We start from the raw sequence: 46,078 nt of genomic DNA on the forward strand, positions 1-46,078 counted from the left end.
AGCTTCCTGCGGCCCTGGGCCACCGTCCGTGTCTTGCGGATCTCGAACATCGCACCCCTTGAGCTGGGGTGTTGCGACGACCGCTAGAACTCAAGGATCGGTGTGCGGGGCCTCGGCGTCAGGCTCGGCAGGACTACTCGGCGAGTGCCGCCTCGGCGTCCAGGGTGACCGCGACCGCCTGGACGACGGAGGCGATCTTGAAGGACTCCTGGATGACCTCGCGGTCGACGCCGGCCTTGCGCAGGACCTGCTCGTGGGAGTCGAGGCACATGCCGCAGCCGTTGATGGCGGAGACGGCGAAGGACCACAGCTCGAAGTCGACCTTGTCCACACCGGGGTTGCCGATGACGTTCATCCGCAGACCCGCGCGCAGGGTGCCGTACTCGTGGTCGGACAGCAGGTGCCGGGTGCGGTAGAAGACGTTGTTCATCGACATGATCGCCGCGGCGGACTTGGCCGCCGTGTACGCCTCCGGCGACAGCGCCGCCTTGGCCTCCGGCTCCAGCTCGCGCAGCACGATCGGGGAGCGCGCGGCCATGGCGGTGGCCAGCACCGTGCCCCACAGCTGCTGGGCCGGGAGGTCGGAGTTGCCGATGACCGAACCCAGGTTGAGCTTCAGGTCCTTGGCGTAGTCCGGGATACGGGACTTCAGGGTGTCGAGGGACATGCGTGGATCACTCCCCGGCGAGCAGGGCGACCGGGTCCAGCGTGTCCTCGCCCTTGCTCCAGTTGCACGGGCACAGCTCGTCCGTCTGGAGCGCGTCGAGGACCCGCAGGACCTCCTTGGGGTTACGGCCGACGGAACCCGCGGTCACCATGGTGAACTGGATCTCGTTGTTCTGGTCGACGATGAAGACCGCGCGCTTGGCGAAGCCTTCCTCGTCCTCGATGCCCAGGTCGCGCATCAGCTCGTGCTTGGAGTCGGCCATCATCGGGAACGGCAGGTCCCGCAGGTCGTCGTGGTCCTTGCGCCAGGCGTGGTGGACGAACTCGGAGTCGCCGGAGAAGCCGAGGACCTGCGCGTCACGGTCGGCGAACTCGTCGTTCAGCTTGCCGAAGGCGGCGATCTCGGTCGGGCACACGAAGGTGAAGTCCTTGGGCCAAGCGAAGATCACCTTCCACTTGCCCTCGTAGGTCTTGTGGTTGATCTCCTCGAACTCGTTGCCCTTCTCCAGCGAGACACAGGCGGTCAGTTCGAACTCGGGGAACTTGTCACCGACAGTGAGCACTAGCTCTCCTTGCAGCGCAGGAAGACCCGCTTCTGACGAGTCTTTCCCATGGGTTGGACGTGGCCGATCGTGGCACAACGCGCATTGATTCGGGAAATAGCTACACTCGGTCGAGTTGATCGGAGGTAGCTATCAGTGACCGTTGGTAACACCAGTAGGCGGCGTCAGCCCAGCCTCGCCCAACTGCGCGCGTTCGCCGCCGTGGCCGAGCATCTGCACTTCCGCGACGCCGCCGCCGCGATCGGCATGAGTCAGCCCGCCCTGTCCGGAGCCGTCTCCACACTGGAGGAGGTCCTCGGTGTCACGCTCCTCGAGCGTACGACCCGCAAGGTGCTGCTCTCACCCGCCGGTGAGCGGCTCGCCGTGCGCGCCAAGGCGGTCCTGGCCGAGGTGGGCGCCCTGATGGAGGAGGCCGAGGCCGTGCGGGCGCCCTTCACCGGCGCGCTGCGGCTCGGTGTGATCCCGACCGTCGCCCCCTACCTGCTGCCCACCGTCCTGCGGCTGGTGCACGACCGCTACCCGCACCTCGACCTCCAGGTGCACGAGGAGCAGACCGCCAGCCTGCTGGACGGGCTCACCTCGGGGCGGCTCGACCTGCTGCTGCTCGCCGTGCCCCTCGGGGTCCTTGGAGTCAGCGAACTGCCGCTGTTCGACGAGGACTTCGTCCTCGTCACGCCGCTCGACCACTGGCTCGGCGGACGCGAGGGCATTCCGCGGGAGGCGCTCAAGGAGCTCAACCTGCTTCTTCTCGACGAGGGGCACTGCCTGCGCGACCAGGCCCTCGACATCTGCCGCGAGGCCGGCCGCGAGAACGCGCCGGTCACCACGACCGCCGCCGGGCTGTCCACCCTCGTCCAGCTCGTCGCCGGTGGCCTGGGCTGCACCTTGCTGCCGCGTACCGCCGTCAAGGTGGAGACGAGCCGCAGCAATCAGCTGCTCACCGGGTACTTCTCCGACCCCGCGCCGACCCGCCGGATCGCGCTGGCGATGCGGACGGGCGCGGCGCGCGGCGCGGAGTACGGGGAGCTGGCGGCCGCACTGCGCGAGGCACTGCGGCCGCTTCCCGTACGCGTGTTGAACGGCGCCGAGTAGCTCACTCGGTGCGCAGGCCCTCCGGCCGCATCATCCGCAGCAGGGGCGGCAGGCTGAGCAGCGTGACGACGAGGACGACGCCCGCGCCGATGCCGATCATGGCCAGCACGCTCGACCAGTCCACGCTCAGCGCCGTGGTCGTCATCTTCAGCAGGACGGTACCCAGGGTGAGCCCCACCACCGAGGCCAGGGTCAGTCCCAGCACGATCGGGATCGCCGTCTGCCACAGCACGGACAGGCTCAGCGTGCGACGCCGGGTGCCGAAGGCCACCAGGGCCGACAGCAGCTTCCTGCGTTCGCGCAACTGCTCCAGCTGGGAGACGAGCAGGCTCGCACCGATCAGGGCCAGGACGCAGGCCGCGCCGACGAACAGGCCGGTGCGGATGGAGTCGTAGCGGCCGGCGCGCTCGGTGGAGGCCCACACCATGGGGTCCGAGAGCGGGTCGACCGCCGCCGAGGTGTTGCGCACCAGGTCGCGCACCTCCGGCCTGGTGTCGTCGATCTTGAGGTACACCTCGCTGCTCGTCGTTCTCAGGGCCGCCTGCGGCAGGGCCTTGGGCGTGACCAGGAACCCGCCCCGGGGCTCACCCGTCAGGCCCGGCAGGGCGGTCGCGTCGCGCACGGCCGGCACCTTCCACGCGGCCTCCGCGCCCTTGGGGCTGCCTTCGTAGGTCGGGTCGAAGTAGAGCGTCCGGCCCGGCTTCGCCAGCCCGGCGGTGTCGGTGTCCCGCTCCCCGCCGGCCAGCGCGAAGACGTCCCCGTCCCGGCACGACGGCAGCTTCGCCAGGACCCGGAGTTCGGCGCAGTCGCCGACCGTCACCTGGGCGCCGTGCTCGGGGTCCTCGCGTCGTTCGCCGAGATAGCCCTCCGAGAAGGCGTAGACCTTGCGCACGCCGTCGGTCCGGCGGAACTCCTCGGCGGCCGCGGCCAGGGGAACGCCCTCCGAGAGCCGCACCTGCATCTGCGCCCTGCTGAGGTCGTAGTCGGTCTGCCGGGTGAAGTCGCTCTCCACCCCGGCGAACAGCATCTGCAACGCGATCGCCCCGGCGACCGCCACGGCGATGCCGTTGACGGTGCGGGCCGCCGCGCCGCTGCTCAACTGGAGGCGGCGGACGGCGAGCTGCCAGGAGACCGAACCCGCACCGAGCCGCGCGACGACCGTCTCGACGATCCACGGCAGCAGCGCGGTGACGCCGATGAGCAGCAGCATCACGCCGCCGACGACCAGGTACTGGTTGAAGTTCCCCTGGTCACTGCCCTGGCCGATCATCGGGGCGAGCATGCCCAGGCCGGCCAGCGGCAGCAGCAGCCGCCACCAGAGCCTGCGGCGGCTCGGCTTGGCCGTGCGCACCACGCCGAGCGGTTCGATGACCACGCCGCGCAGCGCGAGGAGGGTGACCAGCACGGCCGCCGCCGGGACCAGGACCGCGACCAGCGCGGCGAGGGCGGGGGAGGGGTTGAGGTAGCTCGGGAAGACGCTGACGTCGAACACCTCCGCCTGCCCCGCGAGCTGGCGTCCGACCAGGAAGAAGCAGGTGCCGAAGACCAGGCCCAGCAGCGAACCGGCCAGTGCCTCACCGGCCGCCACCCGGCGGGTCATCCCGCTGTCGGAGCCGACCAGCCGCAGCGCCGCGAGCCGCCGGTCGCGTCCCTCGCCGCCGAACCGCACGGCCGCGGCGACGAAGACGCCCACCGGCATCAGCAGGACCACGAAGACCACGAGGACCAGCAGCAGCAGTACCGGGTCCCAGGGGTCGGAGTTGCCGCGGATCGGCTCTCCGAACCGTTCGATCCGGTGGACCGCACCCTGGCCCAGGTGGGCGGAGAGCCCTTCGGCACCGCGGTAGAAGGCGAGTTCGGCGGATCCGACCAGGCCCGGCTCACCGATCGTGCCCACGATCCGCTCCGGCAGCCGCTCGCGCAGCAGCTTCCCGTCGGGCGACTCCAGCAGCTCCTTGAGCCGGGGCGAGACGACCATCTCGCCGGCCCCGGGCATCGCGTCGACGCCGGGCGGCAGCGGTGCCTTCGGGCCCTCGGGATCCAGCGCCCGGCCGCGGACGTTCACGTCGCGGAAGGTGGTGCCGACGATGGCGACCAGCAGGGTGGAGTCCGACTTCGGCCGCTCCGTCGGGTCGAACGTGTAGTCCGTGCGGGCCTGTTCGCGTTCGTGCCGGGCGTCCAGCGCGCTCGGGATCGCGGCCGTGAGCAGCAGCAGCGCCACGCCGAGTCCGACGCCGACCGCGGTGAGCACAGCGCGCACCCAGCCGCCCCGGCCGGTGAACGCGAACCCGAAGCCCATGGCCAGGTCACGAAGCGACTGACGGAGCCTCATACGACCCGCTCCATGTCCCGGGACTTGCCGTCCCGTACGACGATCTCGCGGTCGGAGTAGGCGGCGACCCGCGCCTCGTGCGTGACGAGGACGACGGCGGCGTTGGTGGAGCGGGCCGCGTCCGTCAGCAGTTCCATCACCCGCTCGCCGTTGAGGGAGTCCAGCGCGCCGGTGGGCTCGTCGGCGAAGAGCACGCGCGGGCCGGTGACCAGGGAGCGGGCCACGGCGACGCGCTGGCCCTGCCCGCCGGAGACCTCGCCGGGCCGCTTCTTCCCTATGCCGTCGACCTCCAGACGCTCCATCCAGGACAGGGCGGTGCGCTCGGCGGCCTTGCGGGACGCGCCGTTCAGGCGCAGCGGCAGGGCCACGTTCTCGACGCACGTGAGCTCGGGCACGAGCTGGCCGAACTGGAAGACGAACCCGAACTCCGAGCGCCGCAGCGCGCTGCGCCGGGCGTCGTTCATCGTGGCCATCTCCCGGCCGTCGTAGCGGATCGAGCCATTGTCGGGCGGGACGATGCCGGCGAGGCAGTGCAGCAGGGTGGACTTCCCGGAGCCGGAGGGGCCCATCACGGCGACGACCTCGCCGGGGTGGATGGAGAAGTCCGCGCCGTCCAGGGCGGTGGTGGGGCCGTACGTCTTGTACAGTCCCTCGGCCACGAGCAGGGCACCGGTGGGAGTCACTTCGTCACCACCTCCGCGAGCCTGTCGAGCCGTGCGGCGGTCAGTTCCAGCCACCGCAGGTCCGCCTCCAGATGGAAGAGCGCGTGGTCGCAGATCAGCTGGTCCGCGAGATCGCCCTTGCGCTTGCGGTCGGTGAGGATCCGCATCAGGCGCAGGTGCTCGGAGCGCTGGGTGTCGAGGATGTCGGCGGCGTCGCGCCGGGTGAGCAGGGCGAGGACGACCTTGGTGTAGAGGGTCGACTGGAGGTACGGCTCCGGCTTCTCCGGCGTCGCGAGCCACCGCTCGACGTCGGTGATGCCGGCGTCGGTGATGGCGTAGCGCTTACGCTCCGGCCCGCCGCCCGGCTCGATGCCGTCTACCTCGACGAGGCCGTGCTTCAGCAGCCGGGACATCGTCGAGTAGACCTGGCCGTAGTGCAGGGGCCGGTCCTGACCGAACTTCTCGTCGAAGGCCCGCTTCAGGTCGTAGCCGTGGCGGGGGCCGGACTCCAGGAGTCCGAGGAGAGTGTGACCGATGGACATGCCGAGCACTCTACATACCGGGTATACGTCGGGTGTATACGCACGGTGTGTAGATCGTGGGAAGGGGTGCGTCGCCGCAGGTGCGAGAGATTGTCACGGTTCTGCTACTGCGGCGGGGGGCCTCCGGGCGGCCGGCCCCGGCGGGGCAGGGGCCCGGCGTCGCCGGGCAGCCGGCCCGCGTCCTTGAGGGCCTTGCGGAGCAGGAACTCGATCTGCGCGTTGGCCGACCGCAGCTCGTCCGACGCCCAGCGGGCGAGCGACTCGTACACCGACGGATCCAGCCGCAGCAGCACCTGCTTGCGCTGCTGCTGCGGCCGCCGCTTCGAGGAAGTCCCCTCGGACGGATCCGTCACTGGTAGAGCGTCCCGGTGTTGACGACCGGCTGGGCGGCCCGGTCACCGCACAGCACCACCATGAGGTTGGACACCATCGCCGCCTTCCGCTCGGAGTCCAGCTCCACGATGTCCCGCTCGGTCAGCCGGGCCAGCGCCATCTCGACCATGCCGACCGCGCCGTCCACGATCTGCCGGCGGGCCGCGACGACCGCGCCGGCCTGCTGCCGCTGGAGCATCGCCGAGGCGATCTCGGGGGCGTAGGCGAGGTGCGTGAAGCGGGACTCGATGATCTGCACGCCGGCCGCCTCCACGCGCGCGTGCAGTTCGACGGCGAGCTTCTCGGTGATCTCCTCGGCGTTCTCGCGCAGCGAGAGGCCGCCCTCCTCGTGGGAGTCGTAGGGGTACTCGATGGCGATGTGCCGCACGGCCGCCTCGGTCTGCGTGGAGACGAACTCGATGTAGTCGTCGACCTCGAAGGAGGCCTGCGCGGTGTCCTCGACGCGCCACACGACGACCGCGGCGAGCTCGATCGGGTTGCCGTAGGCGTCGTTGACCTTCAGGACCGCGGTCTCGTGGTTGCGGACGCGGGTGGAGATCTTGGTGCGTGAGGTGAGCGGGTTCACCCAGCGCAGGCCGTCCTGCCGGATCGTGCCGCGGTAGCGCCCGAAGAGCTGGACGACGCGGGCCTCGCCCGGCGCCACCATGTTCAGCCCGCACATCGCGACGAACGCGGAGATCGCGACCAGGATGCCGAGGACGATCAGCGTGGCCTTGAGGCCGGCCCCCGTGACGGTCGTGGCGCTGACGATCATGGCGATGCCGCCGAGCAGCCCGATCAGGCCGAGGAGCAGGGCGAGCCCGCCGCCGATGCTGTGCGCCTGGAACTCCCGGACGCGTGGGGCGGGCATCTCCGGGACGTCGGCGACGGCCGGTGAGTCGTGCGTGGACATGAGGGGTCCCCCGTTTCTAGTTTAGCTCTTTCCTAGCTAAGTGATATCACTTTACCCCGACACGGCAACCTCAACCCCCCTTCGGGCGTCGGTTCCGTAGGAAGGCGTGCTGATTGTCACGTCCGTAAAAGACCGAAAGAGTCGGACTTTGTCATAGAGGGCGGTGTTAGCTTTCTGAGCTGACCTGAGCCACGGAACCGAAGTGACACCCGAGAGCGGAGCGGAGCGAACGGACCCATGGGACGAGCGGAAGACAGACGAGCGCGGCAGCGAGGTGGCCACCGCGCGGCGCCGAAGAACCGCCGTTCGTCGCGCGCTGCGAGCCCGGAAGGCCCGACCGGCCCCGGCCGCCGGCGGGGCAGGCCCGGCAAGTCCGGGAAGAGCGGCATACGCAGGCTGTTCACCTGGCGGAAGATGCTCGGCACCTTCCTCGGCCTGTGCCTGCTGGGCATCGGCGGCTTCATCCTGCTGTACCTGCTGGTGTCCGTCCCCGAGGGCAACGCGGCGGCGAAGCTGCAGAGCAACGTCTACAAGTACAGCGACGGCACGGTCCTGGTCCGCGACGGCGAGGTCAACCGCGAGGTCGTCGACCTGGCCAGGGTGCCCAAGGCCGTCCAGCGGACCTTCGTGGCCGCCGAGAACAAGTCCTTCTACCAGGACAACGGCGTCGACCTGAAAGGCACGACCCGAGGCCTGCTCAACACCCTCAGCGGCAAGGGCGCGCAGGGCGGTTCGACGATCACCCAGCAGTACGTCAAGAACTACTACCTCAGCCAGGAACAGACGGTCACCCGCAAGCTCAAGGAGCTGGTGATCTCGCTGAAGGTGGACCGCCAGATGTCCAAGGACGACATCCTCGCGGGCTACATCAACACCAGCTACTACGGCCGCAACGCCTACGGCATCCAGGCCGCGGCGCAGGCCTACTACCGCGTGGACGCCGACGAACTCACCGTCGAGCAGGGCGCGTACCTCGCCGCGCTGCTGCAGGCGCCGAGTCAGTACGACTGGGCGGTCGCCTCGGAGACCAGCAAGCGACTGGTGAAGAACCGCTGGAACTACGTCCTGGACAACATGGTCGAGAAGCGCTGGCTGGGCGCCTCCGAACGCCAGGGGATGAAGTTCCCGGTGCCGAAGGAGCCGCAGGGCAATCCCGGCATGGAGGGCCAGACCGGCTACTGGGTCGACGCGGCCAACGCGGAGCTGGCCCGGCGACTGGTCGCCCAGGGGACGGCGCAGGACCAGGACCAGGCCCTCGCCATGGTCAAGCGCGGCGGCTGGAACCTGACGCTGAACGTCGACAAGAAGAAGCAGGCCCAGCTGGAGAAGGCCGCCGAGGAACAGTTCGCGAGCAAGCTCGACCCGAAGAAGCGCAAGGTCGACGCGAACATCCAGCCCGGCGCCGTGTCCGTCGACCCGAAGACCGGCAAGGTCGTCGCGATGTACGGCGGCGTGGACTACGTCAAGCACTACACGAACAACGCGACCCGCCGCGACTACCAGCCGGCCTCCACCTTCAAACCGGTGATCCTGGCCGCCGCCGTGGAGGAGGCCGCCGAGACCCAGGACGGCGAGCCGATCACCGCGAACACGATCTACGACGGTGACAGCCGGCACCAGGTCACGGACAGCGGCGAGAAGGTCGGCTTCGCCCCGCCGAACGAGGACGACGTCGACTACGGCGACGTCACCGTGCAGACCGCGATGAACAAGTCCATCAACTCCGTCTTCGCCCAGATGGGCGTCGACGTCGGCATGGACCAGGTGATGGAGGTCGCCGGCGAGCTCGGCATGGACACCGAGGGCATGCAGGCGGTGCCGGCCCAGACGCTCGGCTCCATGGGCGCGAGCCCGCTGGAGATGGCGGGGATCTACGCCACCCTCGACAACCACGGCAAGAAGGTCACGCCGGCGGTGCTGGCCTCGGCCGAGCACAAGGACACCGTGGTGGACCTGCCGGACCCCGTCGGTGATCAGGTCATCAGCCGGGAGTCCGCCGACACGGTCACCTCGGTGCTCACCGGCGTGGTCGACGACGGCACGGCCCGCAGGTCGGTGCGCGACAACCCGGAGCGTCACGGGCAGCAGGTGGCCGGCAAGACGGGTACCTCCGACTACGGCAGGTCCGCCTGGTTCACCGGCTACACCCCGGACCTGGTGACCTCGGTCGGCCTGTTCGGCCAGGACGCCAAGACCGGCAAACAGGTGAACATGGCGGGCGCCACCGGCACCCTCCCGGGCAAGGGCCGAGTCAACGGCGGCGGGTTCCCGGCACAGATCTGGGCGGCCTACACCTTCGGCGTGATGGACGAGGTCAGCAAGTTCGACCTGGACACCACCCAGGGCGCCGCGGTCAAGCCGACCTACACCCCGCCCCCCAGTGACGAGCCGACCACCGAGGCTCCCACCTCCGAGCCGCCGACGTCGGCACCCCCGACGTCCGAGTCCCCGACCCGGACGCCGAGTCAGACGCCGAGCCAGACGCCCAGTCAGTCGCCGCCGTCGCAGACTCCCTCGACGGAACCCCCGCCGTCCATACCGACGACCCCGACGACCCCGGAGAACCCGTTCCTCCCGGACGACGAGCGATAGAAGAGGGCGCCCGGCGGATTCAGCCGGGCGCCCTCTCGGTTCACCCGCGATTCAGCTCGAACCAGACGACCTTCCCGGTGCTGAGCCGAGTCGCCCCCCACCGCCGGGCCAGCCGGTTCACCAGATACAGCCCACGCCCGCCCTCGTCCGTGGCACGGGCCTGCCGCAGGCGCGGCAGCTGCGGCACGTCGTCGCCCACCTCGCAGCGCAGCACGTCCGTCCGCAGCAACCGCAGCGTCACCGGCCGCGACGCATATCGCACGGCGTTGGTGACGACCTCACTGATGAGCAGCTCGACGGAGTCCGTCAGCTCCTCCATGTCCCATCGGGACAGCGCACCGCGGGCCAGCCGCCGGGCCTTGCCCGGTGCCATCTCCTCCGGCTCCAGGTACCAGTACGCCACATCGCTCGGCGCGATCCCGTCGAACCGGGCGGCGAGCAGCGCGATGTCGTCGTCCCGGTCGCCCGGTCCGAGCATGTCCAGCACCTCGTCGCACAGCGCTTCCAGCGGCGGCGGATGATCCGGCCCGGTGAGCTGCGCGGTCGCGGCCAGCTTCTCGCGCAGCTGCTCTATGCCGGTCCACACGTCGCGCAGCCGGGACTCGACCAGCCCGTCCGTGTACAGCAGCAGCGTCGCCCCGGCCGGCGCGTCCAGCTCCACCGCCTCGAAGTCGACTCCGCCGACACCGATCGGCGCGCCCGCCGGGACGCGCAGTACCTCGGCCCGCCCGCCCAGGTGCAGCAGCACCGGTGGCGGATGGCCGGCGTTGGCGATGGTGATCCGGTGCGACACCGGGTCGTAGACCGCGTACAGACAGGTCGCCATCCGGTCGGTGCCGAGTCGCTGGGCCTGCTCGTCGAGGTGGTGCAGCACCTCCTGCGGCGGCAGGTCGAGCCCGGCGAGCGTCTGCGCCGTCGTGCGCAGCTGGCCCATGATCGCGGCGGACGTCATGGAGTGACCCATCACGTCGCCGACGACGAGCGCGACCCTGCTCCCGGGCAGCGGGATGGCGTCGTACCAGTCGCCGCCGACCCGTGCGGTCTCGGCGGCCGGCAGGTAGCGGGAGGCCAGCCGGACACCCGTCGGCTGCGGCAAGGTCTCGGGCAGCATGGTGCGCTGCAACTCGTCGGCGATGTACGCCTCGCGGCCGTACAGCACCGCCTTGTCGATGCCGAGCGCGCTGTGCGTGGCGAGCTGGGCCGCGATCAGCAGGTCGTCCGCCTCGAACGCCAGCCGCTCCGGGCGGCGCAGGAAGACCGCGGCGCCGATGACGCGCCGGCGGCCGCGCAGCGGGGCAAGGATGGCCCGCTGACCGGCGGGGATCACCGCATCGCCGTTCTCGCCGAGCAGTTCGGGCAGCGCGGCACGGGCGGCGGGCGCGTCGGCGAACACGGGACGTACCCCGCGCAGCACCTCGGCGAGCGCGCCCCCGGGCCGTACCTCGCACAGCTCGGCGGTCAGCGTCGACAGCTCCGACGGCTCCGGCTGGAGCACCGGCGCGAAACCGCCCTCGGTGTCCCGCTCCTCCGGGATCCGGTCGGTGCGCCGCAGCCGCAGCACGACGGGGCCCGTGGGCCGCTCGTCGCCGACCGGCAGCGGATCGCGCAGATAGACGAGGATCGCGTCGGAAAACGTCGGCACGGTGGCCCGGCACAGCCCCATGACGATCTCGTCGAGGTCGATGCCGCGGGCGATCCGGCGGGTGGCGGCGCCCACGAAGCGCAACCGGTCGCCGTCCCGCCGCATCGGCGTGGGCCGGCCGAGCGGGGACGGCTGGCCGGTACGGCGATCCTGGCCGCCGGGGCCCGAACGCTCCGGGTCGATGCCGGGCTGCGCCGGGATGGCCTCCGGCGCCGGGCGCGGGCGGTGGTTGTCGGGCTCGGCCGCGGCCGGCTGGGAGTGCTCAGGACCGGTGGCGCCGCCGGGCGTCACGGAAGTGCCCGAGGGCGTCTCACCGGTGCTGCGGGCCTGTGCGGGTAAAGCGGCGGCACCGGAGGTCAGCGGCGCCGCCGGGGTACGCAGGAGCGCCCCGCGGGGATCCGCGGGGTCGACGCCCGCCTGGGGGCGCTCGAAAGATGTCGGCTGCTCCGTCACGCGTGTCGAATCCATCCGTCCGGGGCCGTGCGCGCCTTGTACCGCGCGTGCAGTTCGTCCCGCCGAAGTCCCGATACCCGGAATACATGCCCCAGGAACGGAATTCCCGTGTGGTCAGAGGCTGTTCCCGTGCCACCGGCGCACCGCCCGCTGCCCGCACGGGGGTTGCCCTCGTAGCCCTCGCTCACGTCCTGCCGCCCCTCGGTGACATCCGGTCAAGCTCACTGCGCGTCCCGCGAGTTGTCGCCGCGCGCCCCTTGCGGAGGACGATCCTACGTTTCCCGCCCGGGGGCGCGGCAAGGGTCTCATGAGGACACACGCGCAGGCATACGATCCCAGTCCTCCGGAAGTGAGGGTACGGCCCAGGCCGGATCCGGCCGCCAGTGCTGCCAGCCGTCGGCGAACGGCGGCCCCCAGGCGCGGATCACCTCCACCGCGGCCCGCCCCGCGTCCCGGACGTGTGCGGCCTGCGCGGCGTCCATCAGGCCGTCCCGCTGGGCCTGCGCGAACTCGTCCTCGTCCCGCCAGTGCCAACTGCGGTCCGGGTGCACGGAGATGTCGAGAAAGTGATCCTCGGAGTCCACGCCGCCGCTCCAACGCGCCAGCGGCTGCTCCAGGTTGACGTACCAGTTCTTGAACTGCCACCCCGGGTCCCAGAACAGCCACACCGACCAGGGTTCACGAGGCCGGGCCAGCTTCAGCACACCGGTGCCGAACCAGCGGTCGCGCTGCACGGTCCGCGGCTTGGTGTAGCGCGTCTCCAGGGGCTCCAGGTGCACCGGCGTCCCGTCGGCGAGCACCGGCTTGACGCACTCCGTGCCCGGCGCCATCCACACGGCGAGCAGGTCGGCGTCGTCGCGCACGACGGTGACGGGGCGCGCGATGTGGAAGCGGTCGCCTGCGTTCTCCCGGTACCGCCACAGGATGTGACTGCCCGGTGCCCAGAAGGCCGTGGCTCCGCCCGCTTCCACGCGTCTCACCGCTCCGTCGTCCGTCATGCACAGATATTAGGTGTCACCGGCATACGACGCTGCGGCGCGTGTCACGGTTCACGCGCCGGTCACACGGCCCCGTGTGCCGGTCACGGGTGTGTCATCCGCAGGACGTCCAGCGCCTCGTCGAGCTGCTGCACCGTGAGGTCGCCGCGCTCCACGTAGCCGCCCTCCAGGACGACCTGACGGATCGTCTTGCGCTCGGCCAGCGACTTTTTGGCGACCTTGGCGGCCTCCTCGTACCCGATGTACTTGTTCAGCGGCGTCACCACGGAGGGGGACGACTCGGCGTACTCGCGGGCGCGTTCCCGGTTGGCGGTGATGCCGTCGACGGTCCGGTCGGCGAGCAGCCGGGAGACGTTGGCGAGCAGCCGGACGGACTCCAGCACGTTCTTCGCGATGACCGGGAGCATCACGTTCAGCTCGAAGTTGCCGGAGGCGCCCGCCGTGGCGACCGTGGTGTCGTTGCCGACGACCTGGGCGCAGACCATGAGCACGGCCTCCGGGACGACCGGGTTGACCTTGCCCGGCATGATCGACGAACCGGGCTGGAGATCGGGCAGGTTGATCTCGGCGAGCCCGGTGCGCGGCCCGGACGCCATCCAGCGCAGATCGTTGGCGATCTTCGTCAGTCCGACGGCGATGGTGCGCAGCTGCCCGCTGGTCTCGACGATCCCGTCCCGGGCGCCCTGCGCCTCGAAGTGGTTGCGGGCCTCGGTGAGCGGCAGGCCCGTCGCGCGGGCCACCTCCGCGATCACGGCCGCCGGGAAACCGGGCGGGGTGTTGATGCCGGTGCCGACCGCCGTGCCGCCGAGTGGCAGTTCGGCGAGCCGGGGGAGCGAGGCCTCCAGCCGCTCGATGCCGTAGCGCACCTGGGCGGCGTACCCCCCGAACTCCTGGCCCAGCGTCACGGGTGTGGCGTCCATCAGATGGGTCCGTCCCGACTTCACCACGTCGGCGAACTCCTCCGCCTTGCGCTCCAGGGCGGCGGCGAGGTGCCGCAGCGCCGGGATCAGGTCGCGCAGCACGGCGGCGGTGGCGGCGATGTGCAGGGAGGACGGGAAGACGTCGTTGGACGACTGGGACGCGTTGACGTGGTCGTTGGGGTGCACGTCCCGGCCGAGCCGCTCGCTCGCGAGGGTCGCGATGACCTCGTTGGTGTTCATGTTGGACGAGGTGCCGGACCCCGTCTGGAACACGTCGACGGGGAAGTGCTCGTCCCAGCGCCCCTCCGCCACCTCCCGCGCGGCCTCCTGGACGGCCTCCGCGATGTCCTTGTCGATAACGCCGAGCTTGGCGTTGACGGTCGCGGCAGCGGCCTTGATCCGTGCGAGCGCCTCGATGTGCGCGCGCTCCAGCCGCTGCCCGGAGATCGGGAAATTCTCCACGGCCCGCTGGGTCTGGGCCCGCCACCTGGCGTCGGCCGGGACCCGCACCTCGCCCATCGAGTCGTGCTCGATGCGGTACTTCTGGTCGCCGTCGTCGGCGTTCGTCGTCTTCGTCATCGTTGTGGTACCTCCAGGTGGGAAGCGCGTCGCCTGCGGGGGCGTATTCCCGGTCCAGGATCGCGCGAGCCGGCTGTCAGCCTCCGCAAGGGGGCTCGTACGGCAGGTCCGGCGACACGTACTCCCTCCAGCGGGCGGCGGTCAGGGCGTGCCGGGTGGCGGCGCACAGCATCGACCGCGCACGGGCGGTGTCGGTCTGCCAGACGCGCAGCGTGCCGTCACCGCCGCCGGTGACGAGGTGGCCGCCACGCGGGGCGTGCGCCAGCGCCGACACGGAACCGCCGTGGCCGCTGACCGGATAGCCGTACGCGCCGGCGCGGGCCGGATCGGAGACGTCCCACAGCCGGACCTGGCCGATGGCGTTCCCGCTGGCGAGCAGGGTGCCGTCAGGGGAGAAGCCGACGCTGTTGGTGATGCCTCCGGTGAGGAGGGGCTCCCCGACGGCGGTCGGTGAGCGGGGCCGGGAGACGTCCCAGAGCCTGACCTTGCTGTCCCCGCCACCGGTCGCGACCAGGCTCGCGCGGGGGCTGGCCGCGAGGGCGAAGACGAACTGGGAGCTGCTCGACTCGCCCGTGAGGGAGGGCACAGCGCCGTCGGCGGTGCGCCAGACACGCAGGACGCCGGTGGTGTCGGCCGTGTACACGTACCCGCCCCGCGGTGCGGCGGCCATGCCCCTGACCGGCATCTGCTGTCCGCGCAGCTCACCGTCGCCGAGCGGGTCGGGACGGCCCGGGTCCGAGACGTCCCAGATCCGCAGACCGCCTCCGAAACCGCCGCTGATGATCTGGGAGGCGGCCATGAGGGAGCGCCCACCCGCGTCGAAGGCCAGCGCGCCGACGGGCTTCGTCTGCCCTGGCAGCGCGCCCGCGACCGGCGAGGGGCGGGCCGGAGCCGAGACGTCCCACAGCCGTACGTCGCCGCCGACCTCCCCGGTGGCCAGCAGCGGGCCGCGGGCCCGACCGGGCCGGAAGGCCAGCGCGTTGACGGCGGAAGGAAACGACGGGAGCGTGCCCAGCGAGGTCAGGCGGGTCGGCTCGGAGACGTCCCAGAGCGTGACCCGGTTGCCGGACGCCGCCGCCAGCAGCCGTCCGTCGGAGCTCACCGCCATCGATTCGACGCCGCTGCCTGCGCCGGTGACGGCCAGCGTGCCGGGCAGCCGCCACAGCAGCACCCTGCCGTCGATCCCACTGCTGGCGAGTGTGCGCCCGGTGACGTCGAAGGCCAGGTTGTTGACCGTGGTGGTGTGTCCGCGCAAGGGGGACGCGAGCACCCGGGTGGCGCCGGGCGACCCCGCGTTCCACAGGTGCACGGCTCCCGAGTTCTCCCCGGTGGCCAGGATCCGCCCGTCCGGGCTGAAGGCGAGCGACATGACCGGGCTGTTGAGGAACAGCGTGTTCGCCACCTTCGGGCGGCGCGGCTTCGACACGTCCCAGACGATGGCCCGGTTGTCGCTCCCGGCGCTGACCAGGGTCCGCCCGTCCGGGCTGTACACCACCCGGTTGACGATGTTGTTGTGACCGCCGAGTTCACCGCCGAGCGCCTTCGGGCGGGCCGGGTCCGAGACGTCCCACAGCCGCAGCAGCCGCGAACGGCTGGTACCGGGAGCGGTGCCGCCGCTCACGGCCAGCGTGTCGCCGTCCGGGCTGAAGGCGGTGGAGACGACGACCTGTCCCACGACGGAGTGGACGGTGCTGAGCCGGCGCGGCTGCCTCGGCTCCGCCACGTTCCACAACTCGACGGTGCCGGTCGTGACGTCACCGGTCTGGAAGTACGTCGAGACGGCCAGCGTCCGCCCGTCGGGACCGAACGCCACACTCCACACCGGTCCGCTCGACACGCGCACCGCGGGCGAGAGGGCCACCGGATGCCTGGCGTCGGAGACGTCGTACATCCGCAGGTCACCGCCGTCGCCGACGGCCAGCAGATCGCCCCGCTGGTTGTACGCCGTCCCGGCCGTCCGCCCTTCCCCCGGTGTGATCGCGCCGGTCAGCGGGGCCGGAGCGGCCGGATCGGAGGTGTCCCAGACGCGCAGCGCGCCCGAGGAGGTGGCCAGCCGGCCCGCCCGGCCGAACGAGATCGAGTACACCCTCTCGAACCGCTGCGGCAGCGGCGTGGCGTGAATCGTGCCCGCACCCTGCATCAGCCGGGTGCGCAGGGCCGGCGTCGCCCGCATTCCGTACGCGACGAGGTCGAGCTGCGCGGCGAGCGCGCTGTTGGTGTCGCGCTGGCGGTCCGCCTCGGCGGTGACCCGGTTGAAGATCGCGGCGTCGCGCTGCGCGAGCGCGTCGCTCCTGCGGTCGAAGGCGAACACCGCCAGTGCCGAGGCGATCAGCGCCAGTGTGGTGATCGTCGCGATCGCGCCGCGCCGGATCCGCCGGGCGCGCTCGTCGTGCCGCCGGGAGGCGGCGAGGAACGCGGCGGCCAGCGGCTGGACGTCGTGCCGGTGGTCCGCCGCCCAGGTCCGGGCCTGCTCCAGCCGGGGGCCCCGGTACAGCAGCGTGGCATCGCCGCGCCCGCCGTTCTCCCAGGCGGCCGCCGTTTCCTCCACGTCCTGGCGGACCAGGGCGTGCTGACCGGCCGCCTTGATCCAGTCGCGCAGCTCGGTCCAGGCCCACAGCAGCGCCTCGTGCGTGACCTCCACGGTGGCCTCGCTGTGCGCGACCCCCATGGTGAGCAGCCGGGCGTCGGCGAACCGCTCGACCAACTCCTCGACCGCACCACGATCGGCGGCCGTGCGCAGCAGGTCGCGGCGGGTACGGCGGCGACGGGACACCTCACCGTTCTCGCCGATCCGCACCAGGCCGAGGAAGAACGGCCGCGCCGCGGCCTGGGCCGCGGGCGTGAGGCCCCCGAACACGTCCTGTGCGGTGCGCTCGATCGCGCCGTCGATGCCCCCGGTGTCCCGGTAGCTGCCCACGGTGAGGGTGCGGCCCCTGCGCCCCACCCAGGTGCGCTCCAGCGCGTGGGCCAGCAGCGGCAGTTGACCCGCCCCGTAGGCGGCACCCCCGTCGCGCCAGGCCGTGCCGCGCAGATCGCGCAGGATGAGGTCCACCAGCCCCTGTTCGAGCTCCAGCCGGGCACGGTCCGCAGGGAGCGTCACGGCCCGGCGTACTTCCGCGTCGTCCATCGGGCCGACGATGACCTGATGGGTGTCCAGGACGTCACGCAGATGCGGGAAGGCGAGGCAGGAACCGTAGTGGTCCGCCCGCAGGCCGTAGACGACCAGGGCGAGGGGTTCCCGGGCGTCACCGCCATCGGCCAGCGCGGCCAGCGCCGCCACGAACCGGTGACGTGCCGCGGCGTCCTCGCACGCCGTGAACAGCTCCTCGAACTGGTCGACGACGAGTACCAGCCGCTCGCCCGGAGCCGGCCGGAGCCCCTCCCGCAGCACCGCCGCGAGCCGCTGCGGCCGGTGCTCGACGGCCTCCGCCACCACCTCTTCCTCGGCACCGGTCAACTGGACGAGCCCGGCGGTGAGCGCCCCGAGCGGGTCGGACGTGGGAGTCAGCAGCAACTGACGCCACCGCGCCGACCCCTCGACCTGACCCTTTGCCAGCTCCCAGAGCAGCCCGGCCCGCAGCAGCGAGGACTTGCCCGCACCGGACGGCGCGACGACGGCCAGCGGCCTGTGCTCGTGCAGGCACCGCCGGAGCCGGCCCAGCAACTGGCTGACCACCTCCTCCCGCCCGAAGAACCACTGGGCCTCGTCCAGGCGGAACGCACGCATCCCGGGGTACGGGCACGTGCCGCCGCTCGCGGGGCTTGTGGTCCGGTCGTGGCGCTCACCGGCGGGGTAGTAGTGCTCGTGCCTGTTCACGTCGCCCTGCACGACGATCATGCTCTGCGCCGACTGATACACGGTGCCGTGCTCGGTGGCTCTGGCGCGCAGGACGACGTCCACCCGGCGCTCCCCGGGGTTCTCCGGGGAGGTCATGGCCGATGGACGTTGATGGTGTGGCCCGCCTGGTAGACCGTGCCGCTGTCCCTCGCCTCGGCCTTCATGTCGATGCGTTGCGGTGCCGATTCGCCCTGTCCGGCGCTGAGTTCGTCGACCAGCGCGGTGAGCGCCCGGCGTGCCGCCGGCTCGGCGTCGAGCAGCAGGCGGAAACGCTCCTCCCAGGCCGCGACGAGCCGGGACTCCTCGTTCTCACCCGGCGAGCCGCGCAGTACGTCGACGGCGTCGTCCGTCGCGGACTCCACCTCGTCGGCCTCGGCCGGGCGGTGCCGCCGCCACACGCCCACGACCCGTTCCCGCACCCGTTCCCAGGCGTCGGTGGTGAGTGAGCTCACCACCGTGTTGGCTGCCGTCGTCGCCAGGACGGCCAACTGGTCCTCCATGAGCGTCCCCCGTGTTCCGTACGTGTCCGGTGTGCATGCCGGTGACAACTGCTCTGGGTAGTCTGCCAGTTGCTCTGCGCCCAGTGTGGGGAAGTCGAGACCGGCCGTGCGAGGGCGCGGAGGTGAGGGAACAGTGAACGAGGCCCCGGCACCTTTCCGGTGCGTGGGGCCTCGTGAAGGGGTTCGGTCCGGGAGATCCCGGGGCGTTCCGGCGGGTTACGCCAGCCCGGGTCCCCGAACCGGAATCGACGTGAACGTCGGCTGCTCAGGTTCCCGCGAACTGAAGAAGTCGTTGCCCTTGTCGTCGACCACGACGAACGCCGGGAAGTCCTCGACCTCGATCTTCCAGACGGCCTCCATGCCGAGCTCCTCGTACTCGACGACCTCGACCTTCTTGATGCAGTCCTGGGCGAGGCGGGCGGCGGGGCCGCCGATGGAGCCGAGGTAGAAGCCGCCGTGCGTGCCGCAGGCGTCGGTGACCTGCTGGCTGCGGTTGCCCTTGGCCAGCATCACCTTGGAGCCGCCCGCCGCCTGGAACTGCTCGACGTAGGAGTCCATGCGGCCGGCCGTCGTCGGGCCGAAGGAGCCGGAGGCGTAGCCCTCGGGGGTCTTCGCGGGGCCGGCGTAGTACACCGGGTGGTCCTTCAGGTACTGCGGCATCTCCTCGCCCGCGTCCAGCCGCTCCTTGATCTTGGCGTGCGCGATGTCGCGGGCCACGACCAGAGGGCCGGTGAGGGAGAGGCGGGTCTTGACCGGGTACTTGGTCAGCTCGGCGAGGATGTCGTCCATCGGCTGGTTGAGGTCGATCCTGACGACGTCGCCGGCCTCGTCCAGGTGCTCGTCCGTGGTGTCGGGGAGGAAGCGAGCCGGGTCGGTCTCCAACTGCTCCAGGAAGACGCCCTCGGCGGTGATCTTCGCGACCGCCTGCCGGTCGGCCGAGCAGGACACGGCGATGGCGACCGGGCAGGACGCGCCGTGCCGGGGAAGGCGCACGACACGGACGTCGTGGCAGAAGTACTTGCCGCCGAACTGAGCGCCGATACCGATCTTCTGCGTCAGTTCGAAGACCTTCTCCTCCAGCTCCTTGTCCCGGAACCCGTGCCCGAGGGGCGAGCCCTCGGCGGGGATCTCGTCCAGGTAGTGCGCGGAGGCGTACTTCGCGGTCTTCAGCGCGTACTCGGCGCTCGTGCCGCCGACCACGATGGCCAGGTGGTACGGCGGGCAGGCGGCCGTGCCCAGCGAACGGATCTTCTCCTCCAGGAACTTCATCATGGAGGCCTCGTTCAGGACGGCCTTCGTCTCCTGGTAGAGGAACGACTTGTTGGCGCTGCCGCCGCCCTTGGCCATGACGAGGAACTTGTAGGCGCCGCCGTCGGTCGCGTACAGCTCGATCTGCGCGGGGAGGTTGGAGCCGGTGTTCTTCTCCTCCCACATGGTCAGCGGGGCCATCTGGGAGTAGCGGAGGTTGAGGTTCTTGTAGGCGTCGTAGATGCCCCGGGACAGGGCCGCCTCGTCGCCGCCGTCGGTCAGCACGTTCTGCCCGCGTTTGCCCATGACGATCGCCGTACCGGTGTCCTGGCACATGGGCAGCACGCCCGCGGCGGCGATGTTGGCGTTCTTCAGCAGGTCCAGGGCGACGAACTTGTCGTTGCCGGACGCCTCCGGGTCGTCGATGATCCGGCGCAGCTGGGCCAGGTGGGCCGGGCGCAGGTAGTGCTGGATGTCGTGGATGGCCTCCTCGGCGAGCTTGCGCAGCGCCTCGGGCTCGACCTTGAGGAACGTCCGCCCGTCGGCCTCGAAGGTGGAGACACCCTCGGAGGTCACCAGCCGGTACGGGGTGGTGTCCTCCCCCATGGGGAGAAGATCGGTGTACTCGAACTCAGGCATCGCGCCCATTCCTCACTCACGGCAGACAGCGGCTGGCATCCATTGGCAGCGTCCACAAGCGTAGGACGTGGCACGGACGGCGAGCTTGTGAGGTAAGGCTCAGTTCGAACCGACGTGCCCGGCCCACCTCCTGGGGTGTCGCGATCTATCGTGTGTGGGTACGCTGCTGCTGTGGACCTTCAGAAGCAGACCGCGCCCGGCTCCGAACTCCGCGCCTCCGACGCCGACCGCGACCATTTCGCGGACATCCTGCGCGAGGCCCTGGCGGAGGGCCGCCTCAGCGCCGAGGAGCACGCCGAGCGGGTGGAGGGTGTCTACACCGCCAAGACGGTCGGTGAACTGGAGCCGTACGTCCGGGACCTGCCCGGGGTGCACCAGGCCCGCGCGACCCCCGGGTACGCCTCAGCGCCCCAGCGCCCCTCGGCCGGCGCGATACCGGCGGACCCCGACGAGAACGTGGTCGCGGTGTTCAGCGCCGCGGTGCGCAAGGGCCGCTGGCGGGCGGGCCGCCGCATCCACGTGTACTCGGTCTTCGGCAGCGTCGAGATCGATCTCAGCGAGGCGGTCTTCGAGTACCAGCAGGTCGTGGTCAAGGCCTGGTCCGTCTTCGGGAACGTCGAGGTCCGCGTGCCGGAGAACGTCTCGCTGCGCGGCTCCGGTGGTGGCGTCCTCGGCAACTTCGAGGTCGACAACCAGGACGCCCCGGACCCCGACGCCCCCGTCGTCTTCGTGGACGGCTGGGCCGTGCTCGGCAACATCGAGGCGCGGCCCAAGCGCGGGAAGCTGGTGGCGGACATCCTCGACCGTGTGCAGCGCAAGCTCGACAAGGGCCTGCGCAAGCACCTGGACTGCTGACGGTCGTGAAGTCGGCCTGAAACGCGAGGATGCGGTCACTTCCGGTGGTCCCGGGCGGCGCATCCGTATCCCCTGATTCCGGTCGTTGGGGACTCCCTGCATAGGCGCGCGTACAGCGGGTAGACCTTGCTGCATCGTCTCTCGCTCGCGAAGCCGTCGTCAGGAGTAGACCGTGCTGCAACCGCCGCATTCGTCCCTGCAGGTAGCTGCCGTTCCGGCCCAGCGGGTGCCAGTGCGAGACAGGGACCAAGACGCTCCATGGCACACGGAGGCCGTGTGCCGGCGCGACGAGGCCGGCCTGTTCTTCGCGCCCTCCAAGGAGCCCACCGCCGCCCGGCTCTCCCGCGAGGAGGCGGCCAAGCGCGTCTGCGCCCGCTGCCCCGTCATGGTCGAGTGCCGCGAACACGCGCTCCTCCAACCGGAGCCCTACGGCGTCTGGGGCGGCCTCACCGCCGCCGAGCGCCGCGTGGTCCTGGCCCGGCGCCGCCGGCGCGAACTGGAGCTGAAGAAGACGGCCCGCGCCGACAGCCGCATAGCGGCGGCCGGCTGACTCCTGCCCCACACGACCGAAGGCGCCCCCTCCGCACAGGGGGCGCCTTCGGTCGTGCCGGTCGTTGTTCGGGCCTCAGGGGCGCGGGGGACCGCGTGACAGGCCACGACGAACCCGCAGTCGCCGACGTCCCGCACCGCCCCGAAGGTCAGGCGCCTACTTCGCCCGCTCGAAATCGATGGCGCTGTACGCCCGCAACTTGCTCAGCCGATGCTCGGAGTCGATCCGCCGCACGGTCCCCGACTTGGACCGCATCACGATCGAGTCCGTCGTGGCCGTCTCCGACCGGTAGCGCACGCCCCGCAGCAGCTCCCCGTCGGTGATCCCGGTCGCCACGAAGAACACGTTCTCCCCGGTCACCAGGTCCTCGGTCGTCAGCACCCGGTCCAGATCGTGCCCGGCGTCGATGGCCCGCTGCCGCTCCTCGTCGTCCTTGGGCCACAGCTTGCCCTGAATGGTCCCGCCGAGGCACTTCACGGCACAGGCCGAGATGATCCCCTCCGGCGTACCGCCGACGCCCAGCAGCAGGTCCACGCCGGTGCCCTCGCGCAGCGCCAGGATCGACCCGGCCACGTCGCCGTCGGAGATCAGCTTGATGCGCGCACCCGTCTCGCGGACCTCCTCGATGAGCCGCTCGTGCCGCGGCCGGTCGAGGATGACGACGGTCACGTCCTCCGGCGCGGAGCGCTTGGCCTTGGCGACCCGCCGGATGTTCACCGACACCGGCGCGTCGATGTCGACGAAGTCCGCCGCCTCGGGCCCGGTGACCAGCTTGTCCATGTAGAACACGGCCGACGGGTCGAACATCGAGCCGCGCTCCGCCGCCGCGAGCACCGCGATGGCGTTGGTCATGCCCTTGGCGGTCAGGGTCGTACCGTCGATCGGGTCGACGGCGATGTCGCACTCCGGCCCGGTCCCGTCGCCGACCCGCTCCCCGTTGTAGAGCATCGGCGCCTCGTCCTTCTCGCCCTCCCCGATGACGACCACGCCGTTCATGGAGACGGTGGAGACGAGGGCGCGCATGGCGCGTACCGCGGCACCGTCGGCGCCGTTCTTGTCCCCGCGGCCGACCCAGCGGCCCGCGGCCATCGCCGCGGCTTCGGTCACCCGGACCAGTTCCAGGGCGAGGTTGCGGTCGGGGGCCTCGGAGGGCACATCGAGTTCGGACGGCAAGTGATGCTCGGTCATCGGAACGCACCTTTCTGATACGACGACGGCCGGATGAGGGTTCGGCGACGACTCTATCGTCAGATCGACAGAATGAGCAGGGCCCCCCACGGATGAGCGGCCGGGGTACCTGCGACGATAGGACGCGTGGCAGGCGCGAACGGCAAGCAGAAGACGGTCCGGGACATGGTTCTCTCCCTGGGCCTGATCGTGTTGGCGGGATTGGTCATGTACCTCTTCATCCCGCACGACGACGACCAGGAACCAGACGTCAAACGGGTGGACTACCGGGTCGAGCTGCTCACGGCCCGTCGCGCCGCGGCGTATCCGGTGGCCGCGCCGCAGGGCCTCCCGCAGACCTGGAAGCCGACGTCGGTCCGCTTCGACGGGCAGCAGCAGGACGCCTGGCACCTCGGTTTCCACGCCCCCGACGGGGAGTACGTCACGGTGAAGCAGTCCATGGACAAGCGGATCCCGTTCATCGAGGACGCCACCCAGGGCGCGCAGGAGACGAAGGTCACCGAGGAGATCGACGGCCGTACGTGGGTCCGCTACACCGGCGGCCGGTACGACGCGCTGGTCCTGGCGGAGGACGACGACGCCAAGGGCGCGACGACGGTGGTCGCCGGCACGGGCTCGTTCGAGCAGCTGACGACGATGGCGAAGGCGCTGAAGACGTCGTGACCCGGTAGCGGCGAAAGGGTGACGACGGAGAGGCCCCCGGCATCAGCTGCCGGGGGCCTCTCACGCGGGGAAGGGGAGTCACACGGTGGTGACGACCTCGTCGTACGCCAGTCGCGGGGAGCGCGCGAACCACGCGTCCGGCCCCGGGCGGCCGATGTTCACGACCATCAACGGCGTGTGGTCGTCGTCCAGGAACTCCTTGCGCACGCCCTCGAAGTCCATGCCGGTCATCGGGCCGGCGGCCAGCCCGGCGGCGCGCACGCCGATGATGAAGTAGGCGGCCTGGAGGGCGGCGTTCAGGCCGGCCGCGTTCTCGCGGGCCGGGCGCTCGGTGAAGAACGCGTCCTTGACCTGCGGGGCGTGCGGGAAGAGCTGCGGCAGCTCCTCGTGGAACTCGTTGTCCGCGGCGAGGATCGCGGCCAGCGGGGCGGCGGCCGTCTTGGCCCGGTTGCCCTCGGTCAGGTGCTGGACCAGGCGCTCGCGGGCTTCGGGGGAGCGGACCAGGGTGATGCGCAGCGGTGACTGGTTGAAGGCGGTCGGGCCGTACTTGACCAGGTCGTAGATCGCCTGCACCTGCTCCTCGGTCACCGGCTCGTCGGTGAAGGTGTTCGCGGTGCGGGCCTCGCGGAAGAGCAGGTCCTGGGCGGCGGGGTCAAGAACGAGAGACATACGTGATCTTTCCAGGTGCTGCGTCGGGTCCATGTACTGTGCACGGACCCACTGGCGAGACCGACCGTACGCCACAAGAAGTTCAAGCTTCAATTAAATCGGGTGGGCGGTGATCGGCTTCACACCCACCGCGGGTCAGGCCCGCGCCGCGCCGATCACTCCTGGTCGGCCCCCGCCTCGGCGGGCTCCGCCGCCCCCTCGGCCAGCGCCGCGTCCAGCCGGGCCCGCGCGCCCTCCAGCCACCGCCGGCACACCTTGGCCAGTTCCTCGCCGCGCTCCCACAGCGCGAGGGACTCCTCCAGCGTCGTACCGCCCGCCTCCAGCCGCCGTACGACCTCGATCAGCTCGTCCCGCGCCTGCTCGTAGCCCAGCGCCTCGTCCACATTGCCGCTCATCCGCCCACCCTAAGCATCGACACGTACGGAGAACTCACCCTCGGCCACCCGCGCCCGCAGGGGCTCGTCGGCCGTCACCTCGTCCGGTGCGCGGACCACGTGGCCGTCGGCCTTCTGCAGCACCGCGTACCCGCGCTGCAGGGTCGCCGCCGGCGAGAGGGCCACCACGCGCGCGTGCGTGTGCGTCAGCTCCGACTCGGCCCGGTCGAGGTGGTGCCCCAGGCACCGCCGCCCGCGCTCCACCAGCGCCGCCACCTGCCCGGCCCGCTCGTCGATCATCCGGTGCGGGTCCTGGATCGACGGCCGCGCCAGCGCGTGCGCCAGCCCGCGCTCCTCGCGCTCGACGAACACCGCCATGCACCGCCGCGCCCGGTCCCGCAGCTGCCGTACCCGCTCGAACTCCTCGCCCACGTCCGGTACGACCTTCTTCGCGGCGTCGGTGGGCGTGGAGGCCCGCAGGTCGGCCACGTGGTCCAGGAGCGGGTTGTCGGGCTCGTGGCCGATGGCCGACACCACGGGCGTACGGCAGGCCGCCACCGCCCGCACCAGCTGCTCGTCGGAGAACGGCAGCAGGTCCTCCACGCTGCCGCCGCCCCGCGCCACGATGATCACGTCGACGGCGTCGACCGCGTCGAGCTCCTTCACCGCCTGCACGACCTGCGGCACCGCGTGCACGCCCTGCACGGCGACGTTGCGCACCTCGAACCGCACGGCCGGCCAGCGGTGCCGGGCGTTCTCCAGCACGTCCCGCTCCGCGGCCGAGGCCCGCCCGCACACCAGCCCGATCAGCTGCGGCAGGAACGGCAGCGGCCGCTTGCGCTCCGGCGCGAACAGCCCCTCGCCCGCCAGCTTCTTCTTCAACTGCTCAAGACGCGCCAGCAGCTCCCCGACGCCCACGGGCTTTATCTCCGCGGCCCGCAACGACAGCTGCCCGCGCGGCGCGTACCACTCCGGCTTCGCCAGGACGACGACCCGCGCGCCCTCGCTCACCACGTCCGCGACCGCGTCGAACACCTGCCGGTAGCAGGTGACGCCGACCGAGATGTCGTACGACGGGTCCCGCAGCGTCAGGAACACCACGCCCGCGCCCGGCCGCCGCGACAGCTGCGTGATCTGCCCCTCGACCCAGACCGCCCCGAGCCGGTCGATCCAGCTCCCGATGAGCCGCGACACCTCGCCGACGGGCAGGGGGGTTTCCGGGGACGTGTTGACTGCCATGCCCGCGAGCGTAGTGGGCGGCACCGACAAACCCGGCCCGTGCTCAGCCCCCGGAGGGGCTCTCCCGGCAGGCCTGCGCCACCAGCACCACCACGCCGATCACCAGCCACACCGCCCCCACCACCTGCGCGCTCCGCGACGCCGCCACGACCACCGCGAGCGTGATCGCCGCCCCCAGCACCGGCACCAGGACATGCCGCCACCAGCTCACCGCCCCGCCCCGCCGCCGTACCGCGAACCACCCCACCACGCTCGCGTGCAGCAGCGTGAAGGCCGTCAGGGCACCGATGTCGACCACCGACACCAGGTGGTCCACGCCGTCGGCCTGCCGGGCCGCCCACACCGCCGCGACCATCGTGATCACCGCGGCGCTCAGCAGGGCCACGCGCGGCACCCCCGAGTCCGTCCGGGCCAGGGCCCGCGGCAGCCGCCGGTCCCGCGCCATCGCGAACAGCAGCCGCCCGGCCGCGGCCTGCCCGGCCAGCGCCGCGAAGGCCGCGCCGAGCGCCTTGCTCGCGGCCACCAGATCGTGCAGCCAGGTCCCCACGGACGCGTCCACGGCGTCGTAGAAGGCGGAGCCCTGCCTGGCGGGCTCGGCGGCGAGCTCCGCGGACGACACGGGCTCCAGCAGCGCCACCAGGTACGTCTGCGCGACGAACAGCACGCCCGCGAGACCGAGGCAGAACAGCACCGCGCGCGCCACCTGCCGCGAGCCGCCGGTCACCTCCTCCGCGAACGAGGCGATCGCGTCGAAGCCCAGATACGACAGCACGGCGATCGACACGGCCCCGATCACCGCCGACACCGCGAACGCCCCCTGCGTCCCGTCCCCCGACAGCGGCGACAGCCACGCCCGCTCGGCCCCCTCGCGCGCCAGGACGACGCTCGCCGACACCACGAAGACCAGCAGGACCACGATCTCCAGCGCGAGGACCAGGAAGCCCACCCGGGCGGCCGCACGCACGCCCCACAGGTTGAGCAGCGTCGTCACCACCACCGCCAGCGCGGTCCACACCCAGCGCGAGACCTCCGGGACCAGCGCCTCCATCGCGATGCCGGAGAAGAGATAGGCGACCGCCGGGATCAGCAGGTAGTCCAGCATCGCCATCCAGCCGGCGACGAATCCGGCCTCCTTGCCGAGCCCCACGCGCGCGTACGCGAAGACGGATCCGGCCTGGGGGACCACGCGCACCATCTGCGCGTAGCTGAATGCGGTGAACGCCATCGCCACCGTGGCGACGACGTAGACCAGGGCGACCGCCCCGTGCGACCTGGCGTCCAAGGTGCCGAAGACGCCGACGGGGGCCATCGGGGCGATGAACAGCAACCCGTAGACGACCAGGTCCCGAAAGCCCAGCGTGCGCCGCAGGCGGTGGTCCTCGTCCATCCAGGGCACCGCCGTGCCGGTTTCGGACATCAGCAGCCTCCGACCGTCCGTACGTGGTGCTCTTCCCCACCCCTCGCGGCTCAAGGCCAGTCTCCCCAGGAACGTCACAAGGGCGCGATCTTTGACCCCCCGAACGCGGCCTTACGATGGGTGCCATGACTGCTTCGCCTGGCCGCCGTGTCCTGCTCGCCGCCCCCCGTGGCTACTGCGCGGGTGTGGACCGCGCCGTGATCGCCGTCGAGAAAGCCCTGGAGCAGTACGGCGCTCCGATCTATGTCCGGCACGAGATCGTCCACAACAAGTACGTCGTCCAGACCCTGGAGAAGAAGGGCGCCATCTTCGTCGAGCGGACGGAGGAGGTCCCCCCGGGGAACATCGTGATGTTCTCGGCGCACGGCGTCGCCCCGGTCGTCCACCAGGAGGCCGAACGCGGCCGGCTGGCCACCATCGACGCGACCTGCCCGCTGGTGACCAAGGTCCACAAGGAAGCGGTCCGGTTCGCTGACGAGGACTACGACATCCTCCTGATCGGTCACGAGGGCCACGAGGAGGTCATCGGCACCTCCGGTGAGGCCCCCGAGCACATCCAGCTCGTCGACGGCCCCGGCGACGTGGCGAAGGTCGAGGTCCGCGACCCCTCCAAGGTCGTCTGGCTGTCCCAGACCACGCTCTCCGTCGACGAGACCATGGAGACCGTCGACGCCCTGAAGGACAAGTTCCCGCAGCTGATCTCGCCGCCCAGCGACGACATCTGCTACGCCACCCAGAACCGCCAGCTCGCGGTGAAGCAGATGGGTGCCGAGGCCGAACTCGTCATCGTCGTCGGCTCCCGCAACTCCTCCAACTCCAAGCGCCTGGTCGAGGTCGCCAAGCTCGCCGGCTCGCGCGCGGCCTACCTCGTGGACTTCGCCGACGAGATCGAGGAGGCCTGGCTGGAGGGCGTCACGACGGTCGGCGTCACCTCCGGCGCCTCCGTCCCCGAGGTGCTCGTCGAGCACGTGCTGGAGTGGCTGTCCGGGCGTGGCTTCGAGGACGTCGAGATCGTCAAGGCGGCGGAGGAGTCCATCACCTTCTCGCTGCCCAAGGAGCTCCGCCGTGACCTCCGCGAGGAGGCGGCCGAGCTGATCGCGCGGCGCACGGACGCGGAGGGCGTCTCCGGCGAGCGGTGAGACGGCGGGGGCGCGTCGGCGCCTCGCCAGGCGCGGCGTAGTGACCGTCAGTGGTCCGTCGTAACGTGGTGACATGCAGATCTTCGGTGTGGACATCGGCGGATCCGGGATCAAGGGCGCCCCTGTGGACCTCGACAGGGGCGCTCTCACGGACGAGCGTTTCAAGGTGCTGACCCCCCACCCGGCGACGCCGGACTCGGTGGCCGACGGCGTCAAGGAGGTCGTCGACCACTTCGGCTGGACCGGCCCGATCGGCGTCACGTTCCCGGGCGTCGTCACGGGCGGCGCCACGATCCGTACGGCGGCGAACGTCGACAAGACCTGGATCGACACGGACGCGCGCGTGCTGCTCGGCGACCGTCTCGGCGGCGTCCCCGTCACCGTGGTCAACGACGCGGACGCGGCGGGCATCGCAGAGATGGCCTTCGGCGCGGGCCGCGACCGCAAGGGCACGGTCATCACGCTGACCTTCGGCACGGGCATCGGCAGCGCCGTCTTCACCGGCGGTGTCCTCGTCCCCAACACCGAGCTGGGCCATCTGGAACTGCACGGGCACGACGCCGAGAAGCGGGCCTCCAGCAAGGTCAAGGAGGACCACGACATGTCGTGGGAGCACTGGGCGCGGCGGGTGCAGCAGTACCTGGCGCACGTCGAGATGCTCTTCTCGCCGGAGCTCTTCGTCATCGGCGGCGGCGTGAGCCGCAAGGCGCAGAAGTTCCTGCACTACATCGAGGGCATCAGGGCGGAGATCGTCCCCGCGGAGCTGCAGAACAACGCGGGCATCGTGGGGGCGGCGATGCGGGCGGCGGACGCGGGACAGGCACCGGGCAGCGGCGTGTAGGGCCGGGGGGACGACCCCGGTTCCCGCTGGGCCGACCCGGGTCTCCGCCCGGCCGGCCCGCACGGGCGGGCGTTCCCGGGACGGGCGGCTCGCGCCGCGCGGTTCACGCCGGTGGGCGGTTGCGTGCCGCGTGCCGACGCATCTGCCGCAGCTTGCGTACGGTCACGATCGACCCCGCGACGAGCGTCCCCCCGTACAACCACCCCGCTTGTGTGGCCAGCGCCGTGAACAGGCCCACGACGCGCCCGCTCAGCCCCTCCCCGCTCTCGGCGACCGGTACCAGCCCCAGGGCGAAGGCGATCGGCACCACGACGGGCACGGTCACCAGGTCCACCCCGCGCACCCACACCGCCGCCAGCACGCACACCGGCAGGAACAGCACGCCGTAGACGACGAGTGACGACCCGAACAGCAGCGCGTCGAGCGTGCCGAGCGCCAGCAGCACCGCCCCGCAGAACAGCCCGCAGCCGAGCCCGGTGAACCGCGGGTTGGGCAGCCGCCGTACCGCCTGGACGACGGGCGGGCCGGGACGCCGTAACGCCGCCGCGGGCCGCGCCGTACCGGCGGGACGGCCCTGTCGCCGCGCAGCGGCGGGCTTGGCCGGCCGCGGCGACGAACGCCCACCACCCCCGCCCGCGCCACCGTCCCCACCGCCGTTGCCGGCGCCGCGCCGAGCCTGCGACGGCAGGGGCGTCGGCGGCGCGGCGCCGCGTCGCGGTCCGTGCTGAGTAGAACGCGCCCTGTGTTGCTCCACTAGGCCAACTTAGGTCGATTAATGTGCCAAATAGGCCGTCCGACACGCCGTTGGGCAGAGCTTGGCCAAGCGTTCGACAGGGCGCCCGGCCGGACTCCGGCACCCCGTAAACTGGTGGATCGGCCAGCCAGTCCCCTGGCGCCTGCCCCGGCCCACCGGCCCCCACGCCCCTCTCACGTACGGGAAGTCGCAACGTGTCGCTCACGATCGGAATCGTCGGTCTGCCGAATGTCGGCAAGTCGACCCTGTTCAACGCCCTGACCAAGAACGACGTGCTGGCGGCCAACTACCCGTTCGCCACGATCGAGCCGAACGTCGGCGTGGTCGGCGTCCCCGACCCGCGGCTGACGAAGCTCGCCGAGATCTTCTCCTCGGACCGGGTGCTGCCGGCCACGGTCGACTTCGTCGACATCGCGGGCATCGTGCGGGGCGCGTCCGAGGGTGAGGGCCTGGGCAACAAGTTCCTGGCGAACATCCGCGAGTCCGACGCGATCTGCCAGGTCATCCGCGCCTTCAAGGACGAGAACGTCGTCCACGTCGACGGCAAGGTCTCGCCCAAGGACGACATCGAGACCATCAACACCGAGCTGATCCTGGCCGACCTCCAGACGATCGAGAAGGTGCTGCCGCGACTGCAGAAGGAGTCGCGGATCAAGAAGGACGTGGCGCCCAAGGTCAAGGCGGTCGAGGAGGCCAAGGAGATCCTCGAGAAGGGCGACACCCTCTTCGCGCACGGCATCGTGCAGGGCAGCGAGCGCGCCGAGCCCCTGCACGACCTGCACCTGCTCACCACCAAGCCCTTCCTCTACGTCTTCAACGTCGACGAGGACGAGCTGACGGACGAGACCTTCAAGAACGAGCAGCGAGCCCTGGTCGCCCCCGCCGAGGCGATCTTCCTCAACGCCAAGCTGGAGGCGGACCTCGCCGAGCTCGACGAGGACGAGGCCCTTGAGCTCCTCCAGTCCGTCGGCCAGGACGAGCCGGGCCTCGCGACCCTCGCCCACGTCGGCTTCAACACCCTCGGCCTGCAGACCTACCTCACGGCCGGCCCCAAGGAGTCCCGCGCCTGGACCATCAAGAAGGGCGCCACCGCCCCCGAGGCCGCCGGAGTCATCCACACCGACTTCCAGAAGGGCTTCATCAAGGCGGAGGTCATCTCCTTCGGCGACCTGGTGGAAACCGGCTCGGTCGCCGAGGCCCGTGCGAAGGGCAAGGCCCGCATGGAGGGCAAGGACTACGTGATGCAGGACGGCGACGTGGTGGAGTTCCGCTTCAACGTGTGATCGCATCATCACAGGCGGCCTGACCTGCGAGAACGCGGGTCAGGCCGTTGTCCTGTCCGCAACAGTCCGCAGAACCGGGAGCAGCTACGTGTCGTGGACCGTGGAGCGGTGTCCGACGTGTACGACCCACACCGTCAGTTCCCCGTTGTCGATCGTGTAGACGACACGGTGGTCGCCGACTCGTAGGCGGCGGCGCTCAGGCTGGGATACGAGTGCGGTGGTGTTGAAGCCGAAGGGGTCGCTCTCCAGCTCTGTCAGTTTGGCCAGGATTCGAAGCGCGATGTCACGCGGGATCTTGCGTAGCTCGGCCTGGGCCTCGGGCCGGAACACCGTGCGGTAGTCACTCACTGCGTGCCAGTGTCTCCCTCATCACGTCCTCGATCGGGACGCCGGCGCCCCGGCTCGCCATGCGCTCGTCGATGATGCGGTTGATCTCGCGCTCTTCCCACTCCTGGTACTTGCGTAGCACCTCGATCGAGACCACGGCGGCGACCTGCTTGCCGCGACGGGTGATGACAGTGGGCACGTCGTCGCGGTCGGCCCGTTCGACGACTTCGGCCAAGTGGGCGCGTACGTCGCGGATGGACTCTATGGGCAGTGGCTGCGTCATGCCCCAAGAGTACCGAGTGTGCCATGTGTACACAACATCGGCGGGGCCGGTCGGTGCAGGGGGCAGCGGTGGCAGTATGCGGGGACATGGCGAGAGGGGTCGGGGCGGGATGGGGCGCAGTGAGCGGGGGGCGGTTGCCGCGGGAGGGCGGCTGTACGAGGCGGCGCAGGCGGTGGCCGGTGACCACGAGCGGGCTGTCGAGGCGGTTCGGGCGGCGCTGAAGCCGATCTGCGATACGGCGGCGGAACAGGCGCTGGACGCCATCCCAGTGGCCCGTTGAAGGAGGTCACCGAAGGGCGGCTGAGGCTCGGGGAAGTCGAGCGGGGTGGGCTGCGGTCGGTCCGGCAGGTACGTGGATCGGCCGGAGCCGCGAACCACCTCACTCGTCATGGCCCTGCATGTGCTGGTGGCAGCGGGCCCCGATGCGTGGCGAGCCGTCGACACGGCCGCGGCTCTCTCGGAGCGGCGCGGCCCGCTGCTGGCCGAGGCCAAGCCGGCCGCCGGGCGGCTGCGGATGCTGCTGGGGGGCCAGCCGTACGAGCTCGGGCGCTGGAGGCCGTTGCAGAGGTTCGCAGACTTACCGAAGAAGGGCGACGAGATGGTCAACGCGCCGCCTCTTCGCGCCGGCGGCACCTACCCCTCCTCCGCCCCCAGCGACCTCTCCGCCACCCGCTCCAGATGCCGTGCGAACACCTGCCGTGCCTCCGGTGTCAGGGAGCGCAGGGCCACCAGTGCCGTGATCACCACGTCGCACAGTTCCGACTGGACGTCCTCCCAGGTGTGGCTCACGCCCTTGCGGGGGTTCTGGCCGGTCGCGCCGATCACCGCCTCGGCCGTCTCGCCGACCTCCTCCTGGAGCTTCAGCATGCGCAGCAACAGGCCTTCGCGGCCGGTGACCGGCTGATCCGATTCCAGCCAGCTCCACAACGCGTCCACGGTGGTCCACAACTCGGGCGACACAGCGTCTCGATCAGCCATACGAACAGCCTGCCAGGCCGCCGGACCCCGCCGTCGCGCCGCCCGCCACCCCGAGGGGATTCGGCTTCCGAATTGCCTTGACGAGCTGTCATGTCAGCTTTATGGCAGGCGAGTTACGTTCACGCACAGCCCTTGTGCAATTCCTGTGGAAGCCTCAATCTTTCGGCTGACGCACAGGTGAGCACGCAGTCGATTGTCATGCTCCTGCTCACCTGAACGTCGCCCCCACACCGACGCACCACCGATTGAGGAGGACCCCTCAGATGGCAGTGATGCGTACTCCCCACCGCACCGCCCGGCGAAGACTGGCCGCGATCGGCGCCCTGACCGGCGCCGTGCTCACCGCGGGATTCGTCTCCGCGCTGCCCGCAGGCGCGGCAGAAGGCCACATCCAGTACGAGGGCGCCGCGAACGCCGTCGCCGACAGCTACATCGTGACCCTTAAGGCGGACCGGGCCCGCTCGGGCTCCGCCGAGGGCCGCGCTCTGGCCGCGAAGTACGGCGCCACCATCGAGCGCACGTACAAGAAGGCCCTCAACGGCTACGCGATCGAGGCCTCCGAGACCGAGGCGAAACGTCTCGCCGCCGACCCGGCCGTCGCCTCCGTCGTCCAGAACCGCACCTTCACGATCGACGGCACCCAGCCCAGCCCGCCCTCCTGGGGCCTGGACCGCATCGACCAGCGCAACCTCCCGCTGAACAGCTCGTACACCTACCCGGACTCGGCCGGCGAGGGCGTCACCGCGTACGTCATCGACACCGGCGTCCGCATCACGCACAGCGACTTCGGCGGCCGTGCCTCCTACGGCTACGACGCCATCGACAACGACAACACAGCCCAGGACGGGCACGGTCACGGCACCCACGTCGCGGGCACGGTCGCCGGCAGCGCCCACGGCGTCGCGAAGAAGGCGAAGGTCGTCGGCGTCCGCGTGCTGAACAACTCCGGCTCCGGTACGACCGCCCAGGTCGTCGCCGGTATCGACTGGGTCGCCCAGAACGCGGTCAAGCCGGCCGTCGCCAACATGTCCCTCGGTGGCGGCGCCGACACCGCCCTCGACACCGCCGTACGCAACGCCATCGCCTCCGGTGTCACCTTCGCCGTCGCGGCCGGCAACGAGACCACCAACGCCTCGACCAGGTCACCCGCGCGCGTGACCGAGGCGATCACCGTCGGCGCCACCACCAGCACCGACGCCAAGGCGAGCTACTCCAACTACGGCACGGTCCTGGACCTGTTCGCCCCGGGCTCGTCGATCACGTCCGCCTGGAACACCAGCGACTCGGCCACCAACACCATCTCCGGTACGTCGATGGCGACCCCGCACGTCGCCGGAGCGGTGGCGCTCTACCTGGCCGGCAACCCCTCGGCCACGCCCGCCCAGGTCTCCAGCGCGCTGACGTCCGCGGCCACCCCCAACGTCGTCACCAGCCCCGGCACCGGCTCGCCCAACCGCCTGCTGTACGTGGGCGGCGGCAACCCGACGCCGCCCGGCCCGCGCTTCGAGAACACCGGGGACGTCGCCATCGCCGACAACGCGACGGCCGAGTCCCCGGTGACGGTCACCGGCGTCGCCGGCAACGCTCCCGCCGCGCTCTCCGTCGAGGTCCACATCGTCCACACCTACATCGGTGACCTCCAGGTGCAGCTGATCGCCCCCGACGGTACGGCGTACACCCTCAAGGGCTACGGCACCGGCGGCAGCGCGGACAACATCGACACCACGTACTCCGTCAACGCCTCCTCCGAGGCAGCCAACGGCACGTGGAAGCTGAGGGTCAGCGACAACGCGCGGTACGACACCGGGCGCATCGACGCCTGGGCGCTCCAGTTCTGACGCCTGACACCCGCTCATCCCTCGTCCTCGCGGTCCCGGGCGGAAGCCCGGCCGCCGCGAGGACGAGGCACGTTTCTCATAAGTCCCCGGAGAACTCCGGCTCCTCCGGGTACGGCTGCGGCTCGGTCACCCACCCCGCCGTCAGCACCAGCCGCGAGTGCCGGTGCAGCGCCAGGAAGCCGAAGGGGCGCTCGAAGCGGGCGGTGTTCGGTCCCGTCCGTCAGCCCGACCGGCATTCGGTCGACGAACCCGCCCGTGCGCTTGGGTCGCCCAGGCCTCCAGCGCCGCCCGACCGGCGGCCATGTCCCCGGTGAGCACCCCGTGCGCCGCGGCGGGCAGCCCGGCCTCCCAGGCTTCCTTCAGCTCCAGCGTGCGTTTCGTCCGCAGGCCCAGGGCCGCGTCCAGGCCGCGCGTCGTGGCCAAGCCGACGGGCAACTCCCGTGCGGCGCCCGCCGCCTGGTCTGCGAGCAGGCCCACCGCGTCCGCCGGCTCCGCCCGCGCCGCGCCCCCGGCCCCGTCCGCGAGCAGGGCGAGCAAGGTCCACACCCCGGCGGCCGAGAACGCCGTACCGTCCGTGACGTTCCTGGCCCAGCGGGCCGTCAGCCGGTTCACGGCATGTGCCGTGGTAGGCGTGATCCGCATTCCGCCCCCACTGGTCCCCCGCTTACGATGCGCCAGTCGCACCCGTCGCACCCGCGATCCGTACGGCAGTTCCGAACCCTCTCCGAAGCCCGAACCAGGAGCACCGTACCTGTGTCCATACCCCCGCCCCCTGGGCCCCAGCAGCCGCAGGAGCCTCAGGGCCCCTACGGCCAGTACCCGGCCCCGCAGGACCAGGGACTGTACGGCGCCCAGGGGCACTACGGCGCCCAGGGGCACTACGGCGCCCAGGGGCACTACGGCGCCCAGGGGCACTACAGCGTCCAGGGACCGTACGGCGTTCCGGGGCCGTACGGTCAGCAGTCGCCTCACGGGGCATGGGGCCCCTACCCGCCGCCCGGACTGCCGCCGGTCAACGGTGCCGCGATCGCCGCCCTCGTGCTCGGCATCCTCTGCTTCCTGCCGGCCGTCGGGCTGGTGCTCGGTCTGATCGCGCTGCGCCAGATCAAGCGGAAGGGCGAGCGCGGCAAGGGCATGGCGATCGCCGGGGCAGTGCTGTCGACGGTCGGCCTGGCCCTGCTGACCCTGACCTTCTCGACGGGCGGCGCGTCCGACTTCTGGGAGGGCTTCAAGGAGGGCGCGCGGGAGAGCGCGATCGTCTCGCCGGACAAGGGCGAGTGCTTCGACGCGCCCACCGGATCGCTGGAGGGGGAGACGTACGACGTCGAGGTGGTGCCCTGCTCCGGCAAGCACGACGGCGAGGTGTTCGCCACCGTCACCCTGCCCGGCGGCACCTTCCCGGGCGACGACCACGTCGCGAAGGTCGCCGACGACGAGTGCTACGCCCTGGAGCCCGACTACGCCATGGACAGCTGGGCGGTGCCCGACGACGTCGACGTGTACTACCTGACGCCGACCCGGGAGAGCTGGGCCCTCGGTGACCGTGAGATCACCTGCCTCTTCGGCAACACCGACGAGAAGGGCAGCCTGACGGGCTCCCTGCGCAACGACGAGACGACCCTGGACGCGGACCAGCTCGCGTACCTGGAGACGGTGGTCGCGATCGACGCCGTCATGGGCGAGGAGCCCGAGGCGTTCCCCGACGAGGACCTGCCGGTGAACCAGGCGTGGGCGCAGGACATGCACGACGTGCTCGGCGAGCAGGGCGCCGCACTGGAGGCGCACACCTGGCCCGCCGACGCGGAGCGGCCGATGGCCGCCCTGGTGAAGGAGCTGGCGTCGGCCCGGGAGGACTGGGCGAAGGCCGCGGACGCCGGGGACGCCGACACCTTCTACGCGCACTACGACCAGGGGTACGGGTTCTACGACGGCCAGGCCACCGTCACCGCGCGCGAAGCTCTGGGTCTGGACACCAGCCCGCCCGCCGGTGCCTCAGACGAGGCGGCCCCGGACCAGGAGGTGTGAGCGCGCCGAGGTGTGGCGAACCACCGGTCTGCGATCCATTTCCGTGGCCGGGGGGAGTGATCGGCTCCATAGCGGGGAGAAACTGCCTGCGTGAAGCCTGCGGGGGCCAGAAGTCATCACATCGAGTGATTCTTTGGCCTTCGCTTGCCTGGCACAACCCACGGTTGCCACGCTGTTGCTGTCTGTACAACCTGATGGGAGCGGCCAGTGACATTCGGTGAGCAGCCGGCGTACCTGCGCGTCGCGGGTGATCTCCGCCAGAAGATCGTCGACGGTCAGCTGCCACCGCATACGCGTCTGCCCTCGCAGGCGAGAATCCGCGAGGAGTACGGAGTCTCGGACACGGTCGCGCTGGAGGCCCGCAAGGTGCTGATGGCGGAGGGTCTGGTCGAGGGCCGGTCCGGCTCCGGGACCTATGTCCGGGAGCGGCCCGTGCCCCGCAGCATCGCCCGCTCCGGATACCGCCCTGCCGGCGGCGCCACGCCCTTCCGGCAGGAGCAGGCCGACGCCGCCGCGCGTGGCACCTGGGAGTCCAGCAGCGCGCAGACCGCGGCGAGCGGCGCCATCGCCGAGCGGCTCGGCATCCGGCCGGGCGACCGCGTGATGTGCACCAGGTACCTCTTCCGGGACAGCGGCGAACCGATGATGCTCTCCACCTCCTGGGAGCCGCTCGCCGTCACCGGGCGTACGCCGGTGATGCTGCCCGAGGAGGGCCCCCTCGGCGGCATGGGTGTCGTCGAGCGCATGGCCGCCATCGACGTGATCGTGGACAACGTCACCGAGGAGGTCGGCGCCCGCCCCGGACTGGCAGAGGAGCTGCTCACGCTCGGTGGCGTCCCCGGCCATGTCGTCATCGTCGTCCAGCGCACCTTCTACGCCTCCGGGCGACCGGTCGAGACGTCGGACGTCGTGATCCCGGCCGACCGCTACCGGGTGGCCTATCACCTTCCGGTGAAGTAGCGCACAACCGTGCGGCAGTTGCCCCCGGCACAGGCGTGTCGGGAGCCCTTTCACGCACCGGTGGAATCCGGACGTTTTCGCAGGTGACCCCGGGCGTGCCCGGTACGCCGCTGACCGGATGCGCCGAGGTGTGCGGACCGCGCGTTCGACCTTGTGCGCCCCCTCGGTGCTGGCTTGTTGCGTACCTCTTTGTGAAAAGCCGTATTCGCTGCGTGAAGGTTAGGCGTAGGCTCGGGCATATGCGGATTGCGGTTTCCTTAGCGGGCGGGGCGCGCGGGCCGAGGGCGGGAAGCGGAGGGGCGCGATGAACGACAGCACGGTGACTCTCCCGTGGCTGGTCATACGGCAGGACGACAGCGGCAATCGCTACCGCGTGGGCAGGTACGCGACGCGGTCCGAGGCCCAGAAGATCGCGGACAGCCTCGACAGCCGGGGGCACAAGCAGCTCTATTGGGTCGAGCGCATCGGGCACGACGGGGACCCCGAGGCGTGAGGGGTGCCGCCGGGGCGCTCCCGTAGGCTCCGGCGCATGACGGAACGGATCGTGGTGGTCGGCGCGGCCCTGCTCGACGGCGGCCGGCTGCTCGCCGCGCGCCGCAGCGCGCCCCCCGAGCTGGCCGGCCGCTGGGAGCTGCCCGGCGGCAAGGTGGAGCCCGGTGAGACGCCCGAGGCGGCGCTGGAGCGGGAGTTGCGCGAGGAACTCGGCGTCGAGACGGAGCCCGTGCGGCGCGTGCCGGGGGAGTGGCCGCTGAGATCGCCGTACGTCCTCCAGGTGTGGACCGCGCGGCTGCGGGCCGGCTCCCCCGAGCCGAAGGCCCTCCAGGACCACGACGCACTGCGCTGGCTGACTGCCGCGACGCTGTGGAGCGTGGAGTGGCTGGAGCAGGACGTGGCGGCGGTCCAGGAGGTGGCGGGGGAGCTGGACGCCGACATCACGGGGGCGTGACCGGCGTGATCGGTGGGCGTGTGGAAGCGCGAGCGGCGTGATTCGGCGCCGTGGTCCGGGCGTTGGTGGTCGACCTCGATCCGTACGCCGTTGGTGCCACAGTGCGCCCTTCCTGTGGGTACTGCCCCAGGGATATCGGGTATGTGCCCATTAACCCCACGAAACCGGACATGGGTGGGCCTACTGTCCTGGGAAGTGATCGGCGTGATCGACACCGATGGAGAGTGCGCCGAGTGGACCTTCCCCGCCGACCCCACGGCCGCGCGCACCGCACGTTCCGTCGTCCGCCGCCAGTTGCACGGCTGGGCGCTCGACAGTGTGAGCGACATCACTGCCTTGCTGGTCAGCGAGCTGGTGACGAACGCGTTGCGCCATGCGACGGGCCCCATCGGGGTACGCCTGGTGCGTCCCGGCGACCTGTCCGACGTCCTGCTCGTGGAGGTCTCCGACCCGCTCCCCGAGCCGCCCCGTGAACGCGCTCCCCGCCTGGAGGACGAGAGCGGGCGCGGTCTGCAACTGGTGGCATCGTCCTCGCGCCGCTGGGGAACCAGGCCCGGGGAGTCGGGCAAAACGGTGTGGTTCGAGCTCGCCGTCCCGGGCTGAGGGGTGGTCCCGGGACGCTTACACCGGTCGTACTCGTGTCCACGAACGGGATCCGGCCGGAAGCCGTTGCCCTCAGGCGTGATTCGAGGGTGTGTCCCCTGGTTAGAAGACTGGAAGTGTTGTCGCGGCACGGTCCGAAAACCGCCTGGATCGTGCTGTGATCGTGAACACCGTGTTGTGCGGCGCCGTAGTGCTGGATACTGTGGGCAGCCGCCCCCGGTGACCGGTACCGGACGCGGTGAGCTGGAGGGGACGGTTCGCGTGAGCGAGATACCAGCGAAGGCCACGGAGTCCGAGGACCCGTCGGACGGCGCGAGGACGGAGGCCATGGGTGCCTCCGTCGAGATGCCGCTCACGGACGCCCTGTGGCAGAGCAGTCCGCCCGGCTCCATCTACGACTACATCAAGGTCGCGTCCTTCTCCATCGGCCCCGACGGGCTGGTCGACCAGTGGAGTCTGCGCGCCGAGAACCTCTTCGGCATCCCGGCCGAGCGCGCCGTCGGCATGGACCCCATCGCGGCGTTCATCGACCCCGATCTGCGTGAGCGCGGACAGCGGAAGATGGCCGAGATCCTCGACGGGCGCGAGTGGACCGGCGTCATCCCCTTCCGGCTGCCGGACACGGCCGACGGCGGGCGCGGCGGCACGGGCCTCGCCGAGGTCTATGTGATGCCGACCCGCACGGAAGGCGGCGACAAGGCGGCCGTCTGCATAGTCGTCGACGTCCGCGTGCTGCGCCGCATCGAGACGGACCTCGCCGCCTCGCAGGCCATTTTCGGTCAATCCCCGTTCGGCTTCCTGCTGATCGACGCCGATCTGAAGGTGCGGCGCGCCAACCAGCGGTTCGCCTCCGTCTTCGGCGGCACACCCGACGACCACCGCGGCCGCGGGGTGCACGACTATCTGCCGCGCGGCGAGGCCGAGCGGGTCGCCGCGACCCTGCGCCGGGTCCTGGAAACCGGCGACAGCATCACGGACATGCACGTCACGGGCTTCCGCCCCGGCTCCGACGAGCGCCGCCACTGGTCGGTCAACCTCTACCGGGTGCACAGCGGAACGGGCAGCCCCATCGGCATCGCCTGGCTGGGAACCGACATCACCTCCCGCCGCGCCGCCGCCCGCGAGGCCGCCGCCGCCCGGCGCAATCTCGCCCTCCTCAACGAGGCCGGCGCGCGCATAGGCAACTCCCTCGACCTGGAGACCACCGCCCGCGAACTCCTCGACGTCGTCGTCCCCGGTTTCTGTGACCTGGCCACCGTCGACCTCTACCAGGGGCTGCTGGTCGGCGACCAGACCCCGCAGAGCCTCGCCGACGGCAGCGCCGAACTGCGCCGCGTCGCCTTCGCCAGCGCGGTCTCCGACGCCCCGTTCGCGGGCACGGGCGATCCGGTCACGGTCGGCGCCGTCCACCACTACCCGTTCAACTCGCCCTGCGCCGACGCGCTGCGCACGGCCCGCACACAGATCGTCCCCGCCGAGGAGGGAGGCCTCGTCCAGTCCACGCTTGCCGTGCCGATGGTCGCCCACGACACGGTCGTGGGACTCGCGCAGTTCTCGCGTACGAAGGGCAGCGAGCCGTTCGGCGAACGGGACCGCGACCTCGCGGTGGAGCTGGCCGCGCGGGCCGCCGTCTGCATCGACAACGCCCGGCTCTACCGTCGCGAGCACGAACGCGCGTTGATACTGCAACGGTCCCTGCTCCCGCCGGGCGACCCGGTCGCCTCCGGCCTCGACATCGCCTGCCGCTACCTGCCGGGGAACGCCTCCACGGGGCGCCCCAGCGAGGTCGGCGGCGACTGGTTCGACGTCATCGAACTGCCCGGGCACCGCACCGCGCTGGTGGTGGGCGACGTCATGGGCCGCGGCCTGCGCGCCGCGGTCGCCATGGGTGAACTCCGCACGGCCGTGCGCACGCTGGCCCAGCTCGACCTCGAACCGGCCGAGGTGCTCTCCCAGTTGGACGAGATCGCCCGTGGCCTCGGCACCCCCGGCGGCATCCAGCAGGCCACCCGGGCCGCCCGGCGCCCCCGCGAGGCGGACCTCTCCGAGGTGTACCTGGCGACCTGCGTGTACGCGGTCTACGACTCCGTCACCCGCCGGTGCACCTTCGCCAACGCGGGTCATCTGCCGCCGGTCCTGGTCGAGCCCGGGGAGTCGGCGCTGATGCTCGACGTGCCGCCCGGGCTGCCGCTGGGCGTCGGCGGGGAACCCTTCGAGGAGGTCGAGGTCGAACTCCCCGAGGGCGCGCTGCTCGCGCTCTACACGGATGGACTGGTCGAGTCCCGGGACCATCCGCTGGACGAGGGCCTCCAGGCATTCGTCGGGGCGCTCACCGACCCCACCCGCCCTCTGGAAGATGTCTGCGACCAGGTCCTCAACACCCTCGACACCCACCACGGCGAGGACGACCTCGCCCTGCTCATGGCCCGCGTCCAGGGCCTGCCCGCGGAGTCGGTCGGCGACTGGACGCTGCCGCGCGAGCCGCGCAGCGTGGGCCGGGCCCGCGAGTACGCGCGCGGCCAGCTCCTGAGCTGGGACATGGAACCGCTGGTCGACACGACGGAGCTGCTGGTCAGCGAACTGGTGACGAACGCCCTGCGCTACGGCGAGGGTGAGATCAGGCTGCGCCTGCTGCTGGACCGCACCCTGGTGTGCGAGGTCTGGGACTCGGGCCTGGTCCAGCCCCGCCGCCGCCGAGCCCGCGACACCGACGAGGGCGGCCGCGGCCTGCAACTCGTCGGTCTCCTGTCGGCGGCGTGGGGCTCACGCCGGACCCACCGGGGCAAGACGGTGTGGTTCGAACTACCGCTGCCGGACGGCGAGACCGGCGTGATGGATCCGGCGGAGGCACTGCTGAGCCTGTTCTAGGCGACGGATCGGCGAGGTCAGTACTCGATCTCGCCGATCCAGCTGTACTCCAGGAGCGCCTTGGGCAGGTACTCGGACTCGACCTCCACGGTGATGCCCTGGTCACGCGCGAGGCAGGCCATCGCCAGCGGCCCGAGAGCGACGAGCCCGTCGGCACTGGCCGCACGGTCCATGTCGGCGGTCCAGTACGCCTTGTGCGCGCGCAGCGCGTCCGCCAGCGCTTTGTTGAACTCCGCGGGGTCGCGGCGGATGACGCGGTAGAGCAGGATCAGCGGCGGATAGAGGATCTGCGACATCAGACCCGCGTCCGCGTGCCGCAGTGCCTGCGGACTGGTGCCGTCGACCGCAGCGACGAGCTTGTCGCCCACGTCCTGGCGGCCCAGCCAGAAGCTCTGCAGCGCCTCCACCCAGGAGTAGATGTACTCGTCGAAGACCGCCTCCGACTCCCGCAGCAGGGAGAGGGGCACCTGTGCCAGCCGACGCAGACGGTCGTTGTCGCGGCAGATCATCGCCAGGTAGAAGCAGGTGACCCAGGTGCCAGCGTGAAGATGGGACTCGGGGCCGGTCGCGGGGAGCGTGCGCTCCCGCTCCTTGATCCGGCATGTGACGGTGCCGCCCTCGGGTGCGGTGGCCGCGGCGAAGAGCGCCGACCCGGTCTGCATGGCTGTGACCCACGCCTCCCAAGTCTCGAACTTCACTGCCTGCGGGTCCACCGCACAATGCTGCTGCGCCAAGGTGAGCGCAGTGCTCAGCGCCTGGGGCCGCAGGACCGGCGAGTCGGCGAACTCGTCGAGGATCCAGTTCGCGGTCTCGGCGAGAGCGTCGAGAGTCTCCGGCACCTCGTCCGTGGGGTACTCGTGGCGGGGAACGGTCGTGGCCACTGACGCTCTCCTTTGGCCGAGCTTGCATCGGCAGCTTGCCGACCTTGCCCTTGTCGTACTCCTACGTGCGGAACTCGCCCACCCAGGTGCCCTTGAGCAGGTGCTTGGGGAGGTAGTCGGACTCGACCTCGACCGGGAAGCCCGCGTCGTACGCCAGGCAGGCCATGGCCAATGGGCCGACGGCGACGAGTCCGCGCGCGTCGTTGGCGCGTCCCTCATCCGCTGTCCAGTACTCCTTGTGCAGGGTGAGGGCGTTCGCAAGGGACTGGTTGAACCGCTCGTGGTCACCTGTGACGAACCGGTGGAACAGGTCGACGTCCGGCCAGAGGATCTTCGTGGTGGCTTCGGCGCCTGCGATCGGAGCCGCTTCGGGTGCGAGACCTTGGGCCGCCTCGACCAGTTTGTCGCCGAGTTCGGGCCGGGTCTGCCAGTACGCCTGCAGCGTCTCCACCCACGGATAGATGTAGGGGTCGTACTCGGCACCCGAGTCCCGCAGCAACGACAGCGGAACCTGGCACAAGGCGTCCAGCCGATCCTTGTCGCGGCAGATCAGCGACAACATGAACACGGTGACCCAGTTCCCGGCATCCACCCAGGGCCGTGGTCCCGTGGCGGGAACGGTACGCACCTCATGGTGGATGAGGCACTCCGCACTCGCCTCGGTCGTGGTCGCCGCGGTGAACATCGCCGAACCGGACTGCATGGCGGTCACCCACACCTCCCACGTCTCCAGCCACTCCGCCGTCGGATCCGCCGCCGCGCGCTCCCGCGCCAGGAGCAGCGAGTCGGACATGGCGTCCTTGACCGCCATCGGGGACTCCTGCAGGTCCTCAAGAGCCCACACGATGCCCCGGCTGAGCACAGGCTCACGACCTGGGATGTCGTCTCGGGCGAAGACGTGCCGGGGAACGGAGAGCACCACTAGCGTCCTTCCCTGTAGAGATCGAAGTAGTTGAGTTCCGCTCCAGCATAGGAGCCGGTGTGTTTGTTGGCCTGAACCATCACGTACTGGACCTTCTCCCGACGAAGGGCCCGAGCCATTTCTTCGGCGATGGCCTTGTCCGCGCCACCTCGGGCCTTCATCTCCTCAAGGATCGTTTGAACATATTCGATCGTGCCCTGTTTGACCCGCTTACGGCCGTGCTCCTCGCCGGCTCCCTTTCGCCAGTCGAGCTCACCGCCCGGAGCCTTCGCCTCGACGATGAGGAAGTCGCCTGTCCCGTTGTCGAGGCGGTACAACTGGTCGAATCTCCTGGCGCCGTTGCCGGTCTCCATGAGATCCACCCACTGGGCATCGGCGAACTCGTGCGGAATGACATGGTGCTTCGCCGCACCCTCGCCCAGAGCCTCCCCGATCTTGGTGTTGTTCGCGCGGTCCCCCATGGCCTCGCGAGCGGCCTCAAGGGCCTCCAGATTCTCGGGCGTGGGTGACTTCTCGTACGTACGCTGAGCGTCACCGAGATCCAGGTACTTCTGGTGTGCGTCGGCCAATTCATCCAGCTTCGGACCGACATGGGCCGGCACAGAGTCCAATCCGACGGGTTTCGGCGGAAGGCGGTACTGCTCGCCGGGTGCGGAGGGAAGATCGTCGGTTGCCAACCACCTCGGGTTGGTTCCTTCCGTCAGTTTCGGAAGGTACTGACCATCGACGATTTCCTCCGCAGTCCTGCGGTGCCCGCGTCTGTCGTAGTGGTCGTTGAACCACGTGGGATCCTCGTTGGCGAGCCGGACATGCTCGTCGTGCCACCACTTCATCTGCTCGGGAGTGCGCGGGACCCACTCCGTGCTCCCCGCGCCGTATTGCGGGTCGCCGGGGCGTGGGGGGGAGTTCGTGGCCGCGTCGTCGCCCGCGCGGGCCCCGTCGTCGAAGCCGCCAGGGAGACCGTCGCCCAGCGCCGGGGGGATGTGGTGGCCGCTGCCGGGGGCCGGGCCGTCGACGTGGGTGCCAGAAGCGCCGACGTCGTCGGTGGCGCCACCCGGAAGACCGTCTCCTGCTCCGTTGCCGGGTACCTGGTTTGCTGCGGGTCCGGTGGAGGGGTGGGGTCCGACGCTGTTGGTCGGCAGGTTGTCGGCGCGGCCTCCGGGCAGGTTGTCGGCTGTGCTGCCGGGGAGGTTGTCGCCGGTGTGGACGGCCGGGGTGGCGTCGTCGCCGATGCGGCCGAGGTCGCCGAGGTCGCCGATGTCGCTGCCGAGGCGGACGTGCTGGCCGGCGTTGTCGACGTGGGTGGCCGCGCCGGCCATGGCGGGTTCACGGACGGGGCTGTCGACGCGGGGCAGGTCCGCGCCGTCGCGCGGGATGCCGGGCTGGTCGACGACGTCGCCGGGGCCGTCGTCGGCCTTGGCGATGACGTTGCCGCCCTCGTCGAGGATGTTGCCCTCGGGGTCGTAGTAGCGGGCCGGGGCGCCGTCCTCGGTGGGCAGCTTGACCGTGCCCTCGGGCAGGACGGGGGCGTCGTCGGGGAGCTTGACCGTGCCCTCGGGCAGTTCCACCGCGCCGGGCGGCACGGCCGTCCCCTCGGGCAGCTTCACCGCGCCGTTGCCCAGATCGACCGCGCCCGCCGGGAGCGCGGTGCCCTCGGGCAGGGTCACCGCACCACCCTCGGGAATCCTGACACCGCCCGGAGGGATCGCCGCCCCCTCGGGCAGCCGCACCGCACCCTCGGGGAGCCGGACCGCACCCTCGGGCAGCGTGATCGCGTTGTCCGGGAGCCGGGGGATCTCGATGTTGCCGACGCCCTTCAGCGCCGCGCTGATGTCGCCGATCTTCGACAGTCCGGCGCCCGCGCCCTTGGCGATGTAGGTCATCGGGTCGATGACCCGGCCCGCCTTGCCCGCCGCGCCCAGCA

The 46,078-nt window shown here is 71.0% G+C and carries 40 protein-coding genes and 2 pseudogenes; 16 read left to right on the forward strand and 26 right to left on the reverse strand.

Annotated features, from left to right (window positions below):
• Positions 1-133: 133 nt before the first annotated feature.
• Both AB0O67_RS17610 and AB0O67_RS17615 read right to left on the reverse strand, forming a co-directional pair.
• Positions 134-667, reverse strand: coding sequence for an alkyl hydroperoxide reductase (locus tag AB0O67_RS17610; protein WP_365450946.1), 534 nt, complete (start codon positions 665-667; stop codon positions 134-136).
• A gap of 7 nt (positions 668-674) precedes the next feature.
• Positions 675-1,229 carry a peroxiredoxin gene (locus AB0O67_RS17615; protein WP_365450948.1) on the reverse strand — a complete coding sequence of 185 codons (555 nt, stop codon included), beginning with the start codon at positions 1,227-1,229 and terminating at the stop codon, positions 675-677.
• A gap of 135 nt (positions 1,230-1,364) precedes the next feature.
• Here AB0O67_RS17615 and AB0O67_RS17620 point away from each other — a divergent pair, with 135 nt between their 5' ends.
• On the forward strand, positions 1,365-2,321 hold the full coding sequence (locus AB0O67_RS17620) for a LysR substrate-binding domain-containing protein (RefSeq protein WP_365450950.1): 957 nt from the start codon (positions 1,365-1,367) through the stop codon (positions 2,319-2,321).
• Position 2,322: 1 nt separating this feature from the next.
• Here the strand turns inward: AB0O67_RS17620 and AB0O67_RS17625 are convergent, their stop codons facing one another.
• The 5 genes from AB0O67_RS17625 to AB0O67_RS17645 all read right to left on the reverse strand — a co-directional run bounded on the left by AB0O67_RS17625 (position 2,323) and on the right by AB0O67_RS17645 (position 7,142).
• A complete protein-coding gene (locus tag AB0O67_RS17625; protein WP_365450952.1) occupies positions 2,323-4,653 on the reverse strand; it encodes an FtsX-like permease family protein in 2,331 nt (776 codons plus the stop codon).
• Complete coding sequence (locus AB0O67_RS17630) at positions 4,650-5,336, reverse strand: ABC transporter ATP-binding protein (protein WP_365450954.1); 687 nt, start codon at positions 5,334-5,336, stop codon at positions 4,650-4,652. Before AB0O67_RS17630 ends, AB0O67_RS17625 begins: the two co-directional genes overlap by 4 nt.
• Entirely contained in the window at positions 5,333-5,857 is a 525-nt protein-coding gene (locus AB0O67_RS17635) for a PadR family transcriptional regulator (RefSeq protein WP_365450956.1), read from the reverse strand. The genes AB0O67_RS17630 and AB0O67_RS17635 overlap by 4 nt, the downstream gene beginning before the upstream one ends.
• Before the next feature lie 104 nt (positions 5,858-5,961).
• Positions 5,962-6,210: a hypothetical protein gene (locus AB0O67_RS17640; RefSeq protein WP_365450958.1), complete on the reverse strand. Its 249-nt coding sequence runs from the start codon at positions 6,208-6,210 to the stop codon at positions 5,962-5,964.
• Positions 6,207-7,142, reverse strand: coding sequence for an SPFH domain-containing protein (locus tag AB0O67_RS17645; RefSeq protein WP_365450960.1), 936 nt, complete (start codon positions 7,140-7,142; stop codon positions 6,207-6,209). The genes AB0O67_RS17640 and AB0O67_RS17645 overlap by 4 nt, the downstream gene beginning before the upstream one ends.
• 237 nt (positions 7,143-7,379) lie before the next feature.
• On the opposite strand from AB0O67_RS17645, the gene AB0O67_RS17650 reads away from it, so the two are divergent.
• Positions 7,380-9,734, forward strand: coding sequence for a transglycosylase domain-containing protein (locus AB0O67_RS17650; protein WP_365450962.1), 2,355 nt, complete (start codon positions 7,380-7,382; stop codon positions 9,732-9,734).
• Between the two features lie 40 nt (positions 9,735-9,774).
• Here AB0O67_RS17650 and AB0O67_RS17655 read toward each other — a convergent pair whose 3' ends face one another.
• From AB0O67_RS17655 to AB0O67_RS17680, 6 genes are all read right to left on the reverse strand, one after another.
• On the reverse strand, positions 9,775-11,844 hold the full coding sequence (locus AB0O67_RS17655) for a SpoIIE family protein phosphatase (RefSeq protein WP_365450964.1): 2,070 nt from the start codon (positions 11,842-11,844) through the stop codon (positions 9,775-9,777).
• A gap of 290 nt (positions 11,845-12,134) precedes the next feature.
• Entirely contained in the window at positions 12,135-12,827 is a 693-nt protein-coding gene (locus tag AB0O67_RS17660; protein ID WP_365450966.1) for a DUF402 domain-containing protein, read from the reverse strand.
• Between the two features lie 83 nt (positions 12,828-12,910).
• The gene (locus AB0O67_RS17665) at positions 12,911-14,326 is read right to left on the reverse strand and encodes a class II fumarate hydratase (RefSeq protein WP_365450968.1); all 1,416 of its coding nucleotides are present in this window, start codon (positions 14,324-14,326) and stop codon (positions 12,911-12,913) included.
• A gap of 76 nt (positions 14,327-14,402) precedes the next feature.
• On the reverse strand, positions 14,403-18,260 hold the full coding sequence (locus AB0O67_RS17670) for a WD40 repeat domain-containing protein (protein ID WP_365450970.1): 3,858 nt from the start codon (positions 18,258-18,260) through the stop codon (positions 14,403-14,405).
• Positions 18,257-18,664: a hypothetical protein gene (locus tag AB0O67_RS17675; protein ID WP_365450972.1), complete on the reverse strand. Its 408-nt coding sequence runs from the start codon at positions 18,662-18,664 to the stop codon at positions 18,257-18,259. Before AB0O67_RS17675 ends, AB0O67_RS17670 begins: the two co-directional genes overlap by 4 nt.
• Positions 18,665-18,880: 216 nt before the next feature.
• A complete protein-coding gene (locus tag AB0O67_RS17680) occupies positions 18,881-20,551 on the reverse strand; it encodes a fumarate hydratase (protein ID WP_365450974.1) in 1,671 nt (556 codons plus the stop codon).
• Positions 20,552-20,722: 171 nt separating this feature from the next.
• Between AB0O67_RS17680 and AB0O67_RS17685 the strand changes: the two genes are divergently transcribed.
• Positions 20,723-21,406 (forward strand): DUF1707 domain-containing protein, encoded by a 684-nt coding sequence (locus tag AB0O67_RS17685; protein WP_365450976.1) that lies wholly within the window; start codon positions 20,723-20,725, stop codon positions 21,404-21,406.
• A 172-nt stretch (positions 21,407-21,578) separates the two neighbouring features.
• Positions 21,579-21,956: a WhiB family transcriptional regulator gene (locus tag AB0O67_RS17690; RefSeq protein ID WP_365450978.1), complete on the forward strand. Its 378-nt coding sequence runs from the start codon at positions 21,579-21,581 to the stop codon at positions 21,954-21,956.
• Positions 21,957-22,112: 156 nt separating this feature from the next.
• Here the strand turns inward: AB0O67_RS17690 and glpX are convergent, their stop codons facing one another.
• Positions 22,113-23,144 (reverse strand): class II fructose-bisphosphatase, encoded by a 1,032-nt coding sequence (glpX, locus tag AB0O67_RS17695; RefSeq protein WP_365450980.1) that lies wholly within the window; start codon positions 23,142-23,144, stop codon positions 22,113-22,115.
• Between the two features lie 126 nt (positions 23,145-23,270).
• Here glpX and AB0O67_RS17700 point away from each other — a divergent pair, with 126 nt between their 5' ends.
• Entirely contained in the window at positions 23,271-23,807 is a 537-nt protein-coding gene (locus tag AB0O67_RS17700) for a DUF4245 domain-containing protein (protein ID WP_365450982.1), read from the forward strand.
• Between the two features lie 78 nt (positions 23,808-23,885).
• On the opposite strand, the gene AB0O67_RS17705 is transcribed toward AB0O67_RS17700, so the two are convergent.
• From AB0O67_RS17705 to AB0O67_RS17720, 4 genes are all read right to left on the reverse strand, one after another.
• Positions 23,886-24,476 carry a malonic semialdehyde reductase gene (locus AB0O67_RS17705; protein ID WP_365450984.1) on the reverse strand — a complete coding sequence of 197 codons (591 nt, stop codon included), beginning with the start codon at positions 24,474-24,476 and terminating at the stop codon, positions 23,886-23,888.
• Positions 24,477-24,631: 155 nt separating this feature from the next.
• Positions 24,632-24,871 (reverse strand): exodeoxyribonuclease VII small subunit, encoded by a 240-nt coding sequence (locus AB0O67_RS17710; RefSeq protein WP_365450986.1) that lies wholly within the window; start codon positions 24,869-24,871, stop codon positions 24,632-24,634.
• 9 nt (positions 24,872-24,880) lie between these two features.
• Complete coding sequence (gene xseA / locus AB0O67_RS17715) at positions 24,881-26,089, reverse strand: exodeoxyribonuclease VII large subunit (protein WP_365450988.1); 1,209 nt, start codon at positions 26,087-26,089, stop codon at positions 24,881-24,883.
• Between the two features lie 43 nt (positions 26,090-26,132).
• Positions 26,133-27,506 carry an APC family permease gene (locus tag AB0O67_RS17720; protein ID WP_365450990.1) on the reverse strand — a complete coding sequence of 458 codons (1,374 nt, stop codon included), beginning with the start codon at positions 27,504-27,506 and terminating at the stop codon, positions 26,133-26,135.
• A 116-nt stretch (positions 27,507-27,622) separates the two neighbouring features.
• On the opposite strand from AB0O67_RS17720, the gene AB0O67_RS17725 reads away from it, so the two are divergent.
• A complete protein-coding gene (locus AB0O67_RS17725) occupies positions 27,623-28,645 on the forward strand; it encodes a 4-hydroxy-3-methylbut-2-enyl diphosphate reductase (protein WP_365450992.1) in 1,023 nt (340 codons plus the stop codon).
• 73 nt (positions 28,646-28,718) lie between these two features.
• Positions 28,719-29,486, forward strand: a complete 768-nt coding sequence (gene ppgK / locus AB0O67_RS17730) for a polyphosphate--glucose phosphotransferase (RefSeq protein WP_365450994.1) — start codon at positions 28,719-28,721, stop codon at positions 29,484-29,486.
• A 103-nt stretch (positions 29,487-29,589) separates the two neighbouring features.
• On the opposite strand, the gene AB0O67_RS17735 is transcribed toward ppgK, so the two are convergent.
• Complete coding sequence (locus AB0O67_RS17735) at positions 29,590-30,240, reverse strand: DUF6542 domain-containing protein (RefSeq protein WP_365450996.1); 651 nt, start codon at positions 30,238-30,240, stop codon at positions 29,590-29,592.
• A gap of 194 nt (positions 30,241-30,434) precedes the next feature.
• On the opposite strand from AB0O67_RS17735, the gene ychF reads away from it, so the two are divergent.
• Positions 30,435-31,523 carry a redox-regulated ATPase YchF gene (gene ychF, locus AB0O67_RS17740; RefSeq protein WP_365450998.1) on the forward strand — a complete coding sequence of 363 codons (1,089 nt, stop codon included), beginning with the start codon at positions 30,435-30,437 and terminating at the stop codon, positions 31,521-31,523.
• 84 nt (positions 31,524-31,607) lie between these two features.
• On the opposite strand, the gene AB0O67_RS17745 is transcribed toward ychF, so the two are convergent.
• A complete protein-coding gene (locus AB0O67_RS17745; protein ID WP_365451000.1) occupies positions 31,608-31,871 on the reverse strand; it encodes a type II toxin-antitoxin system RelE/ParE family toxin in 264 nt (87 codons plus the stop codon).
• Positions 31,864-32,133, reverse strand: a complete 270-nt coding sequence (locus AB0O67_RS17750; protein WP_365451002.1) for a type II toxin-antitoxin system Phd/YefM family antitoxin — start codon at positions 32,131-32,133, stop codon at positions 31,864-31,866. Before AB0O67_RS17750 ends, AB0O67_RS17745 begins: the two co-directional genes overlap by 8 nt.
• Before the next feature lie 109 nt (positions 32,134-32,242).
• Here AB0O67_RS17750 and AB0O67_RS17755 point away from each other — a divergent pair.
• Positions 32,243-32,721: pseudogene (locus AB0O67_RS17755) on the forward strand (ATP-dependent helicase); the annotation flags it as partial.
• Between the two features lie 45 nt (positions 32,722-32,766).
• On the opposite strand, the gene AB0O67_RS17760 reads toward AB0O67_RS17755, so the two are convergent.
• Positions 32,767-33,111: a MazG-like family protein gene (locus AB0O67_RS17760; RefSeq protein ID WP_365451004.1), complete on the reverse strand. Its 345-nt coding sequence runs from the start codon at positions 33,109-33,111 to the stop codon at positions 32,767-32,769.
• Positions 33,112-33,374: 263 nt separating this feature from the next.
• Between AB0O67_RS17760 and AB0O67_RS17765 the strand changes: the two genes are divergently transcribed.
• Complete coding sequence (locus tag AB0O67_RS17765; RefSeq protein ID WP_365451006.1) at positions 33,375-34,949, forward strand: S8 family peptidase; 1,575 nt, start codon at positions 33,375-33,377, stop codon at positions 34,947-34,949.
• A gap of 141 nt (positions 34,950-35,090) precedes the next feature.
• Here the strand turns inward: AB0O67_RS17765 and AB0O67_RS17770 are convergent, their stop codons facing one another.
• Positions 35,091-35,561, reverse strand: a complete 471-nt coding sequence (locus AB0O67_RS17770; protein WP_365451008.1) for a hypothetical protein — start codon at positions 35,559-35,561, stop codon at positions 35,091-35,093.
• 141 nt (positions 35,562-35,702) lie between these two features.
• Here AB0O67_RS17770 and AB0O67_RS17775 point away from each other — a divergent pair, with 141 nt between their 5' ends.
• From AB0O67_RS17775 to AB0O67_RS17800, 6 genes are all read left to right on the forward strand, one after another.
• Entirely contained in the window at positions 35,703-36,974 is a 1,272-nt protein-coding gene (locus AB0O67_RS17775) for a DUF4190 domain-containing protein (RefSeq protein WP_365451010.1), read from the forward strand.
• A gap of 207 nt (positions 36,975-37,181) precedes the next feature.
• Positions 37,182-37,934, forward strand: coding sequence for a GntR family transcriptional regulator (locus AB0O67_RS17780; RefSeq protein WP_365451012.1), 753 nt, complete (start codon positions 37,182-37,184; stop codon positions 37,932-37,934).
• Positions 37,935-38,238: 304 nt separating this feature from the next.
• Positions 38,239-38,427 (forward strand): SPOR domain-containing protein, encoded by a 189-nt coding sequence (locus AB0O67_RS17785; protein WP_365451014.1) that lies wholly within the window; start codon positions 38,239-38,241, stop codon positions 38,425-38,427.
• A 36-nt stretch (positions 38,428-38,463) separates the two neighbouring features.
• Entirely contained in the window at positions 38,464-38,880 is a 417-nt protein-coding gene (locus AB0O67_RS17790; protein WP_365451016.1) for a (deoxy)nucleoside triphosphate pyrophosphohydrolase, read from the forward strand.
• A gap of 195 nt (positions 38,881-39,075) precedes the next feature.
• Positions 39,076-39,483, forward strand: a complete 408-nt coding sequence (locus AB0O67_RS17795; protein WP_365451018.1) for an ATP-binding protein — start codon at positions 39,076-39,078, stop codon at positions 39,481-39,483.
• 261 nt (positions 39,484-39,744) lie between these two features.
• Entirely contained in the window at positions 39,745-42,351 is a 2,607-nt protein-coding gene (locus AB0O67_RS17800) for a SpoIIE family protein phosphatase (RefSeq protein ID WP_365451020.1), read from the forward strand.
• A 17-nt stretch (positions 42,352-42,368) separates the two neighbouring features.
• On the opposite strand, the gene AB0O67_RS17805 is transcribed toward AB0O67_RS17800, so the two are convergent.
• The 3 genes and pseudogenes from AB0O67_RS17805 to AB0O67_RS17815 all read right to left on the reverse strand — a co-directional run.
• Complete coding sequence (locus AB0O67_RS17805; protein ID WP_365451022.1) at positions 42,369-43,232, reverse strand: immunity 49 family protein; 864 nt, start codon at positions 43,230-43,232, stop codon at positions 42,369-42,371.
• A gap of 61 nt (positions 43,233-43,293) precedes the next feature.
• The gene (locus AB0O67_RS17810) at positions 43,294-44,151 is read right to left on the reverse strand and encodes an immunity 49 family protein (protein ID WP_365451024.1); all 858 of its coding nucleotides are present in this window, start codon (positions 44,149-44,151) and stop codon (positions 43,294-43,296) included.
• 2 nt (positions 44,152-44,153) lie between these two features.
• Positions 44,154-46,078, reverse strand: a pseudogene (locus AB0O67_RS17815) (hypothetical protein); the annotation flags it as partial.

The sequence above is a fragment of the Streptomyces sp. NPDC086077 genome, assembly GCF_040686175.1.
In the GTDB taxonomy this organism is placed as follows: domain Bacteria; phylum Actinomycetota; class Actinomycetes; order Streptomycetales; family Streptomycetaceae; genus Streptomyces.

Bases quoted from the DNA above. Each gene is read 5' to 3' on its own strand.
- AB0O67_RS17710 (WP_365450986.1), bottom strand. From the start codon at position 24,871: ATGAGCGGCAATGTGGACGAGGCGCTGGGCTACGAGCAGGCGCGGGAC.
- AB0O67_RS17705 (WP_365450984.1), bottom strand. From the start codon at position 24,476: ATGTCTCTCGTTCTTGACCCCGCCGCCCAGGACCTGCTCTTCCGCGAG.
- AB0O67_RS17765 (WP_365451006.1), top strand. From the start codon at position 33,375: ATGGCAGTGATGCGTACTCCCCACCGCACCGCCCGGCGAAGACTGGCC.
- glpX (WP_365450980.1), bottom strand. From the start codon at position 23,144: ATGACCGAGCATCACTTGCCGTCCGAACTCGATGTGCCCTCCGAGGCC.
- AB0O67_RS17790 (WP_365451016.1), top strand. From the start codon at position 38,464: ATGACGGAACGGATCGTGGTGGTCGGCGCGGCCCTGCTCGACGGCGGC.
- AB0O67_RS17680 (WP_365450974.1), bottom strand. From the start codon at position 20,551: ATGCCTGAGTTCGAGTACACCGATCTTCTCCCCATGGGGGAGGACACC.
- AB0O67_RS17650 (WP_365450962.1), top strand. From the start codon at position 7,380: ATGGGACGAGCGGAAGACAGACGAGCGCGGCAGCGAGGTGGCCACCGC.
- xseA (WP_365450988.1), bottom strand. From the start codon at position 26,089: ATGGCAGTCAACACGTCCCCGGAAACCCCCCTGCCCGTCGGCGAGGTG.
- AB0O67_RS17675 (WP_365450972.1), bottom strand. From the start codon at position 18,664: ATGGAGGACCAGTTGGCCGTCCTGGCGACGACGGCAGCCAACACGGTG.
- AB0O67_RS17785 (WP_365451014.1), top strand. From the start codon at position 38,239: ATGAACGACAGCACGGTGACTCTCCCGTGGCTGGTCATACGGCAGGAC.
- AB0O67_RS17625 (WP_365450952.1), bottom strand. From the start codon at position 4,653: ATGAGGCTCCGTCAGTCGCTTCGTGACCTGGCCATGGGCTTCGGGTTC.
- AB0O67_RS17645 (WP_365450960.1), bottom strand. From the start codon at position 7,142: ATGTCCACGCACGACTCACCGGCCGTCGCCGACGTCCCGGAGATGCCC.
- AB0O67_RS17760 (WP_365451004.1), bottom strand. From the start codon at position 33,111: ATGGCTGATCGAGACGCTGTGTCGCCCGAGTTGTGGACCACCGTGGAC.
- AB0O67_RS17720 (WP_365450990.1), bottom strand. From the start codon at position 27,506: ATGTCCGAAACCGGCACGGCGGTGCCCTGGATGGACGAGGACCACCGC.
- AB0O67_RS17670 (WP_365450970.1), bottom strand. From the start codon at position 18,260: ATGACCTCCCCGGAGAACCCCGGGGAGCGCCGGGTGGACGTCGTCCTG.
- AB0O67_RS17665 (WP_365450968.1), bottom strand. From the start codon at position 14,326: ATGACGAAGACGACGAACGCCGACGACGGCGACCAGAAGTACCGCATC.
- AB0O67_RS17610 (WP_365450946.1), bottom strand. From the start codon at position 667: ATGTCCCTCGACACCCTGAAGTCCCGTATCCCGGACTACGCCAAGGAC.
- AB0O67_RS17655 (WP_365450964.1), bottom strand. From the start codon at position 11,844: ATGGATTCGACACGCGTGACGGAGCAGCCGACATCTTTCGAGCGCCCC.
- AB0O67_RS17660 (WP_365450966.1), bottom strand. From the start codon at position 12,827: ATGACGGACGACGGAGCGGTGAGACGCGTGGAAGCGGGCGGAGCCACG.
- AB0O67_RS17635 (WP_365450956.1), bottom strand. From the start codon at position 5,857: ATGTCCATCGGTCACACTCTCCTCGGACTCCTGGAGTCCGGCCCCCGC.
- ppgK (WP_365450994.1), top strand. From the start codon at position 28,719: ATGCAGATCTTCGGTGTGGACATCGGCGGATCCGGGATCAAGGGCGCC.
- AB0O67_RS17750 (WP_365451002.1), bottom strand. From the start codon at position 32,133: ATGACGCAGCCACTGCCCATAGAGTCCATCCGCGACGTACGCGCCCAC.
- AB0O67_RS17725 (WP_365450992.1), top strand. From the start codon at position 27,623: ATGGGTGCCATGACTGCTTCGCCTGGCCGCCGTGTCCTGCTCGCCGCC.